The 57,671-nt window shown below is 49.3% G+C and carries 49 protein-coding genes and 1 pseudogene; 25 read left to right on the top strand and 25 right to left on the bottom strand.

The features are described 5' to 3' along the window. The first annotated feature begins 649 nt into the window (after positions 1 to 649). Together F1593_RS06750 and F1593_RS06745 are read left to right on the top strand one after the other, a co-directional pair. The gene (locus tag F1593_RS06750) at positions 650 to 847 is read left to right on the top strand and encodes a KGG domain-containing protein (RefSeq protein ID WP_149400793.1); all 198 of its coding nucleotides are present in this window, start codon (positions 650 to 652) and stop codon (positions 845 to 847) included. A 362-nt stretch (positions 848 to 1,209) separates the two neighbouring features. Next, positions 1,210 to 1,521: a flagellar biosynthesis anti-sigma factor FlgM gene (locus F1593_RS06745; RefSeq protein ID WP_149400792.1), complete on the top strand. Its 312-nt coding sequence runs from the start codon at positions 1,210 to 1,212 to the stop codon at positions 1,519 to 1,521. 65 nt (positions 1,522 to 1,586) lie between these two features. Here F1593_RS06745 and F1593_RS06740 read toward each other — a convergent pair whose 3' ends face one another. Next, positions 1,587 to 1,961 (bottom strand): hypothetical protein, encoded by a 375-nt coding sequence (locus F1593_RS06740; protein WP_149400791.1) that lies wholly within the window; start codon positions 1,959 to 1,961, stop codon positions 1,587 to 1,589. A 243-nt stretch (positions 1,962 to 2,204) separates the two neighbouring features. Here F1593_RS06740 and F1593_RS06735 point away from each other — a divergent pair, with 243 nt between their 5' ends. The 4 genes from F1593_RS06735 (at position 2,205) to F1593_RS06720 (ending at position 5,533) form a co-directional block, all read left to right on the top strand. Next, positions 2,205 to 2,945, top strand: coding sequence for an amino acid ABC transporter ATP-binding protein (locus F1593_RS06735; RefSeq protein WP_172631925.1), 741 nt, complete (start codon positions 2,205 to 2,207; stop codon positions 2,943 to 2,945). A gap of 63 nt (positions 2,946 to 3,008) precedes the next feature. Further along, positions 3,009 to 3,938 carry a substrate-binding periplasmic protein gene (locus F1593_RS06730; RefSeq protein WP_149400789.1) on the top strand — a complete coding sequence of 310 codons (930 nt, stop codon included), beginning with the start codon at positions 3,009 to 3,011 and terminating at the stop codon, positions 3,936 to 3,938. A gap of 15 nt (positions 3,939 to 3,953) precedes the next feature. Then, complete coding sequence (locus F1593_RS06725; protein WP_149400788.1) at positions 3,954 to 4,625, top strand: amino acid ABC transporter permease; 672 nt, start codon at positions 3,954 to 3,956, stop codon at positions 4,623 to 4,625. Positions 4,626 to 4,645: 20 nt separating this feature from the next. After that, positions 4,646 to 5,533 carry an amino acid ABC transporter permease gene (locus F1593_RS06720; protein ID WP_216368803.1) on the top strand — a complete coding sequence of 296 codons (888 nt, stop codon included), beginning with the start codon at positions 4,646 to 4,648 and terminating at the stop codon, positions 5,531 to 5,533. Positions 5,534 to 5,619: 86 nt separating this feature from the next. Here F1593_RS06720 and F1593_RS06715 read toward each other — a convergent pair whose 3' ends face one another. The 4 genes from F1593_RS06715 to F1593_RS06700 all read right to left on the bottom strand — a co-directional run bounded on the left by F1593_RS06715 (position 5,620) and on the right by F1593_RS06700 (position 11,109). Further along, positions 5,620 to 6,432 (bottom strand): phosphodiester glycosidase family protein, encoded by an 813-nt coding sequence (locus F1593_RS06715; RefSeq protein ID WP_149400787.1) that lies wholly within the window; start codon positions 6,430 to 6,432, stop codon positions 5,620 to 5,622. Positions 6,433 to 6,461: 29 nt separating this feature from the next. Next, entirely contained in the window at positions 6,462 to 7,265 is an 804-nt protein-coding gene (locus tag F1593_RS06710; protein WP_216368802.1) for a type 1 glutamine amidotransferase, read from the bottom strand. 3 nt (positions 7,266 to 7,268) lie between these two features. Continuing rightward, positions 7,269 to 8,711, bottom strand: coding sequence for a MurT ligase domain-containing protein (locus F1593_RS06705; protein ID WP_172631920.1), 1,443 nt, complete (start codon positions 8,709 to 8,711; stop codon positions 7,269 to 7,271). A gap of 385 nt (positions 8,712 to 9,096) precedes the next feature. Next, positions 9,097 to 11,109, bottom strand: coding sequence for a D-alanyl-D-alanine carboxypeptidase family protein (locus F1593_RS06700; RefSeq protein WP_149400785.1), 2,013 nt, complete (start codon positions 11,107 to 11,109; stop codon positions 9,097 to 9,099). Positions 11,110 to 11,705: 596 nt separating this feature from the next. Here F1593_RS06700 and F1593_RS06695 point away from each other — a divergent pair. Further along, positions 11,706 to 13,091: a glutamine synthetase family protein gene (locus F1593_RS06695; RefSeq protein ID WP_149400784.1), complete on the top strand. Its 1,386-nt coding sequence runs from the start codon at positions 11,706 to 11,708 to the stop codon at positions 13,089 to 13,091. A 63-nt stretch (positions 13,092 to 13,154) separates the two neighbouring features. Here F1593_RS06695 and F1593_RS06690 read toward each other — a convergent pair whose 3' ends face one another. Continuing rightward, entirely contained in the window at positions 13,155 to 14,873 is a 1,719-nt protein-coding gene (locus F1593_RS06690) for a phospholipase D-like domain-containing protein (protein WP_149400783.1), read from the bottom strand. Between the two features lie 397 nt (positions 14,874 to 15,270). On the opposite strand from F1593_RS06690, the gene F1593_RS06685 reads away from it, so the two are divergent. The 3 genes from F1593_RS06685 to F1593_RS06675 all read left to right on the top strand — a co-directional run bounded on the left by F1593_RS06685 (position 15,271) and on the right by F1593_RS06675 (position 19,382). Continuing rightward, positions 15,271 to 16,980 (top strand): peptide ABC transporter substrate-binding protein, encoded by a 1,710-nt coding sequence (locus tag F1593_RS06685; RefSeq protein WP_149400782.1) that lies wholly within the window; start codon positions 15,271 to 15,273, stop codon positions 16,978 to 16,980. Positions 16,981 to 17,288: 308 nt separating this feature from the next. Then, positions 17,289 to 18,248, top strand: a complete 960-nt coding sequence (locus F1593_RS06680) for an ABC transporter permease (protein ID WP_149400781.1) — start codon at positions 17,289 to 17,291, stop codon at positions 18,246 to 18,248. A 21-nt stretch (positions 18,249 to 18,269) separates the two neighbouring features. Continuing rightward, positions 18,270 to 19,382: an ABC transporter permease gene (locus F1593_RS06675; RefSeq protein ID WP_235932507.1), complete on the top strand. Its 1,113-nt coding sequence runs from the start codon at positions 18,270 to 18,272 to the stop codon at positions 19,380 to 19,382. 130 nt (positions 19,383 to 19,512) lie between these two features. On the opposite strand, the gene F1593_RS06670 is transcribed toward F1593_RS06675, so the two are convergent. The 7 genes from F1593_RS06670 to F1593_RS06640 form a co-directional block, all read right to left on the bottom strand. Further along, complete coding sequence (locus tag F1593_RS06670) at positions 19,513 to 20,913, bottom strand: NAD-dependent succinate-semialdehyde dehydrogenase (protein ID WP_149400780.1); 1,401 nt, start codon at positions 20,911 to 20,913, stop codon at positions 19,513 to 19,515. A 61-nt stretch (positions 20,914 to 20,974) separates the two neighbouring features. Continuing rightward, a complete protein-coding gene (locus F1593_RS06665) occupies positions 20,975 to 21,742 on the bottom strand; it encodes a cytidylate kinase-like family protein (RefSeq protein ID WP_149400779.1) in 768 nt (255 codons plus the stop codon). A gap of 158 nt (positions 21,743 to 21,900) precedes the next feature. After that, on the bottom strand, positions 21,901 to 22,800 hold the full coding sequence (locus F1593_RS06660) for an HpcH/HpaI aldolase/citrate lyase family protein (protein ID WP_149400778.1): 900 nt from the start codon (positions 22,798 to 22,800) through the stop codon (positions 21,901 to 21,903). A 174-nt stretch (positions 22,801 to 22,974) separates the two neighbouring features. Beyond that, positions 22,975 to 23,196 (bottom strand): hypothetical protein, encoded by a 222-nt coding sequence (locus tag F1593_RS06655; protein ID WP_149400777.1) that lies wholly within the window; start codon positions 23,194 to 23,196, stop codon positions 22,975 to 22,977. Positions 23,197 to 23,429: 233 nt separating this feature from the next. Further along, positions 23,430 to 24,125: a dienelactone hydrolase family protein gene (locus tag F1593_RS06650; RefSeq protein ID WP_149400776.1), complete on the bottom strand. Its 696-nt coding sequence runs from the start codon at positions 24,123 to 24,125 to the stop codon at positions 23,430 to 23,432. Positions 24,126 to 24,262: 137 nt separating this feature from the next. Beyond that, entirely contained in the window at positions 24,263 to 25,216 is a 954-nt protein-coding gene (locus tag F1593_RS06645) for an ABC transporter permease (protein ID WP_172631919.1), read from the bottom strand. A gap of 457 nt (positions 25,217 to 25,673) precedes the next feature. Then, the gene (locus F1593_RS06640) at positions 25,674 to 27,281 is read right to left on the bottom strand and encodes an ABC-F family ATP-binding cassette domain-containing protein (protein ID WP_149400774.1); all 1,608 of its coding nucleotides are present in this window, start codon (positions 27,279 to 27,281) and stop codon (positions 25,674 to 25,676) included. An 823-nt stretch (positions 27,282 to 28,104) separates the two neighbouring features. Between F1593_RS06640 and F1593_RS06635 the strand changes: the two genes are divergently transcribed. Both F1593_RS06635 and F1593_RS06630 read left to right on the top strand, forming a co-directional pair. Further along, positions 28,105 to 28,806 (top strand): helix-turn-helix domain-containing protein, encoded by a 702-nt coding sequence (locus tag F1593_RS06635; RefSeq protein WP_149400773.1) that lies wholly within the window; start codon positions 28,105 to 28,107, stop codon positions 28,804 to 28,806. A 295-nt stretch (positions 28,807 to 29,101) separates the two neighbouring features. After that, the gene (locus F1593_RS06630; RefSeq protein WP_149400772.1) at positions 29,102 to 29,683 is read left to right on the top strand and encodes a dihydrofolate reductase family protein; all 582 of its coding nucleotides are present in this window, start codon (positions 29,102 to 29,104) and stop codon (positions 29,681 to 29,683) included. Between the two features lie 368 nt (positions 29,684 to 30,051). On the opposite strand, the gene F1593_RS06625 is transcribed toward F1593_RS06630, so the two are convergent. The 5 genes from F1593_RS06625 to F1593_RS06610 all read right to left on the bottom strand — a co-directional run bounded on the left by F1593_RS06625 (position 30,052) and on the right by F1593_RS06610 (position 35,608). Beyond that, a complete protein-coding gene (locus tag F1593_RS06625) occupies positions 30,052 to 31,032 on the bottom strand; it encodes a flavin monoamine oxidase family protein (protein ID WP_149400771.1) in 981 nt (326 codons plus the stop codon). Positions 31,033 to 31,172: 140 nt separating this feature from the next. After that, positions 31,173 to 31,343, bottom strand: a complete 171-nt coding sequence (locus F1593_RS28215; protein ID WP_172631918.1) for a hypothetical protein — start codon at positions 31,341 to 31,343, stop codon at positions 31,173 to 31,175. Positions 31,344 to 31,774: 431 nt separating this feature from the next. Next, positions 31,775 to 32,122 carry a glycoside hydrolase family 71/99 protein gene (locus F1593_RS06620; protein ID WP_172631917.1) on the bottom strand — a complete coding sequence of 116 codons (348 nt, stop codon included), beginning with the start codon at positions 32,120 to 32,122 and terminating at the stop codon, positions 31,775 to 31,777. A gap of 91 nt (positions 32,123 to 32,213) precedes the next feature. Further along, positions 32,214 to 32,915, bottom strand: coding sequence for a metallopeptidase family protein (locus F1593_RS06615; RefSeq protein WP_149400769.1), 702 nt, complete (start codon positions 32,913 to 32,915; stop codon positions 32,214 to 32,216). A gap of 383 nt (positions 32,916 to 33,298) precedes the next feature. Continuing rightward, entirely contained in the window at positions 33,299 to 35,608 is a 2,310-nt protein-coding gene (locus tag F1593_RS06610) for a PLL family lectin (protein ID WP_149400768.1), read from the bottom strand. A gap of 1,219 nt (positions 35,609 to 36,827) precedes the next feature. Between F1593_RS06610 and F1593_RS06605 the strand changes: the two genes are divergently transcribed. The 10 genes from F1593_RS06605 (at position 36,828) to lysS (ending at position 48,233) form a co-directional block, all read left to right on the top strand. After that, positions 36,828 to 36,992: a lysine biosynthesis protein LysW gene (locus F1593_RS06605; protein WP_149400767.1), complete on the top strand. Its 165-nt coding sequence runs from the start codon at positions 36,828 to 36,830 to the stop codon at positions 36,990 to 36,992. A gap of 4 nt (positions 36,993 to 36,996) precedes the next feature. Then, positions 36,997 to 37,860: a lysine biosynthesis protein LysX gene (gene lysX, locus F1593_RS06600; protein ID WP_149400766.1), complete on the top strand. Its 864-nt coding sequence runs from the start codon at positions 36,997 to 36,999 to the stop codon at positions 37,858 to 37,860. Continuing rightward, positions 37,857 to 38,918, top strand: coding sequence for an N-acetyl-gamma-glutamyl-phosphate reductase (gene argC / locus F1593_RS06595; protein ID WP_149400765.1), 1,062 nt, complete (start codon positions 37,857 to 37,859; stop codon positions 38,916 to 38,918). The genes lysX and argC overlap by 4 nt, the downstream gene beginning before the upstream one ends. A 92-nt stretch (positions 38,919 to 39,010) precedes the next feature. Beyond that, complete coding sequence (locus F1593_RS06590; protein ID WP_149400764.1) at positions 39,011 to 39,883, top strand: [LysW]-aminoadipate kinase; 873 nt, start codon at positions 39,011 to 39,013, stop codon at positions 39,881 to 39,883. Positions 39,884 to 39,919: 36 nt separating this feature from the next. Then, on the top strand, positions 39,920 to 42,217 hold the full coding sequence (locus F1593_RS28885; RefSeq protein WP_149400763.1) for a [LysW]-lysine hydrolase: 2,298 nt from the start codon (positions 39,920 to 39,922) through the stop codon (positions 42,215 to 42,217). Between the two features lie 47 nt (positions 42,218 to 42,264). Next, the gene (locus F1593_RS06580; RefSeq protein ID WP_172631916.1) at positions 42,265 to 43,413 is read left to right on the top strand and encodes a LeuA family protein; all 1,149 of its coding nucleotides are present in this window, start codon (positions 42,265 to 42,267) and stop codon (positions 43,411 to 43,413) included. Further along, entirely contained in the window at positions 43,401 to 44,669 is a 1,269-nt protein-coding gene (locus F1593_RS06575; protein WP_149400761.1) for a 3-isopropylmalate dehydratase large subunit, read from the top strand. Before F1593_RS06580 ends, F1593_RS06575 begins: the two co-directional genes overlap by 13 nt. A 48-nt stretch (positions 44,670 to 44,717) precedes the next feature. Then, positions 44,718 to 45,206 carry a 3-isopropylmalate dehydratase small subunit gene (locus tag F1593_RS06570; protein ID WP_149400760.1) on the top strand — a complete coding sequence of 163 codons (489 nt, stop codon included), beginning with the start codon at positions 44,718 to 44,720 and terminating at the stop codon, positions 45,204 to 45,206. After that, positions 45,203 to 46,294 (top strand): isocitrate/isopropylmalate family dehydrogenase, encoded by a 1,092-nt coding sequence (locus F1593_RS06565; protein WP_149400759.1) that lies wholly within the window; start codon positions 45,203 to 45,205, stop codon positions 46,292 to 46,294. The genes F1593_RS06570 and F1593_RS06565 overlap by 4 nt, the downstream gene beginning before the upstream one ends. Before the next feature lie 253 nt (positions 46,295 to 46,547). Beyond that, entirely contained in the window at positions 46,548 to 48,233 is a 1,686-nt protein-coding gene (gene lysS / locus F1593_RS06560; RefSeq protein ID WP_149400758.1) for a lysine--tRNA ligase, read from the top strand. Between the two features lie 101 nt (positions 48,234 to 48,334). Here the strand turns inward: lysS and F1593_RS06555 are convergent, their stop codons facing one another. Further along, the gene (locus F1593_RS06555; protein WP_149400757.1) at positions 48,335 to 48,826 is read right to left on the bottom strand and encodes a beta-class carbonic anhydrase; all 492 of its coding nucleotides are present in this window, start codon (positions 48,824 to 48,826) and stop codon (positions 48,335 to 48,337) included. A gap of 264 nt (positions 48,827 to 49,090) precedes the next feature. Here F1593_RS06555 and F1593_RS06550 point away from each other — a divergent pair, with 264 nt between their 5' ends. Continuing rightward, a complete protein-coding gene (locus F1593_RS06550) occupies positions 49,091 to 49,327 on the top strand; it encodes a hypothetical protein (RefSeq protein WP_149400756.1) in 237 nt (78 codons plus the stop codon). Between the two features lie 230 nt (positions 49,328 to 49,557). Here F1593_RS06550 and F1593_RS06545 read toward each other — a convergent pair whose 3' ends face one another. After that, positions 49,558 to 50,187: a hypothetical protein gene (locus F1593_RS06545; protein ID WP_149400755.1), complete on the bottom strand. Its 630-nt coding sequence runs from the start codon at positions 50,185 to 50,187 to the stop codon at positions 49,558 to 49,560. A 504-nt stretch (positions 50,188 to 50,691) separates the two neighbouring features. On the opposite strand from F1593_RS06545, the gene F1593_RS06540 reads away from it, so the two are divergent. After that, positions 50,692 to 51,279, top strand: coding sequence for an SRPBCC family protein (locus F1593_RS06540; RefSeq protein ID WP_149400754.1), 588 nt, complete (start codon positions 50,692 to 50,694; stop codon positions 51,277 to 51,279). Positions 51,280 to 51,590: 311 nt separating this feature from the next. Here F1593_RS06540 and F1593_RS06535 read toward each other — a convergent pair whose 3' ends face one another. Continuing rightward, a complete protein-coding gene (locus F1593_RS06535; RefSeq protein ID WP_149400753.1) occupies positions 51,591 to 52,352 on the bottom strand; it encodes a 3-hydroxyacyl-CoA dehydrogenase in 762 nt (253 codons plus the stop codon). 292 nt (positions 52,353 to 52,644) lie between these two features. Here F1593_RS06535 and F1593_RS06530 point away from each other — a divergent pair, with 292 nt between their 5' ends. After that, complete coding sequence (locus F1593_RS06530; RefSeq protein ID WP_149400752.1) at positions 52,645 to 54,498, top strand: MutS family DNA mismatch repair protein; 1,854 nt, start codon at positions 52,645 to 52,647, stop codon at positions 54,496 to 54,498. A gap of 69 nt (positions 54,499 to 54,567) precedes the next feature. Here F1593_RS06530 and F1593_RS06525 read toward each other — a convergent pair whose 3' ends face one another. The 4 genes and pseudogenes from F1593_RS06525 to F1593_RS28200 form a co-directional block, all read right to left on the bottom strand. Beyond that, positions 54,568 to 55,467, bottom strand: a complete 900-nt coding sequence (locus tag F1593_RS06525) for a SirB1 family protein (RefSeq protein ID WP_149400751.1) — start codon at positions 55,465 to 55,467, stop codon at positions 54,568 to 54,570. A gap of 74 nt (positions 55,468 to 55,541) precedes the next feature. Beyond that, positions 55,542 to 56,255, bottom strand: coding sequence for a hypothetical protein (locus tag F1593_RS06520; RefSeq protein ID WP_149400750.1), 714 nt, complete (start codon positions 56,253 to 56,255; stop codon positions 55,542 to 55,544). Positions 56,256 to 56,299: 44 nt separating this feature from the next. Then, entirely contained in the window at positions 56,300 to 56,713 is a 414-nt protein-coding gene (locus F1593_RS06515) for a DUF983 domain-containing protein (protein WP_149400749.1), read from the bottom strand. 297 nt (positions 56,714 to 57,010) lie between these two features. Further along, positions 57,011 to 57,671, bottom strand: a pseudogene (locus tag F1593_RS28200) (transposase); the annotation flags it as partial.

Genomic DNA, 57,671 nt, shown 5'->3' with positions numbered 1-57,671 from the left:
TCAAACACTTTGTAATAGAGCGTTCTCTTTTATGAAGATGGTCTGCCATGATAGGAAATATGGCAGTGCCATATGGGTACTTTTTCCTTAGAAACGGTTGTGCTTATTCGCATGTGATTGTCGCTGTTGAGTTGAAAGTAACCTGCGCTTCACGTCTTTTCCTTAGAAATAGATGAGTAAACATTAGAGAATGCTGATACTTTTTGCACTGTCTTGTTCTGCGATAAGCTCACCTGTTATTCTATAGACATTGAGTGCCAAATCTATTGCAACGTGTAAATGATGATGGCATAAGAAATGGATTGTTCAGCATCCTTAAAATATTCAAAACGTATGGCCCTCTTTGCTTGCGAATCCGCGACACAATGAGAGAAACATCTTTTTTCCGATTGAAATGGTAGTAGTAATCAGATGGCGGGACCCAGGAGACATCAAAAAAAGATACTGGGAAAATTGGTCGTCTCATGTGTATCTAAACTACTAGATGAGTCGTGTTGTTAATAGTAGGTCGCCAAGATCCTACAAAACCTCTCATGAGTACCAGGGAGAATGCATGTGCTAAGGAGGAGAGTCTGGGTAGCTGACCTGTACTCTTACGTCCTGAATGAGTTAAGGGTGTCGAGTCAAACACTCTTAGGAGGAGAAAGATATGCAGACACAAAAAGGGCGTGGCCGCGGATTTGCTTCAATGAGTCCTGAGAAAAAACGTGAGATTGCCAGCAAGGGCGGCAAAGCAGCCCATGCCTTAGGCACTGCACATAAGTGGACGAGTGAGGAAGCACAGGCAGCCGGAAGGAAAGGCGGGTCAATTAGCCGCCGTCGTTCAAAATACAATATTCAGGCATAGACAAGTCAAAAGTCAGGAAAGAAGAGGTTGTCTGGCAGACAGCCTTTTCTTTCCTGCTTTTTGGCTATTTTTTTCCTTCAAATACCATGCATGTTTTTCGTCTTGGGACCTTTTGTCCTGTAATTCAGTGACAAATATCTCTACTGATCGTGTCGCACCTCAGTTATGCTTTCTATGTAAGTCGAGAGAGGACGGGGGAGGGTTGGGAGATGGGCGATGGTATGGTTTGGATAGTAGGTATGGTGTTGTGGAGGTGGATAACCTCGGTCCTACTCTCGTCTTGCACCCACATCAGAATCATATGGCAGGTGTGTATAGAATAACTTTGTATACATGAGCGTAAGCAGGGTAAGAGGCCATCAATGATGAATGTACAAAAAAAACATGTTAATCTGTTAGAGCGTAACGCTACCAGTGAAAATCAGTGCTCGACTGCTACACCATCAATGATTGCTACCTCAGCGTCGATGGCGTACACCATTTTTTCGCCAGTGCAGAATATGCGATATATTGAGCGTGAATTTCGTGGACAACGGGTGGGACAACTCAAAGCGCAGGTTGAGGCGGGTAAGTATCAGATTGATAGTTACAGACTCGCCCATACTTTGTGGCACTCCACCGCTCCAAATCATCTCCTAAAATTTAATCCTGACATTGTGATGGATGAATCATAACCAATCAATACGAGAGAATATCCAGCATCTTTGTTTTCTGTCCGCATTCCAGTTCTATCTCGTGCTTAGAGTTGGAATGCTTTTTTTTGTTTTTTCCCTGATTGATTTTTGCCTGGTTGTTTCAGATGCATAACCGGTCTAGATCGTGTATAATTCTTCTGGTTGGAAGATTGATATAAACATGGATCATCCCGAATTTTTCGAACAGGCATTCGATCCACTTCAATCCGCTCCGCAAGTGGGGTTGCAAGGGGCGGCGAGCCCCTTGCCGGGGTGGCAGGGGTGTTCCCTGCCCTTTTTTCTTTTTCCTCGCGCCGCCGCAGGCGGCATGCAAAGAGGGGAAAAGAAGGAGTGGGGACATCCCACACCCCGGCAGAAGGCTTCGCCCTCTGCACTCCCATGTTATCGAATTTTTGTTTCAAGATTTCGGGATGACTCATGTTCGTATCATACAGAGCCAATATGTGGGCTATCGTGTTCATCAGAATATTTGCCGGGGTTATACGATGCAGTATTTTCGTAAGAAAGGTCGCTCATCGTAGTTTTTAATAAGTGAGGTTATGCGCTGAATTGTACATGAACGAACGTCTAAAAAGGGGTGACGCATGAATCCCGAACAGAACCACAATCGCACTGTTGAAAATGCGTCCTTACAAGATCTCACCCCCATTGAAGGAGATCTTATCATTCGTACTGAGAAGCTCAACAAATATTTCAGTGACAAGCATGTACTCAAAGATATTAATTTTGAAGTGAAAAGGCGAGAAGTTGTCGCCTTGATTGGTCCCAGCGGCTCTGGTAAAAGTACCTTGATTCGTTGCTTGAATGCTTTGGAGAAGGCGAGCAGTGGCGATATTTATATCAACGGCGAGCACCTGGACCCCAATCTTTCGGTAAAACAGCTAAGCCCGATTCGACGTGAATTGGGGATGGTTTTCCAAAACTTCAATCTTTTTCCGCATATGACGGTCTTACAAAATGTGATCGAAGCCCCTTTGCTGGTGCGTAAAATGCCCAAAGAGCAGGCGCATGCTCTGGGCGAAAGTTTACTGGCGAAAGTAGGACTGTTAGAGAAACGCGATATCTATCCTGGCCGCCTTTCTGGTGGTCAGAAGCAACGTGTAGCAATCGCACGAGCCCTGGCGATGCAGCCACGAGCCTTACTCTTCGATGAGCCAACCTCCGCTTTAGATCCCGAACTGGTGGGTGAAGTGCTGAAAGTGATGAAAGATCTCGCCTACGAAGGTAGCACCATGGTCGTCGTTACCCACGAAATGCAGTTTGCCCGTGATGTCTCTGATCGTGTTGTCTTTATGTCAGATGGAATGATTGTCGAGGAAGGTGATCCCGATGATCTTTTTCGCCATCCTAAAGAGAAGCGTACCCAGCTATTTTTGGAACGTGTCCTCTCGGTTTTGCCATAAATAAACAGATATTTCCTTGTTTCTTATATGTCTCTTTTTCCGTGTCCTGAGAAAGGTATTATCATGACTCATAATGTAAAGCGCCGTGTATTTTTGCAGCGTGCAAGCCAGGTAGGCGGCCTGGTTCTGGCGGGTGGCGTGGCAGAATCTCTCCTCGCGGCTTGTGGGGGCAATGTTCCAACCAGTGGGAATAGTAATGGTGCTACAAAGACTACGAAGGTGGGCAATCAGGGATTAAAGCTCTCTGGTGTCTTGCAGTGGGGGGCCACTTCAAATAATGGTGCGCCATATGTCTATCGCGATCCGAAAACTGGTAAACTGGTTGGCTTTGAGATGGAAATTGCGGCTGCCATCGCGTCTTTGATGGGGGTGACGCAAAAGCAAATTGAGATTGACTATGCCCAGTTAGATCAATCCTTACAGACCGGCGCATTTGATGTTATTCTCAATGGCTGGGAAATTACAGAGGATCGCAAGAAGACCGAGCTTTTCTCACAGTCCTATTATCGCAATGGTCAGCAAATCGTCGTGCGTGCCAATGATCCCCGTTTTGCCAGTAAAACAGCCAATGATAACCTCTCTTTGAAGGATCTTGAGGGCTATACCGTGGGCACGGGGGCTGGTTTTGGAGCTGAAGTTCTTCTGGCTTCTGACAAGAAGATTACCCTGAAATCCTATGATCCCGATTTACCATTTAACGATCTGGCTCTGGGCCGTATCGATGCTGTCCTGATTGATTATTCGACCGTTACTTATTATGCCCTGGGCTATGGTTCTGGCGGTTCAAAGAATGCTGCTTTGAAACTGATTGGGAAGCCATTTGATAATAGCGATTATGTGATTGCCTTCGATAAAAACAGTCCTAATGCAGTTACATTGCAGAAAGAGATTGATCAGGCGTTAACCATACTTAAAGGGAACGGTACTCTGAAAGACATCTACAATCGTTGGGGCTTATGGACCGATGCGCAGCCTGAAATTGGGATCAAATAATCGAAGGATGATGATATGGATGTAATCTGGCCTACCATTCCTGATTTTTTGGTAGGTACTCGGAATACTCTTTTTTACTGCCTGGCGTCCTTTCCTATCGCCCTGGTACTGGGTATGTTCTTAGCGTTGATGGATGGCTCGCGTATAGTCTGGTTGCATGGTCCAGCGCGTATTTTCATTGAAGTGGTGCGTGGTACGCCCATTCTGGCCCAGATTTTTATTATCTATTATGGGCTGGGGGCTTTGTTAGGCTTGATTAATCCCTCCTGGGCCTTACTGATCAATGTTTGGACGGCTGGTATTGGTACGTTGGCCTTGAACTATGCCGCCTATGAGGCCGAAGTTTATCGCGCAGGTTTTCTTTCAGTGGAGCAGGGGCAGGCGGAAGCCGCCCTTTCTCTTGGTCTCTCGCCGAGCCAAAATTTCTTTCATATACAGTTGCCGCAGGCTATTCCATTGATGATTCCGCCTTTTGTAAATGATTTTATTTATTTACTGAAGGACTCTGCTATCGTGAGCGTGATTGCAGGGAGTGATCTCACGTCGGTTTTGAATAGTTATGTGCGCACACATGCCAGTAATCCTTTACCCTTTTTTCTGCTGGCAATTGTGCTCTATCTCGTGATGAGTTTACCCGTCTCATATGTAGCCAAGCGCCTCGAGCGTCGACTACGAGCTGCGTTGTAAGGAAGGAAGGAGTGCTATTTATGAGTTTAGATTTGCACTATAAGCAGGAAAAGCCGCCGGATATAGCGCGCAAGCGCAACCTCTGGCCGCGCAATCGTATGGTTGGCGCAAATTATCTCTATTACATTCTGCTGGCGGCGGTCATCGGAGCCTTTGGTTATTATCTCTACACCTATCGGGATCTTTCATTGCTCTATCTGCCGGAGATGATACGTGGCGCGCTGGTGACCCTGCTGGTGTCCGTCCTGAGCGGTATCTGTGCCATTATCTTTGGACTACTGGGAGCCTTTGGCAGTCTGGCCCGCTTCCGACCTCTGCGCTGGCTCACAGGGATTTATGTAGAGGTTATTCGTGGTACTCCGCTGCTTGTCCAGTTGTACTTATGGTATTATGGAATACGCCTGTTGCTCTCGAATATTGGCTTTGATCCCCATGATATGCTTTTTAATAGCATGACTGTTTTACAGAGCAATAGTCTGGTACCGGATAGCTTTAACATTTTTTTCTATGGCATTCTTGGATTAAGCTTTAACTATGGAGCCTATCTAACTGAAGTCTTTCGTACCGGCATACTCTCAGTGGAGCGAGGACAATCTGAGGCTGCGCTGAGTCTTGGTCTGGACGAGCGTCAAACCATGCGCTATATCATATTGCCGCAAGCGATTCGTTCGATCATCCCGCCCTTAACCAATAATTTTATTACCCTGATCCAGGACAGTGCCTTTTTATCTGTGATTGCGGTCATCGAACTGGAGTATATTACCATCGGTTTTGCCTTACCCCAGGCCGACTCCAATCAAAAAATGTACGTCTTTGTGCTTGGTGCGCTACTCTACCTCGTCATGTGTTACCCTCTCTCAGTAGCCGCACGTATGATGGAGCGTCGCCTGACCCCGGACCACGCATAATCCAATCATGTTAATCTTAGTCCCCAACCATTTCGGTCAGAGGCTACAATTGGCATGATTGGATTATGCAATTGAAATGATCGGGTCTACTTGACGATGATGACGATAGGGAGGGGATTGACGGAGTCGAGGGTTACTCGCTGACTGCCTGCTTTGACGTAGAGTCCTGTGGATGTGCCTCCATCCAGATTGAGGGCGTTTTTGATGTTGAGATCTGATTGGATGAGAAGATCGGCTAACTCATCCATTGAGAAGGCCTGTGAAGGACTGACTATGAAGAGGAGGCGGCCCTGGTTGTCCATGGCGACGACACTGCGTGGACTGGCGGCGGTGGTTTCCTGGAATTGGGTGCGTTTGCCATTCACGATGAGCATGGGACGGCTCTGGGTGGCTTGTGTGATTTGTTCTGTGCTGGGATCATAGGGTTGGTCGGCCAGCGAGCGGATCGATACCTGACCCTGGCTGTTGACTGAGAACATGCCACAACAATTTGCATAGGATGTGCCATATACCTGACTGTTTGCCACTATCAGGGCTGTTGACTGATTCTGTTGATCAAAGTAGCCACCATTGATCACGGCCAGCGCATTTGTCTGCTTCATCCAATCCTTGAGTGCCAGTGGTTTGTCGGGTTGATAGCCAACACTGAGATGGACTTTATTGAGGTCAAAGCGGGCAATCGAGACGGTGTCCTCATTTCCACCCGCGCTTTTCCAGTGCTCACTGCGTAGCTCGACGCCTGGCTGGGCTGTCGTCCATTGGTTCAGTGTCCCTGACTGGGAGGATGAGGTAACGGGTGTTCCATTCAATGTGATGCTGGGCAACACATCGCAAGCCAGCAATGCACAGACCAGAAGGCCAATAAGTAGCGCGAGCTTGAAGGCGTGTTTTGCTGGCATGGCGATTCTTTTCCTTGCTCTACTGGAAACTAATGCTTCCAGGCGGTTGCTTCAATGGCTGACATGGTGCCTTTGAACTCCATGGCCAGCTTCAAAGCTGCTGCGTGTGCCGCATTCTCAGTACTATCATCCAATGGTAATAGTGTTACTTTACCATAACGGCGCTCCAGTGCGCGCTGAATGATTAAGTCAGTAAACCAGGGATTCTTGGGCAAAACTGGACCATGGGTATAGGTTCCAAACGCATTTTTATAGACAACGCCCTCGACACCATCCTTCCCATTGTTGCCCCAGCCCGCCAGAACTTTTCCCAGTGGCTGTGTTTTTGAACCCAGGAAGGTGCGACCGCTATGGTTTTCATAGCCAACCAACAATTTCGTGCCAGTCTCCGGGAACTTGCATTCCAGTGCCATATGCGTCATGAAGCGAGTGGTGCTACCTTCAGTATACAGATCGAAGAGACCGACTCCTTTTAACTCAGGACCATCAAAGGGTTTATAGTAATGTCCCAGCAACTGGAAGCCAGCACAGACACTCAAGAAGACCGTATTGGATTCTGCGGCCTCTTTGAGTGAGGAGGCTTTGTGCTGAATGTCCTTGGATGCAACCTCCATCTCACGGTCAGCTGCACCATGGATCAGGATGAGATCATATTTGGTGAAGTCTGGTGTCTGTTTGACATAGATCGGCTCAACATCGATACTGATGCCACGCCAGCGGCTGCGGCGCTCAATCGAAAAGAGATTGCCCCGGTCGGCTGCCACGCTCATCAATGTCGGATAGAGGTGTCCGATCTTGATCACCATGCCCGTATCTGTTTTCTGCTCGCTCATAACCTATTCCTCCCAGAAGTGCTTGACCCAACCGCGCTTCTGCATAATTCGGCGCAACTCCTGGGTAGGAGTATATCCACTCATGATATAAAGTGTGCCGCCTGGTTCTACATTTTTGATCGCTTCATCCAATGCAGCCTCGCGATCTTCGACCTCTATGATCTTATCGGTCGGGATTTCCGCGTACTTGAGGCGTAACGCCAGTTCCTCAGACTTATTGCCGCTACAGACCGCATCGAGAATATCGGGTGCGATATCTTCCAGTTCTACATCCCACAGCCAGGCGAAGTCCTGACCATCGACCACGGTATGGCTCATGGAGAGTAAGAGATGCTTTTTGCCTTCATGTTTCGCGATCAGACGCAGCATCAGATTAAAGGATGTTGGATTTTTGACGAATGAGAGAAAGATTGTTTTGTCGCCAGCCTGAATTTTTTCCATACGACCGAAGGCGGTCCGTACGTTATTCATCGCCGTCTGTACTGAATCTAATGGGAAACCGAGGGCTACCGCAGCACCAATTGCTGCTGTTGCATTATAAATATTATGCACGCCTGGTAGGGGAATATCGAGTTTCATCTCTCCCAGTGGGGTGCGCAATTTGATATGGCTGGGACCCTCACCATTATCCGCTAACGCCGCCGAAGTGACTGCTACATCGAGAGGCGGCAATGTATAACCGCACTCAGGACAGCGGTAGAGACCCAGGTGCGACATATACGCCACTTCATACAGGAAATCGCTATTGCAGTGGATACAGCGGATAATATCGGCAGACTGCTCCGGAACAGGTGTGCCGATATCCTTGGTCTCCAGACCATAGAAGATGCGGCGGGCTTTGGCGTTGACCCCAAAGTTCGCAACTTGTGGATCATTGCCATTGAGCAGGATCGTTGCTGTCTCTGGTAGACTCTCAAGCATTGAATTGAGTGCCTGAGCCACGGAATACAGCTCGCCATAGCGGTCCAACTGGTCACGGAAAATATTGGTAATCACCACAACATCAGGTTGAATCTCAGGCACGGCCAGCGGAATGGTTGCTTCATCGATCTCAAAGAGCAGGACATCGCTTTCGAGTCGGCCAAAGAGATCCGCAAAGTTCACAGCAACCGAGGTCACACCTTGAAGCAGGTTAGAGCCTGTGCGGTTCTGCGAAACGCGATGACCGGCGGCATCAGCAATTGCCGCCGTCATGCGAGCGGTAGTTGTTTTTCCATTACTGCCAGTGATGACAATTTTTTTCGCTTTACTATCGCCAACTACCGATTTTAATACATTAGGATCAATACGGCGGGCAATCATGCCTGGGAGACTGGTGCCGCCACCAATATGAAATAAACGCCCTGACGCGCCGGCAATTTTGCCTGCTGATATCGCGAAGGCCAACCGGGCTTTGCGTAATCCATTTGGCGTTGTGCTGTCATTGTTTGAATTATCTGTTTGCATAGATACCCATACCCTGACTAAAAATGCTGCAAGGCGTACCGATGGGAGTAGTCCCGGTGGATCACGCCGCGTATAAACGGAAATGAGCGCCATACTCTTGACGATTGCTTTTTAGGGCGAGAGAGCATGTATGTAGGGGCTTCTTTTTAAGGATACCAGTTCCTACAGGTACGCAGTTCGAAGTATAACAAACATGAGTATAGCGAGCAAGTGAATTAGGCACATGGTCAGGTCTAGCCGCTTTATACAAACAACGTGTCACTTGCGACTATGGTTTCTATACCGGACCGTGTTCACTATATGTATGACATGTACGTCTCTTTCTGCCTTATGGTTCTAATTCACCATAGATGCACACCCATTTGAATGAATAGAGAGGCCCTTTCTACACCGTTCCGCATTCTTTGGTTTGTAGATTGCATTGAATTGTCCCATGCTGAAAATGTTGCATGAGGATAGTTGTGTTGGGCGCTGTCTGGGAACTGGTGGGATAGCCAAATTTGTTCAGCCCATGATTTTTATCGAAGTAGTTCATGATCACGCCAGAGATCGCATATTCGGTAAAGATGTAAAAGCGTCCCTGTTTCCCCATTGGAATGATGCGTTGCCGGGTATCGCTTTGGAAGTAGGACCAGAGCGCCGCATAAGGAATGGCCTTGATGCTGGCATTGATCTCACGTGGTGAGATCCAGGTGAAATTGTTGAAGCCGTAGTTCATTAAATCGCGCATATCCGTCCACCAATCTACCGTATGCATGGTTACGCCAATCAAATGCTTATTGTGGTAGGACGCTTTGACGACTTGCAGGAAATTTGCTCCCGTATCCCAACCTGTTTTCCCGGCCATGACGCCGGGATACCAGTACATAAACTGATCTTCATTTTGCAGATAATGAACCGCATGCTCCTTTGTTGCGGGAATAGTATAAAACTCGGTATCGCTGATCTGTTGTATGGTGGCATTTCCGAAGCTATGCTGACCAATAATTGCCAGATCATGCGCGCTGGAATATTGTCCATCTGCCATCAAACCATGGGGATTCATATAGTGTGTATCATTCATGCCCAATTGTTTGGCACGCTGATTCATTTGCGCGACAAAGTTGGGCACGCTGCCCGCATCGGCATCAGCGATAGCCAGGGCGGCATCGTTGCCAGAGACCAGGAACAGTCCATATAGTAGTTCACGCATCGTATACGTTTCGCCAGGTTTGATGCCCATCAGGGCGCTATCGGCAGAAAGGGTCGTGAGGTCTCTGGCGATGGTGCGGTTAATGGTGACTTTCTGATCCAAATTCCCATGTTCAACTGCCAGCAGGGCGGTCATCAATTTTGTCGTGCTCATCATGGGAATGTGCATGAATGGATTATGGGCGTAGATCGTCGCGCCTGTATCGGCATCCAGCACATAGGCTGATGTCGCCAGTACTGGAGGGGCGGGATGATCCGTATCGGGTGGTGTAATCACAATCTCATGTGGATCAGCGGGATTTTTGGCTGCCGTTGCTGTCCTGGTTAATGTGGATTGAGCACCACCCTGTGGTACGCCAGAACCGATAGATGGTGCGCTCAGCAGATGAATTCCCAATGGGAGGAGTACACCGAGAATGAGTATTCCACAGATTACCGCCAGTAATGGACGGTTGTGCAGAATTCTTTGTGCCTGGTCAAAAATAACCTGTTGCGTATGGCGATTCCGGCGTGCAACACGTTCATGCGCCTCTTCTATGGTTGACTGCTCATAAGCCGCAGGTCGTCGTGTATGCTCTTTTATCGCCTGTGCTTGTGGTACACGTGTCGCTTTGGCTGGCATAACTGGCGCCTCAGGTTCATCTTCAAAATAGACCCTGGGCTTGCGACGTGTGCTTTGATTTATGATAAGGGTTTCGTCGTCCTCATCGATGGGTCGGCGGGAAGAGGCTCGCACTTCTTGTTCTTCTATAGGGCGTCGGGCAGGACGGCGCGTAGGAGGACGTTGTTCCTCCTCTAGCTCCTCGCGACGAACAGGACGCCGTATGCGTGTACGCTCCTCCTGATCCGCTGCTTCAGCATGTGGTGGGGGACGCCGCACACGTGCACGCTCCGTTTGTTCACGGGCTTCGCGGGCCTTCATGCGCCGCGCAAGTTGAAGCTCATCTTCTGTCTGATGCGCCCGTGGTTTTTCCAGGCGCGCTCGCCTGTTGTTTTGAGATGGCTGACGCGTAGGAGGTGGTGTTGATTCAAGGTCCAGATAGCGGGATGCCCGTTTGATTCTCGGAATTTCGGGATGATTATAAGGATCATAGTTATCCGGATCATCTAACTCTTGCTGTAATTTATCTTTATAATTATGGCGCCTCAGATCGCGTTCAGGCTCTCCATCGGAATGGGTATCTTCGTGTGGTGGCGTTCTATGCATCCGCCAATCCTCTCGTTTCTATACCAATAATGATATGTTGCCAATTGTTTTTCCAGGCTGGTGTAAGCACACGCTAGTTTTTTATATGATTACTAGATATTTAAATCTATTACTTTATGATCTTCTTGAATGATGAATTACTTTCGTATATCTTACTCAGACATTTGTCGAAATGTCAACTTCTGAGCGGATATCTACAGCTTTACCCTATAGAAATAAACCCCCTTTAGAGAAAGATTTTACAAAATATTGAAAGATTTCTTATGGTTCTCTGCTAGAGTAGAAAAGAGAAGGTATATGAAAGACAAGATAGATACATCAGGAAGCTCTGGAGCAATGTCGTTAGCGAGCTGGCACAGAAGATAGCGCCAGGTGATTCATGCCCACAGCGCCTTACTTGACGTGCTGACAGGCACATGCTACTCTGCCTTGCATACAAGGAAGCTCGCTTTGTATACAAGGAAGCTCAAGGAAGCTTTTTATAGAAAACAGAAAAAACATGCTGAGCTTTTTACTCCCTCTCGCATACAGATTGCTACGATGGAGAAGGAACGAACAGAGCACGGTGTATTGCTGTACTGAAAGGAACGAATGCTATGGATCTCGCCCAGGTGAATTTGCTCATTGCCGAGGGGAAAATTGAATTTGTGAAGCTTGGCGTTTCTGATATCGATGGCGTCTTTCGCGGCAAGCGTGTGACAGCCTCCTTTTTTCTCGACGGGCTCGAAGATGGTTTTGCGCAGTCCGATGTCCTGTTTGGATGGGATATCGCGGAGAATGTGTTGCCCGATCTCAAGGTAAGTAATATTGATCGTGGTTTCGGCGATTTTATTATGAAGCCTGATCTCTCAACCTTCACTGTGGTGCCCTGGGAAGAGGGAGTCGCGACCTGTGTGTGCGATCTCTGGACGGAACATGGTGCAGCGATTACGGTGGCCCCTCGCTATGTTTTGCAGAAGTTAATTGAGCGGGCACAATCCCTGGGTTTTGCTCCCATGGCGGCCTCTGAATTAGAGATGCGCTTCTTCCGGGAGGATCAAGTTTCGCTACGCGCCAAAGATTTTGGACCGCAGTTGACTCCCTTGAGTCCTGGTACGAATTGCTATGTGATCAGCCATGCGACCGCCGATGATTATTTGCTTGGTCAGATTGTGCGTCAGATGCAAAAATATGGCATTGAGATTGAGGGCTATAACCGCGAGCATGGTCCTGGTATGTATGAGATTAATATGCATTACAATCGCGCCCTGACCGCCGCTGATCATACTATGTTGTTTAAAACGGGCGTCAAAGAGATCTGCCATCAAACCGGTTTTACACCGACCTTTATGGCGAAGTGGAATGATCTGGAGGATGGCAGTAGCGGCCACTCGCATCTGAGCCTGTGGGATCGCAATTATGAGCGCAATATGTTTTGGGATGACGCATCACAAGATCATATGTCGACGACGATGCGCCAGTTCTTAGCCGGTGTGCTGCAAAAGATGCCCGAGTTTATGGCTCTGTATGCACCCGTTATCAATTCCTATAAGCGTTATATCGAGGGCACCTGGACCCCGCTGAATACTGCCTGGGGCATGGATAATCGTACCTGCGCGGTACGGGTGATCAATAGTGGTCGTCGCTCGATTCGCCTGGAGAATCGCGTGCCTGGCGCGGATGCAAATTTCTATCTGGTCTTTGCTGGCATGCTAGCAAGTGGACTCTATGGGATCGAAAAGAAGCTTGAACTGCCGTCCCGCCTGGATGGCAATGCCTATAGTCCCGCCCGGATTCAGCAGGCGCTTACCCGTGGTGAAATGCATCCGCTGGCTCGTAATCTTACGACAGCGACGGATCTCTTTGAGCAGAGTGCGGTTGCTAAAGAGTATCTCGGTACTGATTTCGTGGAACATTTTGTCACGACGCGCCGTTGGGAAGTACAGGAATATGAGAAGGCGGTCACCAACTGGGAGCGCCGCCGCTATCTCGAATTAATCTAATATTCTCGATGTTGTAGCAACTCACATGACTGCTACAACATCGATCCTCATTTCGCCCGTTCTTTATTTGTTGGCTGCTTCTTCGAGCCAGCCATGCTCTTCCTGGAATGGTAAGCCTTGTTCGGTTGCTTCTCCCGCAGTCAGATAGGGGAGGAGATGTCCAAGCAGGGGGTGATGGGTTTTATAGCGTTGCAGATTTTCTGCGGCGCGTTGCTGCATCAATTTCAAGGCCTGCAAAGGATCTTCGAGTGCCTCTTCCAGTTGATCGAAAGCTTTCTGGGCCTTCCTTCTCTCCAACATGTTCAGATGGGTGCGTTGGAACAGAAGATGCGCGTTCTCAAGATCCTCATGTGCTAGCAAGCCAAGATGTTCGCCCTGAAGCAACAGGCGCAAACCATAGGCTAGATCAGCATCCAGTGTCGCAACATTGATCTCAGTATCGTCATGCATGCCACGGTTATTGAGATTAGCTGAGCCGACCGTGGACCAGTGGTCATCGATAATTGCCACCTTGGCATGGACATAGATCGGTCGGTAATGATTGAGCCCATCATCCTCTTGAAAATGCGAGGTCGCCAGCGTAAAGACCTGGAAGCGACCCTCCTGTACAGCCTGGGGAACCGCCTCTCGTACGGTAGTGATCGAGGCATCGCTAAAGGCACGTCCTACATTTGGATGATCCGGCAGAATGAGGCTGGCACATGCTCCACGCCGCAAGGCCGTGATAATCTGTCCAATGTGGATCTCCATTTCTTTACTATCCTTGCCCACAAATGGTACATCCACGCCGTAGTAGGCTCGCTGCCAGAAGTACTGATTTTCCAGATAGATTGAATGCTGGGCCTGCTGAAGCGCGCTCTGGTAGAGTTGTGTAATGCCCAGAATTGCGTTTTTATCAAAGCTATAGGTATGCTGAGGCACTGTACGTGCGATCTGTACGATACTCTTGCTTTCCACAGGTTCTGGTAGGGGATGCTCCGGCACAGAGAGATGCTTTTCTAAGTGATGGCGATGCACCATATCATTCCAGCGTTGTCGGAAATTCAGTTCCACATCCCCCGCCGCTGGCCCATGAATGCGCGCATGGACATCATGCCAGGCATGGGGCGTCGTGCCACTACTGGTCAGGCGTAAAGAAGTCGTGAAAGGATGTTCAGGCGTATCCCAGCGATCAAAATCGTCCTCTTTCTCAATCAAGGGATCAACGCCACCGACAAAGGCATAGGTGTGATCAACAATCGTCACCTTTTGATGCAGCGACTCAATTTGATGATGGAGAATGCCTTCGGCGCTATCATCAAGCAAACAGGTAATACCTGCCTCTGTCAGCTTTTCATAGGCTGCCTGGGAATCATAGACGGCAAAGGCTTTCTTGGCTTTCCACAGTAGTACCTTTACCTCGACCCCTTTGTTGACCGCATAGCGCAATACCTCTTTCACCGAAAGTGGATGGTTCAGCCAGAACTCAATATCCACATCCTGGAAACCTTCCGCCCGCAGGCTCTCGCTCAAAACGGAACGTTTCCAGGGTGTCGAGGAATCTGGCAAGGCATCTTTCCCGCGTACCAGTAACATATCAGGTTCCATGCCCCAGTTAGCCAGGTAAATAGTTTGTTTCGCCTTAACAAACTGGCGACACATCTCTAAAAGTGCTGCACGCCCATCAACGAAATAGGTCACCTCGGAATGTGTGCGCACAGGTGTATCGCCAGCGGCCCACCACTGCGTCATTTGCGCCTCTGAAGGCTCTGAAAACTCTTTATTCTCGCCTCTGGTACCCATAAAGAGGCTCCTTTCAGCCTGTAATTTGAAGCATACATTTGATGCTCATTTATTATACTCATCAGATGGTCGATAATGACACATATATATTCATTCTAAGCGGGTGCACTATCCCAATGAAGATAAAATGTACACTCTGTAACGCTCAATTATGGGCACTTTTCTGATTTCCCCATCTTTTTGTGAGAGATTTGTCTTTTTCGATGACGTAGTTAATAGTGTATGGAACGTTTTCAACACGATGCCCTTTACCTTCATACGTGAGCAATCATTTTGATTGTAGTGGGTTGCGACACAGGCATTCCAGGGAACTATTTACTTTAATCTTTATCTGGTATTGTGTCATTGCGTGTTATGTTATTGTAGATGTCTCTTTGATTGTTACAGGGAGAAAAATTTGAAAGCCGGTAAGAAACACTCGTTACAGTTCCTCACCAGTCTACTGTGCTTAATGGCCGTTTTTCTGGCCTCTTGCGGCGGCAATGGCACTACTGGTAGCACTTCTTCTGGCACGGCTCTTCCCGATGCCAAGCAAATATTGCACTACCCCGTTATTGGTGATATCGGTAGTTTCGATCCTGCCACTGTACAGGATACTGATTCTAACTTTCCGATTCAGGATGTCTTCACTGGTCTGGTCACGCTGGACAAAAATCTGGCTGTGGTGCCTGAGTTGGCGACCGCTTTGCCGACTGTCAGTGCTGATGGCCTGACCTACACCTTCACGTTGCGTTCAGGGCTGAAATTTAGTAATGGCGACCCCCTGACTGCCAGTGATGTGGTTTATAGCATCAACCGTGCTGTTTCTAAGAAATTAAATTCACCAGTTAGTGGTTATTTGAGCCTTTTAAAAGATTTTACTGCGGTCAATACAGGCAAAATTCCTACCTTGATTGGTGACAGCTTGTTGACCAAGGGAGACAGCACTGTTATCATCAAAATCAGTAAACCAGCTGCTTATTTCCTTGAGACTCTTTCTTATCCTACCTCTTACGTTGTCAATCACAAGATTGTTGAAAAGTATAGCACTGGCAATTCTCTCTGGACCGATCATCTGCAAGAGGGTGCTGGCTCTGGCCCATTCAAAGTTGAGAGCTATTCTCACACCACTGGCATTCAATTGGTCCGCAACGACAACTACTCTGGTCCGAAGCCAAAACTGAGTCGTCTCTCCGTTGACTTCTATAAAAATGAGGACGGTATGTACAAAGCATATCAGGCCAAGCAGCTTGACTTCACCTTTGTACCGACCGCGGACGTTGCCAATGTCAACAGCCGCCCTGATTACAGTGCCACTGATGTCTTGACCATTCGTTATCTGAGCTTGAACTACCTTGCGAAGCCGTTTGATAACATCAAGATTCGTCAGGCACTTGCCCTGGCCATCAACAAAGACTTGATCGTCAAAACTGCCTTGAACAATGCGTTTACCGCCAGTAACCATATTATCCCGAAGGGTATGCCTGGTTACGATACTGCTTTGACGAATGTTGATGGTTCGACCACGACCACTGGAAATCCGACTAAAGCCAAAGAATTGTTTACAGCCGGTTTGAAGGAAGAGGGTCTCTCTGTTGCCCCGGCTTTGACTCTGACCTACTACCCACGTGAGCAGACCTATAAAGACGCCATGTCTCAGGTTATCTCGATGTGGCAGAGTGTTCTGGGTATAAAAGTGAACGTCCAGACCGTTGCTCGGGCTACTTTGACAACTCTGGAAGATGCGACTGTAAATAATAAAAGCCTACCTTTGTGGCAGGCTGGTTGGAATGCGGATTATCCCGATCCACAAGACTGGTTAACCACCTTCTTCGACAAAGGTTCAGCATACAATCAATTCAACTATGGTCAGAACCAATCTGCGGATGCTCCCGCAGAGCAGAAGGTGCAGACATTATTGGAGCAGGCTGATACTACACAGGATCAGACCGCCCGCATGAAACTGTATAATCAGGCTGAGCAGTTGATCATCAATTCTGTTGGCTGGATTCCCCTGTGGCAGGAAAAAGTGCACTCTTTGACCAATCCTAATGTCAAAAATCTGAAGCTCAACTCTCAGCAGTTAATCCCACCAGATGATTGGAGCAATATCTACCTCGTTCAATAAGCGCAGGATAGATAAAGATCTGGCAAGTTAGTGATATATCTGTAGAGGCTTCTCCGAGCCATCTACAGATATATCTATTCATCGGTAACCTACCATATCCGCGACGTAGATGCCTTCAATTTGATAACACGTTGGCGGATATTTTTTACGTTTGCGAATCTCGCATCTCAACCATGAACTCAAAATGTCATCATACGCTAAAAAGAGTAGAATGTGTAAGATACGTGGCTTATCAGCTGTGTTCCTTCTACTCGGGCCTTCTTAATATGACACAGGTTTTTGAATGAAGAAGGAGGACGGAGCTTGATATGGTTAAATTCCTGGTAAAAAGATTACTCGGGCTCATCTTTGTCATCTTTTGTGTGACCCTGATCACCTTTCTCATCGGTTATTATGCCCCTGGTAATCCGATACAGGTGATGCTAGGGGACCATCCCAATCCAGCACTTGAAGCTCAATTGATGCATTCCTATGGACTGGATCTACCCTGGTACCAGCAATACTGGAACTTTATCGTGCATTTGCTGCATTTCAATTTTGGCACATCCTATAAAACGATTAACCGCCCGGTGAATGACATTATTGGAGAGAGTTTACCGATCTCACTTGAACTCGGTTTTTGGGCCTTGATTATCCAGGTTGGTATTGGTGTTCCAGTAGGTATTATATCGGCATTGAAAGCGAATACCTGGGTAGATACAACAAGCATGAGTGTGTCTCTCATTATTTATGCCCTGCCCCCGTTTGTGCTGAGTATTCTTGCACAATTATTAATTATCTGGTTGGATACTACTTTTGGTGGTTCGTGGCCCAATTCCCAATGGGGTGTTCCCTGGCAGTACAGCTGGATGGATATTCAGTATAAACTGGCTCCGATTCTGGTCTATGGCGCGGCGGGTATGGCTTATTTCGCACGTCTCTCGCGCACCAGCATGCTTGAAGTATTGCGTCAGGACTACGTACGTACTGCCCGTGCCAAAGGTCTCTACGAGCGTGTTGTGGTGTATCGGCATGCCTTTAGAAATGCATTGATTCCTTTGATTACCATTATTGGTTTGTCTGTGGGTTTCCTGGTGGCTGGTGCCTTCTTTATTGAGAGTATTTTCCAGATTCCTGGGATTGCCAATGTCACTCTGGATGCAGTCAATAGTCTAGATTATCCTGTAGTGCAGGCAACGACGGTCATTCTGGCGATTGGAGTCGTCTTCGGCAATTTATTGTCAGATATCTGTTATACATTGGTCGATCCCCGCATTAAAGCAGAATAAAGTGAGAAGGTGAGTACTGAAATGGAAAAAGAAAGATCACCGAAGTTTTCGAAGCCGAATTTTATCCAGCCTGAGGGCTCCATGGTGCCACCTGCAACTCCACAGGGAGCAATTCTTGATGAAGCACCTGCTCTGGTAGATGAGTCGGCGCTTAAAGATGCTGAAGATAAAAAGAAGAAGTCGCAGACACCTTTATCTGAGTCGCTACGGCGCTTGCGACATGATAAGCGTGCTGTGGTATGTTTTACTGTAATTGTTCTCTATATCCTGGTGGCGGTGTTTGGACCATTTATCTACACCCATATCGGGGCGGATTATAAGAGCGATATTTCCAATACTACCATTTCTTCAACGATCTACCGAGATTTTACTCATCAGGAGCCAGATCGTAAGCATGAAGGGCCTTCAGCCCAATACTGGTTGGGAACGGATTCGATTGGCCGAGATCTGTTCTCACGTTTGATGCAAGGTATGTTGATTTCCATCTCGGTTGCGGTGATCGTTGAGATCATTGATATTGTGGTGGGGGTTGCGGTTGGTGTGCTGGCTGGCTACTATGGTGGTTGGATTGATTTCTTCCTGGCACGCTTTACAGATGTGATGTTTGCCTTCCCTGGCATTCTATTTCTTATTTTGCTGGTAGGTATCCTGGGACCGCGTATCGATACGCTCTCAAATATTCCTGTCATTGGTGCCAATGGTAACGCCCGCCTGGTCCTTGTTTCGCTGGGTCTGGCCGTGACGGTCTGGCCGACGATGGCGCGCTATGTTCGTGGTCAGACACTACAATTGAAAGAGCAGCAGTTTATTGAAGCTGCTCGTACCTCCGGTGCTTCAGATTTAATCATCATCCTGCGCCATCTGGTGCCAAACCTGTTGAGTATTGTGATCATCGCCTCGACACTTAATATCGCCAATACCATTATCAGCGAGGCTGGTATCAGCCTGCTTGGATTGGGCGTACAACCTCCCGGTTCTAGTATCGGATTAATGATTTCCGATGCGACATCATATATGCAATACCATCCCTGGGAAGCCTTAATGCCAGCAATAGTGCTTATCATTATTGTACTGGCCTTCTCATTCCTTGGTGACGGCCTGCGCGATGCCTTCGATCCACGTTCTAAAGACTAGCAAGGTGTTTGATTCCTCTCATCGGGATCAAACGTGCACAAAAAAGAAGGTGAAGGAGAAAATTTTTTCTCTCACCTTCTTTTTTGTGCGTTTATTAATCCTCTGATTTGATCTGTTGTGTCAGGGCGCTTTACTCGATTTCCTGAGTGGCATTTTCCTCAACCTTGGGACCAATCCATACGGTTTGGATGTTCACGAATTCTTGGATGCCGAAATGGGAGAGTTCGCGTCCGTAACCGCTATGTTTGACGCCCCCAAAAGGGAGGCTGGGTGTGGAGGCGGTCATGCCGTTGATGAAGGCCGCTCCTGCTTCGATCTGTGCGACCAGACGCTGAGCCTGCTCGATATTGCGTGTCCAGAGATTACTGCTGAGACCATAGATGGAGTTATTGGCAAGCTCGATGGCATGGGCGGTATCGCGAGCACGAATGACTGCCGCTACCGGGCCAAAGGTTTCTTCTTTAAAAACGGTCATATCCGGTGTTACATCTGCCAGGATGGTTGGCTCATAGAAGTAACCCTGTTTGCCGACTCTCCGGCCTCCCAGAGCCAGACTGGCCCCATGACGAATTGATTCCTGAACCTGACGCTCCAGGCCTTCTCGTAGATCGCCACGCGCCAGAGGACCGATATTTACGTCCCGTTCGAGTGGATTACCGATGCGCAGCCTGGCTGTATTCTGAACAAATTTTGTCAGGAACTTATCATAGACATCGTCGATGACGATAAAGCGTTTGGCGGCGATACAGCTCTGTCCATTATTCTGATTGCGAGCCTGGACGGCTGTCTGGGCGGCGGCATCAATGTCGGCGTCAGATAAGACGATATAGGCGTCAGAACCGCCGAGCTCAAGCACGTTTTTTTTGAGGACGCTCCCACTGATGGCAGCAACCTTGCGCCCGGCTGCCTCGCTTCCTGTCAGGGTGACGGCGGCGATGCGTGAATCTTTGATCAGTGCCTCAGTTTCGGCGCCTGGCACCAGGACAGTGCGCAGGACGCCTTTGGGAAAGCCGCTGGCCTCAAACATACGCTCGATCTCCAGGGCCACCTGTGAGACGTTTGAGGCGTGTTTAAGGACGGCTGTATTGCCCGCCATCAGGGTTGGGGCAGCGAAGCGGAATACCTGCCAGTAAGGGAAGTTCCAGGGCATCAAGGCCAGAATTACACCGAGCGGCTGAAAGGTGGCATAACTTGTCGTGGCGTTGCTGGGCAATTTTTGTGACGCCAGAAATTCCTCGGCACGCTCGGCATAAAAATCGCAGTTCAGCGCGCATTTCTCGACCTCTGCCTCTGCCTCGACCAGCGGCTTGCCCATCTCGAGGGTAGCAATACGTGCCAGGCGACTCTTGTTGTCGCGTAAATAGCGTGCCAGATGGTGAAAGTGCTCGCGCCTTTCGCTAAAGGTTGTTTTGCGCCAGCCGCGAAATGTGGTACTTGCCTCATGTAAGGCATCATCAATTTGCCTGGGCGTATACGGTTCAAAGGTTTGAAGAACCTCTTCCGTGGCGGGATTAATAGATTGTATACTCATATTGCTCTTTCCTTATCGTTTACGCTATTCAATAGCGGTTTGCACGATCTCTCGCAATGATTTATAACTGTTTCCTCACAGCTGGAAGGGCCTGACAGATAAAATTAGCCGCGCTCTCAAACGAAAAGAGGCCAGTATTGATGAGCAGATGATAGAAATTTGGTTGGTGTCCATCAACTCCATAATAGTGGCGCTGATAGCTGCTCTGCTCGTTATCACGCTGTTCGATGAGTTGGCGTGCACCAGCGTGATTGAGTTGAAACTGCTTCATGATATATTCGATACGAAAATCTAAGGGCGCGAAGATCGAGACGTGCAACGTCCGTGGATTTTGGTGGAGCAAAAATTGTGCGCCGCGTCCCAGAATAACGGCATTACCCTGTGTCGCAAGCTCTAGTATGACGCGCTGGGTAAGGTGAAAATACACCAGTTCTTGCGATTGTTGTTGGACTTTGTTGGATGAAAAAAGTTGATGCAAGTTAAAAGGATTACTGGATTGTAAGGCTTCCAGGATGCTGGTTGCCATGCTTGAGGACTGTTCATCCTGCCGTGTTGCATAGTCCAGATCTATTCCCAGCCGTTGCGCGACTTCAGCGATGATTTGTTGGTCAATATAGTTCAGGCCAGCCTGTTGTGCCACTAGACGTGCTATATCCGAGCCACCACTACCAAATTGACGCGTAATCGTCACTACAATCGCACCCTCGGGCGGAATTCCCGTGGGAAGAGGATCGGTAACAAGTGGTGTTTCTGGCAGTACACGTGTCTCTGTTCGCTTTTTCTGCGGCCGATGCTGGTGAACATTTTCATGAAGCGCATCTTCCATCATTGTGATCCTTTAGAGAAAGAAACCATTCGATGTGTCCCTTGTATCCTACAACGTATCGTGAAAGGATGCAAGGGACACATCTTTCCCTGTGTGCCTGTTGCTATGATTATTATCAGGTGAAAGAACCTATTACAATGCTTTTGAGTTCGCTGGCTCGCTTACATACCGAGCATTTCTGCTTTGAGCAGGATATTCTTTATGCTACGGATAATAGCGGCATCAACCATTTTTCCCTCAAAGGCAATGGCGCCTTTCCCTTGCTGGAGCGCCTGCGTATAGGCTATATCCAGGCGGCGGGCATAGCTAATCTCGGCAGTACTGGGCGCGAAAATCTGGTTCGCGCTGGCAATTTGATTGGGATGGATGGCCCACTTACCCGAGAAGCCCAATGTTTTGGCCCTGATGCACTCGCGCTGATAGCCAGCATCATCTTTGAAATCGGAATAAGCTCCATCGATGGCTTCGATACCCGCAGCCCGGGCAGCGATAGCTATCTTATTGCGCGCATAATGGAAAAGGTCGCCGGGATATCCCTCCAGGCTTCCGCCGATACCCTGACTGTCGATACCCTGCGAAGCACTATAATCACCGGGACCAAAAATGAGCGCCTCCAGACGTGGACTGGCCTGCGCTATCTCCTCCACATGCAGCATCGCCTCAACTTCTTCGATCAGCACTTCCAGGCCGATGTGCCGTGACAATCCATGTTGTTGTTCGATTTGCTTGAGCAAGGTATCCACCCACCAGACATCTCGTGCTGACTTCACTTTGGGAATAATCAGGATATCCAGATATGCGCCAGCCTCTTCGACGATTGAGATAATATCTTGATAGGCATAGGGAGTTTCAAGGTCATTGATGCGCACCGCTCGCGTCTTATTCCCCCAGGCGAGGGTGCGCAGGCTCTGGATCACTTGCTGTCGCGCCGCCGCCTTTTCATTGGGAGCAACCGCATCTTCAAGATCTAAAAGCACGAGATCAGCGGCGCTGCTGGCCGCTTTCGCCAGCATATGAGCATTACTGCCAGGAGTTGAGAGTTCCGAACGTCTGAGGCGCATAACGATCACATTCCTTTGCTATTGGTGTTTCAACGACGATGAGGATTGTTGTGCATCGGTACCTTGTGCCCCTAGTATAGCAGAGGACATGCAAAGATTGAAGCATAGAAAAGAGGATAGTGGAAATCTTTATGCACACCGGTGATCAAAGATTTCCACTATCCTCTGGAGGAGCTAGCCAATCACCTGAATATAGAGTTCACTTACCGTCAGACCAGCCTCTTGTTCGCCTACCTGTTGAATAAGTTGGGCATGATACGTATCCACACGACGCATTTTGGCATCAATAAATGCATGCTGGGCTGTGCCGCTGGCTAATCCCGTCAAGCCATTTTTCATTGCTTCATACTCTTCCACAATACGTTTTTTTAATAACGCAACCTCGCTTTGATGCATCCCCGGTCTCCTCATATTTTATAATTGATGGATGAGAATATATGCCTACCAACATGCACTATTTTTTTTCAGTTCTCCTTGAAAGAACGTCGTGAAGCGAGCGTTTCGACGGGATGTATCGACAATTGTGTGCAAAATGTCCAATCTTATGTCAACATGTTTTGATACTTAATAAGAGCACAAAAAGAACGAAGTCAGATAACCTGACTTCGCTCCTGGGGTGGGAAGCATGTTTAGTGTAGATGTTCTTTCAGGAAGCTTACCGCACGTGGCCAGGCATCCGCTGCCGCCTGCTCGTTGCCAGCACCGTGGGTAGGATTAATGAAGGCGTGGCCGGCATCGTAGATCTTCACCGTGAAGTCCTTCCCCGCTTGCTTATAGAGTTTTTCAATCTTAGCAATTTGTTCTGGTGGAACGCTGCCATCCTGTTTGCCATAGAAGGCCAATACAGGAGCGGTGACTTTCTTCACTTCTTCGAGACTGGGATCATAGCCAGCGCCATAGAATGTGACTAGCGCACCGATATTGCTATCGCGCGCGGCAGCGGTATAAGCCAGGAAGCCACCCAGGCAGAAGCCTATTAAACCCAAATTTTTGGGTTGGACCGAGGGCAACGCTTTGATGTTCTCCAGTGCACCACTGATTTCTCTGCTGGCGAGATCAACGTTTTTCTGGAGCTGCATCATCATACGCATCGCATCGTTTGGCTCGGTTGCTATCCTACCATGATAGAGATCGGGAACCGCGACCACAAAACCATCGGTTGCCAGCTTCTGTGCCAGATCCTGAATATGTGGTTCGATGCCCCACCATTCCTGGATCAAGACGACGCCTGGATGTTGCTGTTCATCATCTGGTTGGGCGATATAGGCATGTGTGCCAGCGCCATTCACATGTAGATCAACTGTAGAGGTACGTATTACAGCCATGAAATCTCCTTTATGTTACAGCAAACGCTGTAGTGGTATCTATGTATAGTATAGTCACGTCGAGAGCTATGCCGTGGATACACATGCTCTTTTCCTCTGCTCTGTTCTCCTGCCTGGCCGAGATGGTGTGTACTGGTTTACACAGACAAGGAGGAATTTTCTGGCTGATTGGTTGCTAACTTGACTTTGCGTTTGAATAGCCTATGCTGGCGTGGTTTCACCATCCACATGCTGAGTAGAAAGAAGCAGAGGCTAAAACCAAGGCTGATGAGAATATAGGTGGTCCAATAGGTGAGGTGCCAGGAGCCAAGATAGAAAGGAGTTGCGCTATTACCACTGTTCCCATAACCACCAAAATTGAGGAGCATGAGGAGCGTCGAAAAAGGATTGCTGGCGGATGCACTGCTCGTACTCAGGGCGACAAAAGGATTCCACACCAGGAAGAGTTTGGCGCGGGTGGGATAGCGTAGAAAGAATTGATAGCCACTATTTGAGGTCAGTAGAATGATCGAGAGGATCAAAGGGAAGAGCAGCCAGATCAGACCGATCAAATAAGTGATGACGGTTGAGACTGCTGGACGTTGAAAGACAGTGGAGCAGAAGATACCCAGGGCGCCTAGCCAGAGGGCGGTGACGATATACATCAGGAGCGAACTGGCGACCTGTGTGGGGGCAACCCCTCCAAAGAAAAAGACCAGGCTAAACAGAGGAATAGAGGCAGCAATCAGAAGCAGGGCGTTGATCAGGCCCGCGCCGAGCTTTCCTAATACTAATGAAAAGGCAGAGAGGCGTGAGCAGAGGAGCATCTCATAGGTCTGGCGTTCTTTCTCGCCATTGATTGCCGTTGCTGTCAGCGAAGGTGTGATAAATATAATCATAAAAAGCTGCAACTGTGATAACAGCGTATACAGGCTCGTCCCGACATCGCTCAAGCCGCTGGTAGTGGGACTGGTATAATTATTTGAGACATTGTTGAGGAAGAGCCAGCCTAGCAAGCCCATGAAGAGCACATAGGTAATAATAATCCAGATGCTTCGTTCACGGCGTAGGCGCAAGCGCATCTCTTTGGTCACGAGAGAAAGCAATGTCATCAAGGGACACATCCTTTCGCTTTTATAGTATTTTCTCTATTCCCTGCCGATAGAAAGAGACCGCGTATTACCATTGATCGGCATCCCTACACCATAGCGTAGCAACCACTCTTCACGGGTGGAGAGAACCGACCCTCTTCCATCATGCTATTGTTGGCGCGTCTTCGGGGCGAGATTCCTATGCCTCTCTACCCGGAAGGGCAATTCTCTTCATGTTTCCTCCTATTGAAGCGGTCTTGCTCCTGAAGGGTAGCACCTACGATATTTATGCATTTGGTTTTGGGTATAGGGAATGTGCCATCTTTAGTATAGCAGATATTCGATGTGCCAGGTTGTAGTGGTGGAGCTTATCTGTGGTAGGCCATTCAAGAGGTGATAAGGTTGTGAGGAAAGATTAAGGGCACGTCATTGTGCCTTATTCTTTTATAACGCAGCGTTGCAGAGGATCGCACAGTTGTTAGGCGCGCTCAAGCATTTCATCGTATTTAGAATCATACGGTACGAGGCGGCCCTCTGGCATCAAGAGCAGGGACGTCGGTTTGAGCAAGCGTACAAAATCGACATCATGGGTGACGGTCAGGATGGTGCCACTATAATTACCGAGTGCCTCACCAATAATCTCTTTCGACATCATATCCAGGTGGGAGGTTGGCTCGTCGAGGACCAGCACATTTGATCCTTCGAGCACCATTTTTGCCAGGGCCAGACGGGTCTTTTCACCACCGCTCAGTGTTTTGATCTTCTGGAAGACGCGATCACCATTAAAGAGGAAGCGTCCCAGGACACTACGCACGCGCCGGGCATCCGTAGGCAGTACATCATTGGCCTCATTGATCACGGTATTCTCATAATCGAGACCTTCACTCTCCTGAGCATAATAGCTAATATCGACGCGGTCGCCGATCTCAACTTTACCCGAAGTTGGAGGAACCAGACCGAGTACGGTACGTAGCAGCGTTGTTTTACCAACACCGTTCAAGCCGATCACCACCATGCGCTCGCCGCGATCCACCAGGAAACTGATATCATTGAAGATAATTTTCTGGCCGTAGCTCTTGCAAAGCTCTCTGGCCTGTACGACCATATGTCCGCTTTGCTGGCGCACTGGAAAATCAATGTGCATCTTCTTGCTCGTTTGTGCCATCTGAGGCTTGTTTTCTTCCAGAGTCGAGATACGACGATCCATCGCGATACGCTGTTTTACGCGTGTGGCACCGAAACCACGCAGGCGATCAGACGTCTTTTTCAAACGTGAGATTTCGCGTTCCTGCTGGCGTTTGGTACGTTCGGCCAGAGCCTGTGCATCTCCAATCGCATTCAGGTATGACGTATAGTTACCCTTATATTCTTCGAGCTTATGCGTAAACTCATTGAGGCGCAGCACCTTGTTAATGCTATTATCCAATAAGTCCAGATCATGGGAGATAATCAGTAACGCGCCTTTATAGGTTTCGAGGAACTCCATCAGCCACATTGTGGCCTCAACGTCCAGGAAGTTTGTCGGCTCGTCGAGCAGCAGAAGTTCCGGGGCCTGGAAAAGCAGGCGTACCAGAGCCAATTTCGTTTTCTGACCACCGCTCAGCGTAAGTGTCTCACGATCCAGGGTCACGCCACCGATATTCAGGCCACTGATCAACTGTTCGCTACGGGCATCGGCATCATAATAGCCCAGCACATCTAGTGCCGTCTGGGCCTCCTCAAATTCTTGTAAAGCTGCATCAAGATCCTCGATCTCAGGATCGGCGATTGCCATTGAGAGCTCTTCATATTTTGCAATGGCGGCATCTAGACCGGTACCACTATAAATGAAATCACGAACCGTGCCATGGGCAGAGACGGGAGTCTCATGGGCGACATCCTGTGACAGATAGCCATAGGTGCGGGGGCGCATGATATTGCCGCGCTCAGCCTCCTGATAGCCACCAATAATTTTGAGTAAGGAACTTTTTCCGGCTCCATTCACACCGATCAGGCCCGCCTTTTCACCCGGGGCGACCGTGAACGAGATATCATCGAGAATAACGCGTGGACCATAAGAAAGTTTAATATGATTGACCTGTAACATACGTTCTTACATTCTCCCCTGTGTGCTTCTGGGTATGCTTGTTGTATTTTCAGTAAAATTTAGTTAGAGCGTGCAGAGATAAGGGCATGAAATGCGGCGCTGCACTGCGAGATGCGATTGTTCTCATCGCTCAATGCAAACGGGAAGCACACAAGGCCGCAGACAATCAGCAACGAGAGGATTGATGTCCGGCGACACACGCACAAAAGGCGGGCGATATCGTGAGTACCCGTTCAGGAAGGAAAAGGACAAAGAGGACGTAAAGGGCATACTTCTCCATACTCGTCTTTACATAAGTGGAGAAAACGAGCAGGCATTGTAAGCGCCATTCCTTGCCGCATCAGCCCAGGCGTGGTCGCTCATGCGGCGTTATAGACCATCATCGGTAAAGCCCTTTTCATGATGTCCTTTTAAAATTCTAAATATATATCCTAAAGATTAGAATTCTACCCTAAATGGTACCATTCAATGCATCAGCTGTCAAGCACAACAGTTATCTATCCCAGGGCAGGAGGGACACGCCCAGAGAAGGCTTCTCCAGGAAAGAACCTTCTCATTCCCTGCTTGTTTAGAGCAGGCCCACTTAAAGTGGGGGAGACCCAGGTTCATTGGCAAAGGGCAAGCTGACACTAAGCCCTCGAAGTGGGCATGAGCCAGGTATTTCGACAAACAACACATTCCGCCCTCAGAATGTGTTTTTCTTTGCCAAAAAAGAATGGTCCAGTATAACATTGAATGGAGGGAGGAGGGGTGGGATCTCCCTTCCCTCGTGAGCTGATTGATCCTTGTGAATGGGATCAGCGATAGTCAGGAGTCACAGACCATGAGCTTTCTTTTCGAAGAAGTACAACGATTAAACACCTCTTTTGTTGACACCATCTGGCGCGTTCACCATGATGGCACTGGTACCTTTGTCTCGAAGGCGACGAGCTGTTGGGAAATCGTTGTCACAAAACATCAAGGGAAGATGACCCTCACCGTGCGGGGGCCGGAGACAAAAGCCACGCCAGTGAATTATTCATGGACAGAAGCCGAAATTGTTGGCATTACCTTTCAGCCCGGCACCTATATGCCCCATCTTCCACCAGGAAAGGTCAGAGATTTACACGATGGTATCTTGCCTGAGGCAACCAGGAAATCTTTCCGGTTGCACGGTTCGGCCTGGCAATATCCAGACTATGAACATGCAGATGGATTTGTCGACCAACTGATTCGCAACGGACTGCTCAGCCGTGACCCCGTCGTGGATGCACTTTTACAAGGCCACCCCCAGGAGTTGTCCCTCCGCTCGTTGCAATATCGTTTTGTGCACGTCACCGGACTGACACGCCGTACTCTCCTGCAAATTGAACGTGCGAGGCTCGCCGCTCGCCTGTTAGAACAGGGAATGCCCATCCTCGATGTGGTTTTCGAGGCAGGCTATTCCGATCAGCCGCATCTGAGCAGATCGCTGAAGTACCTCATCGGACAAACCCCTGCCCAGATCCGAGAGCATAGCTGTCAACTGCAAACCTTCGCGTTCTAGTTTTTGACCATTGGGTGACCTATCAAAGTCCTCTCGCGACGCCTGCTCAGGCTATGCTTCCCCTGATGAGCTACGACGTCACCCAATGGTCAAAAAAGATGAGACAACGATGTATCACATTGACAAGCAAAGCCGACTCGAGCCGTTGCGTTTTTCTACAAGACAGCGCTCTTTGGATGAGTTATACTTTCTCCATCTGGCCGGATGCGAGCCCGTTGATCCAAGAGACAACAGGCGGCGTACGGTGTGTTCTCCGGTTGAAAGCCGAGAGTTATTGTTCTCTATGGAGGGAATCATGCGAAAGATCGTTGTCTCAGAGTTTGTGTCGTTGGACAATGTCATGCAAGCCCCTGGTGGCGCAGAAGAAGATACCGAAGGTGGCTTCACCCACGGCGGGTGGACAGGGCCGTTCTGGCACGATGACATTGGCGCGCACTTCTTTGAGGAAATGCGCCAATGTGACGCGCTGCTTCTGGGGCGCAAAACCTGGCAGATCCACGGCGGGGCATTTGAACCCGTGCCAGCTGGTGACCCTTTTGCCGATGTCTTAAACACCATGCCGAAGTACGTGGTTTCCACCACCCTGACCACGGCCTCAGCCTGGCGCAACTCAATCTTGATGAGCAGCAATGTGGTCGAGGAAGTACGCACCTTGAAAGCACAGACAGGCAAGAACATTGTCATCGATGGCAGCAGCGTGCTGGTTCATACCCTGGCCAGGCACGATCTGATTGACGAATATAGCCTGTTTGTGTACCCGGTTGTGCTCGGCAGTGGCAAGAAGCTTTTTCCTGAGGGGCTGCACGTTTCTCTGCGCCTGATCGAATCCAGGCCACTGCCATCAGGCGTGGTGCTCATGCGCTACGCACGCGCATGATGAGCCGCCGTTTACGCGCTGTGAAAAGATGAAGCTGAGTGGTGAAAACACGACAGGGTAAATTTGCTAATGATGTAACCCACATTCCACACCCAGAAAAACGACTTTTTGGATATTAACAAATAATGCTTTTACATCTTTTGCCTGGTAGATAAAAGCCTAGAAGCAAGAATGTTTGATCTGAGTTGGCTCATTCGCCTTTTTTGCTCTTTTGCAATAAGTTCACAACAAGTAATAAGGGTAAAAGTGTGTGGCTATCCTTGTTATTCAAAAAAGTATCATTTTGAACTGCGGAATGTGGGATTCCTGTCATTTTCGAACATGAGAGATTTCGTTTTGTTGCAATCAATTGACCTTGTCTAGTACGTTTAGTGAGCTTCAGCGAGAATTTCCGAAGCAGCCCGTTCACCGGACTGTACTGCTCCATCCATGTATCCACTCCAAACCGTCGCGGTCTCTGTCCCAGCCCAGTGAATACGACCCACGGGTTTGCGGAGTTCTTCGCCACAACTGATCCATGCTCCCGGAGGAAGATAGCCTACGTAGCCTCCACGAATAAATGGCTCCTCAATCCAGGACTGCTCCAGATATTCTTCTGGCTGTCCTGCTCGTGGTCCAAAGAAACGGGTGAAACAGTTCAGGATTTCCGCTCGTCGTTCTTCAGCACTTTTTGCACTCCATTTCAACGCTTTGTCTCCGTGGACAAAACCGACAAGCACGCCTGGACTTCCATCTTCTGGGGAATTATCAAGCACCGCACTCAGTGCCCCGGGTATACCTATAGCCAGACCCGAAAGTCCTTCTTCGCGCCAGAAAGGCCGATCATAGATGCAGTGTACTTTGATCACGGCCGCCATCGGAAACTGCTGAGTCAAATGATCTCTGCGACCCGACAAAGCTGGTTGATACCGTAAACGGCCAGCCAGAGTCGGTGCAAGTGCTACAATGACATGTTGCGCCTTGACCATGAGCCGATCACTGTAAATCTCGACGCCTTGCTGATGGTGGTTTATGGTAGAGACGGGTTGATTGAGCATAACACGTGTTCCCAACTCCCCAGCGATTGCCAACGCAACCTGTTGTGCTCCTCCTCGGAAGCGCCGATCCTGTGCTCCTCCTGTGGTCGCAAGCAATGTCTGTACTCCTCCGCTGGAATGGATGTAAAACAGGACATGTAGGAGCGAAAGACTCTGAGGCGCAGCGGAAAAGACATTCTCAAAGAGAAAAGCCGTCAACCATTCACGGGCGAGTGTTCGAGCCGCACTCAGTCCTGCTAATCCACCTCCAATAACGACTACCTCTGCTTGACGCGTTTCTTTTTGGAATCTAGTATCGTTAAGGATCGCCATTGACGTCTTTTCTCCTCTTCTGCTTTCAGTGAATGTGAGGGATTTGCCCACAGAGCACAGGATGAGCCAGACGCTCTACCAGGTAAGATGCATAGGGAGGCGGAGTTCCCTGAGTCGCAGCTAAAGGCAGAGCCCAACCCCTATGAGAAACGCTGACGCTCCTCTCCAGTCTGTGGGTCCTTGATAGTGATCATGGGAAAGCCTGGGGCCAGTCCCCCGCTGGCAATAACATGCTCAATAGAGAGTGGATTTTTTTCCTGATTTTCAAAATACGCAACCTCACCAGTCCCAATATCAACAGCACTTACCACAAGATGAATCGGGCTCTGGTTGCGTTGATCGAGATCGATGAGATTGCCCAGAGTCCGGCGAAGTGCTGTAATATCATAGATGCTCGTCTCAAGAAAAGGAGCGAGAAATGGAGTATAGACATAGAGATTAGGAAACGTTCAAAAAGAACGGCTCATTCGCAAAAAACCGAGTATGTAACATTCCTTGTTGTATCGCACTCTCTGAGCTTTGAAATGATACCCATTCATTACATAGCACGCTCTCTGATGTAGATATGGTGACACAACATCTCTAATTATGGAGAAAATAATCAAAGGCATCAGGGCATCGTCGTGCAAATTTTTGTTTGATTTGCACCGAAGGCAAATTAGCAACAGTATCCACTCATCATCAAGAGCCATAGATGCAATGAAAGGAAGAGTGTTATCTCAGAGGTCAAAGAGATTAGAGATCACAACCCATATTGTGTTTTTATATAGTTGAGTTGTGTGATCATTTTAGCTGGTGTATTGAGGGCAGGCGCGTCATTCTCGATATACAGACTTGATGCAAAGTGATCGTGTGTTTGTTGTTCCAGACTCGCAGCATGTGCTAACAGTTTCGTAAAATTAATATCTGTCTTATCTCCGGCATCCCACCAGGAACTGATGAAGCCAGTGATGCCTGCGCTGGCTGCAAAATTCAATTGCCGTGTAATGGTTGTGTCGTCGCCAGAATTATATTGAATGGTTGGTAAATCAGACATCTGTGTACGCGTCCAGGATTGCTGTGTATACCAGGGATAACAGCATGCCAGCACTGAATGCCCATTGTCCGCATGGAAGATATTAGAGGGTAACCAATTTGTTCTTGCGCTCGCTTTGCCGCAGTTATCTGGTAGCCTGGATTGGTTATTTGATCCAATGGGGCATCTCATCGTGGTCGATGCCGAAGTGGTGGGCTACTTCGTGCAGGACAGTGGCGCGAACCTGCTGGCGTATACGATTGGGTTCTCCATGACAGTGCTGTTCAATCGGTTTTTGATAGATGGTGATACGTTCGGGCAGGGTACTGTAGTGGTATCCCGAACTGGTAAGCGGTGTGCCCTGGTAAAGTCCAAAGAGGGTTTGACCATGCCCGATCCCGGCGCTTTTTTTTGTCGCCTCATCTGGCTCATTTTCGATGATCAGTGCGAGATTCGCCATATAGGGTAGGAATGTATCAGGAATGGTGCTTATGGCTTCCTGAACGAGCTGTCCAAAGTAGTCATCTGATATTTCTGAAGGGACGGCATCTGGATCAGTGTCTGAGCTCTCAGCCATTTCAATCTCATCTTCCACACTGTCTTCGGGTTGTGCAGATGCTTGTTTGGGCAGTGTGAGCCCGATGATAAAGAAGCCTGCGAGGAGTATGATGACGTATAAAGTGACTCTGGTGTTGTCGTTGATGGGCAGTTGCAGGATGATGATCACCAGTATGCAAAAGAGGAGCAAGAAACTGAGCAGGCGAAAAAAAAGCGCCCCCGTTTTGTCTTGCGATAGACTCGCCAGGCTGGCCGACGAGTCTATTTTATCCTCTAGCTCCTGATCCTGTTCGGGGTTGTCCTCAGACATGTTTTTCCTTCCCTGCGCAGTATATCGCGCTTCTCTTGAGTAGATACTCTCTCTTTAGCATAGGACTGCCTGCAAGTCTCGCCTGTTTCTGCTCATTCTTATCATGGTAACATGCAACCATTTTACATAGATAATACGATCATTTTAGTTAAATGTTGTGAAGTTGTTGTTTGTTCCTTCCAATTGACAACAGCAAAGAGCTGTTATATCTTTTTTTCTTATACAAGCTAAATATAGTGGTTATCTACATCGAAATTATTATCGTTTGGTATGTTAAAAAAGTGATGCAAGCATTAACTTTCTTCGGTTGAAGTGAGGCTTATGCTTGCATTCTAATAGTAATGAGACTTATTGATAGCAGTTACAATATCATGTTTGGTCTTTTACTGATGGAACGTAAAACCGTTTTGTAGCGTTCCCCAACTATTCCAATTTCCGGTACCTGCTGTTAACTGATACGTGTGCCAGAAATTGGAATCATTTCCAAGAGCGAAGGTCTCAAGGACACCATTACTGTTTGCAATGGCAGCTGGTGTGCCTTGGAAGGTTGTTGTTTGTAATTGTTGCCAGGTTGTAGACCAGCCGCTATTGGCAGCTTTTTGGTAAGTATGCCAGATAGTATTATCAGTACTACGCGCAAAAATTTCCATTCGACCATCTGAGTTGTAGGCAACAGCTGCATTACTCGTAAATTGATATCCAGGTACCACGGCACTCCAATTGTTCCAGCCAGCCCCTGCATTTACCTGATAGTTGTGCCAGATGTTGTTATCGTTGTTTACGGCAAAAATTTCCACACGACCATCAGCATTCATTCCTACTGTAGGGCTGTCTTTGAATTGGTAACCAGATTGAATAGCTCCCCAACCAGCCCAACCTCCGGTTCCTCCTGCTGCTAATTGATAGTTATGCCAGATGTTGTTATCGGAGCCACGAGCAAAGACCTCTACTCGTCCGTCTGTATTAAGGACAGCAGACGGATGGCCTTGGAATACTTGACCGGATTGAAGGGTGCCCCATCCAACCCATCCTGCACCGGGCTGTGCCTGATAGTTATGCCAGATGTTATTATCGGAGCCACGAGCAAAGACTTCAAGACGTCCATCAGTATTCATGATAACATCAGGGTCACCGCTAAATGTATGGCCAGATTGAAGGGTGCCCCATCCAACCCATCCTGCACCAGGTTGCGCCTGATAGTTATGCCAGATGTTGTTATCGGAGCCACGAGCAAAGATTTCAAGCGTCCCGTTTTTATTGACTGCTACGACAGGGTTTCCATTGAATGTTTGATTGGATTGAAGAGTTCCCCAACCGACCCAACCTCCGGCACCATTGGCGTTTAATTGATAGTTATGCCAGATGTTGTTATCGGAGCCACGAGCAAAGACTTCAAGACGCCCATCAGTATTTTTTGCAACATACTTCGTGGATGCATCTGTGTCCCCTGAGGTAGCCTTTACAATGGAATGAGGGTTAGCATTAAAGTGGATCCAACCACGGGTGATGATGCCTGGGTCATTAAAAATTTGACCACTGACCTTCCATCCATTTGCTACTTTTGTTAAAGAAAGCGTAGCATAGTACTGCGATTCTGTGTAGTTTTGCTGCGCAATATAGACATGTGATGCGTCTACATTTGTAATGACAGCCACATGCCCAGAGCCAGAGGTGAGACCTGATGTCCATCCCCTACTAGGGTCTGTAACGCTTTGCCAGATCAACAAATCCCCTGGTGTTGGTGCGAAGCTACTTGTTTCTTGAGATGCATCGCTTGATAATTGTACATTATTTCCATAAAGTTTGGTTGCATCGCCTGGTGTAGATTGTCCACCGTTATTGATATCAGTTGGATAAAAGTCAAAATATTGTGCTGCATTAACCTGGAAACCAGGGGTTATACCCCATTGTTCACGAACAAACCGATTCGCTAATTCGGTACATTGGAAAAGGTAACCACCAGAGTAAGTTGAACTAGTGATAAAGTTGTCACAAACTGCGGCCCCAGGACTAAATGTGCTCGTCCATTGTGAATCAGTAGGATTTCCCTCTTGTATTCCCCAATCACCCCCCTGGTATGTTGCATTATTTGCATTGATAACATCCTGACAACTTTCTACAGGGTTTACTGTATTTGCATGAATGGGGTTGGGTTTGATACCACTTTGTGACTGATACGTTGCAAGGATACTTTCAAAATGATGAGATTGTGCTGTTGGATGAGGAGAACACCAAGCGGCAGTGACTAAGTCCACACCTGAAAGCATGACTCGGACAACACAAGCCAACGGATACTGTTTCTGTTTGGGGGTGTCAAACTTAAATGCAGGATAATTTCCGATGTGAAGCGCTGGAGTTCCTCGTTGAGCGAAACCTTGAGGATTCTGTTTATTGCGAATCACGCTTATGCCTATTTGATCTTGTGTGTTTGAAGAAATACTAAACATAACACCCGATGTTGTTGTGGAATTACTAACACCTAGATCAGTGTGCGCTTTCCAAGCATTTGGAACTTGTAAACTAAAGCCTAATTTAGGATCTACATATGTGTATGTTGAAGAAGATGCATATGCATTACTAAATAACCCTGTAAAACAAGGAGCTAATAGTAAGATAAAAAGAAGAGAAAAACAGTAAATACTTCTTACTTCTATCTTCCTAGATATTATAGAACTGCAAACAAATCGAGGCATAAAAAGAATCCATCCTTTTCTATTTAGACTATATCAAGCAAATTACGTAGAATCCACTACTAGTTAGTATAGATTCAAATATATATACGAATTTATGGAGAAGTAGTAACTACTAAAATCGCTCTAGTGAAATTAGAGAACAGCATTCAATAATGTAATGTATAAATTAATTTACAGCTACTCGACTAAAAACGGGTATAAAAAATGCGCAATAAGAAGAAGCGTTGTTGGAGCTTTAATGCAAGATAGCTAGAAGTTACAATTATTGATACATTTGCATTTGATTTGCTGACGAGTAGGCTCGTTAAGTTCACAGGCAACGAACTTTTGTTACAAATTATTTACTCCTTGACATACTATGCTCTCTGCCTTGTTAGAATCGTAGTGGTGGTTTTGTCCATACAAAAAATGCTTTTACTGTAGAGAGTATCACTATTTAGACGTGTGGCTGAAATCTCTCTTTGATTCCCTTGACAATGAGAATACTGCATGTTATAACTAGCACAAGTCAATAAACAACCGCATAGAGACAGGCTTTGATAGGACAAGTAACGACCATCCATTGCGGACAGAGAGTAGATAGCTGGTGAAAATTCTACACGTTAATCGGTCGTGAATAAGAACCTGAAGCTGCAAGAAGAAATCGCATCAGCGAAAGTAGAACTTGGCCGGTGACCTCCGTAACAGGTTAAGAGTATATAAGTAATATACACAGATTATATACTTGCTGAGGTTGATATCGTGAGATATCAATGAACCCGGGTGGCAACACGAGAGCACAACACTCTTCGTCCTGATTGATAGGATGAAGGGTTTTTTGTATGTCCGAGACATCTCCTTTTAAAAGGAAATGCGTACATAACAAATCATAGAGATGCAAGCGATGCAGGGATAAGTAACGGACTCTGGTACATCTAGAGAGCGAGCAGCTGGTGGAAAGCTCGTATGTCCATTCCGTGAATAAGAACCCTAAGCTACAAGAAGAAATCGCGTCAGCGAAAGTAGAACTTTGTCGGTGGACCTCCGTTAGCGGGTCAGTACAGAACAGCAATGCTGCTCTGTACATTGAGGCTCATACAGCAATGTGTGGGTGAACGAGGGTGGTACCACGAGAACAATATTTGTTCTTCGTCCTTACAAGGGGATGAAGGGCTTTTTTTTATACCGAAAATTTGGCGGTAAAAGCAGTTGAAGATCAGTTAAAGAGGAGATGAAGATTATGTCAGCAGTTTGTCCAGAATGCGAAGCAGCGGTTGAAGTTGAGAATTTGATTGTGGGCGAGATTACCTTTTGCCCGGACTGTAATGCAGAGTTGGAAGTTCTGAATGTAGAGCATCCTGAAGTTGCCCTGGCCCCTGAGGTCGAGGAAGATTGGGGAGAGTAACCCTATGCGCCTGGCTATTCTGACATCGCGCGTTCGCGTGGAAGAGAAATTGTTGGTGGAAGCGTTGCGACAGCGCTCAATCGATTTCGACTTGATTGATGATGGTGAGTTGTTATTCGATCTGGCGCAGCCGCAGGAGCGCTGGCAGTCCTATGATGCCGTGCTCTGCCGTAGCGTGAGTCAGTCTCGTGGCCTGGCTGTCTTACACGTACTGGAGCATTGGGGCATCCCTGTTTTTAACTCGGCCGCCGTCACCGCTCTTTGTAACGATAAGTTATTGACAACGCTGGCGCTACAACGCGCTGGCATACCGGTTCCCCGCACCATGCTGGCCTTTGATGCCGAGCATGCGATTGAGGGTATCGAGACATTAGGGTATCCCGCGGTCCTCAAACCCGTCAGTGGTTCCTGGGGACGGTTGCTGGCCCGGATCAATGATCGTGACGCGGCTGAAGCGGTGCTTGAGCACGCTGAAACATTGGGATCAGTACAGCATCACATTCATTATATTCAGCAACACATCGACAAGCCGAACCGCGATATTCGCGCCTTTGTGCTGGGAGGCCGTACGGCCTGCGCGATCTATCGCCATAGTGAGCACTGGGTGACCAATACAGCGCGTGGAGCGGTGACAGATAATTGTCCCGTGACCCCGGAATTGGATCGCCTGTGTGTACAGGCGGCGCAAGCGGTTGGAGGGGGCATACTGGCTGTGGATGTGTTTGAAGATCCTGAGCGCGGTTTGCTGGTCAATGAGATCAACGCCACCATGGAGTTCCGCAATAGTATCGCTCCTACCGGTGTCAACATTCCACAAGAGATGATCGAGTATGTTGTAAGCAGTGTTCATGAAGGGGTCGCGTTATGAGTCGAGTGCGTGTCGCCATTGTTGGCGGTTCCGGTTATACTGGTGGCGAATTGATCCGTTTGTTGCTCTTCCATCCAATGGTTGAGATCAGTCAGGTTGCTTCGGGCAGCCAGGCCGGACATTTTGTGCATAGCGCCCATCCGAACCTGCGCAAGATTAGCACTCTGCGTTTCTGTCATCCCGACGACCTGACAACGTGCGATGTCTTGTTTCTCTGCCTGCCACATGGTGTTTCATCGGGTGAGATTGAACGCTATCGCACATTGGCTCCCCGCGTGATTGATCTCTCTGGAGATTTCCGTCTGCGCACACCGGATCTGTATCGCCGCTGGTATGGACATGAGCATCCAGCACCTGAATTGTTGAGCGAAGCAGTCTACGGACTGCCAGAATTGCATCGGGCCGAGTTGCCTGAAGCAGCACTGGTCAGCGGTACCGGCTGTATGGCAACCACATCGATCCTGGGATTGGCCCCGCTCTACCGGGCTGGTGTCGTAAATCAATCCATTCCGTTGGTCCTGGAGGCCAAGGTTGGCTCATCGGCAGCTGGTGCTAAAGCTGGACCATCCAGCCACCATCCAGATCGCAGTGGGGCGGTGCGCTCGTTTGAGCCAACCGGCCACCGACATACGGCTGAGCTGATTCAGGAACTGGGACAGTTTGAGGGCGGCGAACTCCAGCAGATGGTGGCATTCTCGGCTACCGCGGTTGAAATGGTACGCGGCATCCTGGTGACGGCCCATGTGTTCTTAAATGAGAACCTGGAAGAGAAAGCCATCTGGCGTATCTTCCGCGAAGCCTATCAGCGCGAACCCTTTGTACGCCTGGTGAAAGAGCGCAACGGCGTCTATCGCTATCCCGAGCCCAAGATCCTTTCCGGCAGCAACTATTGCGATGTCGGATTTGAAGTCGATCGTGAGCAGCAGCGCGTGGTAGTGATCGCAGCCCTGGATAATTTGATGAAGGGCGCGGCTGGCAATGGTGTACAGGCTTTGAACTGCATGTTTGGTTGGGATGAGTCATTGGGCCTGACCTTCCCCGGTCTGCATCCCGTCTAAGCCTGATTGATTGACTGACTGAGGGCATGAGAACGAAGTATTTGAAGCATTGATTGTAACGCTGGATAAAGTACAGAGAAACGGAGCTTGCAATGACACTGGTGGTAAAAATTGGCGGAGGCGCGGGCGTCGCTACAGCCAATATTGTGCAGGAAATCGCCCGCTATGTCGCTGAAGGGCAACGCGTGGTGCTGTTGCACGGCGGCTCTGATCTGACCAATACTCTGTCCGAGCAATTGGGACATCCAATGCGTATGATCACATCGCCCAGCGGTATGACGAGCCGCTATACCGATAGCGAGACCTTGCAGATCTTTGCGATGGCGGTCGCGGGACAGATCAACACCGATCTGGTGGCGCAGCTCCAGCAGCAGGGCGTCAATGCCTTTGGTATGGCCGGGGTGGATGGCCGTTTGCTGGTAGCGCGTCGTAAAGCTGTCGTACGTTCCGTTACACCTGAGGGACGGGTACAGATCCTGCGCGACGACTATACCGGCCAGATCGAGCAGGTCAATAGTGGACTGCTGGAATATCTGCTGGATGCCGGTTATACGCCGGTAATCGCACCGCTGGCCTTGAGCCATCAGGGCGAGCGCCTGAACGTGGATGGAGACCGGGCCGCAGCCGCTGTTGCCTCTGCCCTGCATGCCGAGTCCCTGGTCATTATGACCAACGTTGCGGGCCTGCTGGCAGATCCCCAGGACGCCTCAACGCTGATCCGTACGATTCCGGCCGATCAACTAGAGACCTATATGAGTTATGCCAAAGGGCGTATGCGTAAAAAACTGCTAGGAGCCCAGGAAGCCTTGCAGGGCGGCGTTGAGCGCGTCTGCATCGGTAGCGCCTCGCTACAGGATGTCGTCAACGGCGCTGGCACCATGATTGCCCATACTGTACATGAAGAAGCAGCGAACCAGCTTGAGCCTGTCCACACAGTGGTACGCGAAATGGTATCGCTCAGTTAAAACTAGCAATAGGAATGATGAGGAAGGAGGTCCCATATGAGCACAACAACAATTATTGAACAAGAGGATACCTACACCAGCGGTGTCTACGGGAAGCGTTTGCTAGCTATTGTACGCGGTCAGGGTGCGATACTGTGGGATGCTGAGGGACGAGAGTATATCGATTGCGCGGCGGGCCATGGAGTGGCTAATATCGGCCATGGTCGTTCAGAGATCGCTGCCGCGCTGGCCGCTCAGGCCCAACGGCTGATTACCTGCCCTGAAATTGTCTATAATGATGTACGCGCTCGTTTGCTTGAGCGCCTGGTACAGGTAACACCGGAGGGACTCTCGCATTTCTTCCTCTGTAACAGTGGTACTGAAGCGGTTGAGGGGGCATTAAAATTCGCACGTCTGGCGACCGGACGCACCGGCATCGTAGCGACGCTACGCGGCTTCCATGGTCGAACCATGGGCGCGCTTTCAGCGACCTGGGAAAAACATTATCGTGAACCATTCGCGCCCCTGATCCCAGATGTCTCGCATATCCGCTATAACGATCTGACGGCGGCTGAAGCGGCGATCACTGAACATACAGCGGCTGTGATCATTGAACTGGTTCAGGCCGAGGGTGGCGTGCATATCGGTCAGCAAGCCTACGTACAGGGACTGGCGGCCCTTTGCCACGAGCGCGGCGCACTCTTAATTATCGATGAAGTGCAGACCGGCTTTGGTCGGACCGGCACCCTCTTTGCCTGCGAGCAATATGGCGTCCAGCCCGACATCCTGTGTCTGGCGAAATCCATTGCCGGTGGTGTTCCCATGGGAGCGATTGGTCTGGGAGCACGCGTCATGGAGAGTGGACATATCTCAAAGGGTTCACACGGCACCACCTTTGGGGGAAATCCCCTCGCTTGTGCCGCCGCGCTGGCAACATTGGATATCTTTGAGCAGGAAGATCTGCCCGCACGGGCCGCTGCGCTTGGAGCACATGCCCTGAAGCGTCTGCAAGCTCTGCAATCTCCTGTGATCCGCGAGGTACGCGGCCTGGGCTTGTTGCTTGGCATTGAGTTAAAGAAACGTGTCCAGCCCTATCTCGAAGCATTGATCGAGCGTGGAGTTTTGGCCCTGCCCGCTGGACCCAATGTACTGCGACTCTTGCCTCCGCTGGTCATCACTGAAGCCCAACTTGACCGGGCGTTGGATATTGTCGCCGAGGTATTGGGGGCGACTCCAAATCCTGAGCGCGAAACGCAATCCGTCGCAGAGACACATGAGGAAAGCTCATCCCCCACGGCGGAAGTTGCGCTTTTACAACGGATGCTCACTATTCCCAGCCTTTCTACCCACGAAGGGGCGCTGGCCCATTTTATGGTTGAGCAAGCCCGACAGATGGGCTTGCATGCTTATGTCGATGAGGTAGGCAATTTTGTCGCCAGCACACATGCCGAGATTACGGATCAACAACCGGTGGTCCTGCTGGGACATATGGATACCGTGCCTGGCAATATACCGGTTCGCCTGGAGGATGGTATTCTCTATGGGCGTGGCGCGGTGGATGCTAAAGGTCCACTGGCGGCTTTCGTCTGCGCTACGGCCCGCGTAGCGCGTCAGGGAGGCCACTCACGACCTGTTGTGGTTGTAGGTGCGGTAGAAGAGGAGGCAGCGACCTCACGAGGCGCACGGGGCGTCATCAAGCGCTATCAACCCTCGGCCTGCATCATTGGGGAGCCGAGTGGCAGTCAGGCGGTCACGATCGGGTATAAAGGCCGCCTGTTATTAGATGGTTGTGTCACACAGCAATCCAGCCATAGCGCGGGACCCTTGCAACGGAGCAATGAAATCGCTGCCGCCTTCTGGGGACGAGTCCGCCGCCATGCCGATGAGTGGAATCAAGAGCATGCTGGCAAGTCGTCCTTCGCAGCCCTGTTGCCCGCCCTCCTGACCATCAATAGTGAGCAGGATGGTCTGGCGGAGCGCACAAGCTTTACGATCAGCTATCGCCTTCCACCCAATCTGGATATTGCCAACTTGCGAACACAATTGCAGCGTTGGGCCTTGGAAGACGATGTTCATCTGACCTTTTCCGGTGAAGAGGTCGCCTATCAGACAACACGTGCCATTCCCCTGGCCCGAGCCTTTATCTCAGCTATTCGAGCCACAGGAGAACAGCCCACTTTTAAATATAAAACGGGAACATCGGATATGAATGTCGTAGGTCCGCATTGGGGACAGAATATGGTGGCTTATGGGCCGGGAGACTCAAGCCTCGATCATACCCCTCAGGAACATATACGTGTGGCCGAATATACCCATGCTATTGATGTGCTCGAATGCGTTCTGAATACCATTTAAATGCAGTCAGAAACGTATACTATTGCATCACAAAGGGAAAAAGCATCATGAGATCACCAGCTATTCTTGATAGCACCTTGCGCGAGGGGGAGCAGTTTATCAAAACCTTTTTCACCCTGGAGCAGCGACTGAACATCGCTCGCTTACTGGATCAGATCGGGGTGACATTTATCGAGGTACCCTCTCCTATTGCGTCTCCTGAGACGCGTGAAGCTGTCCAGGCTATTTGTGACTTACATTTGAAATCGCACGTTGTGGCGCATGTGCGCTGTGCTGAGGCCGATGTGCAGGCCGCTCTGGAGACAGACGTCTATGGCCTGAACCTCTTCTTCGGTACCTCTACTGAACTGCGCTCATTCAGCCATGGACGTGGGATTGAACAGATTGCCCATGAAGCGGTTCCGCTGATCCGCCGTATCCGCGAAGCTGGTCGCTATGTACGCTTCTCCGCTGAGGATGCCTTCCGTAGCGATCTGGTGGATCTGCTGACGGTTTTCGATGCGGTTGTCGATGCCGGTGTCGAACGTATTGGTTTGCCGGATACTGTTGGTATAGCAACCCCACGTCAGGTTGACCGGTTGGTTAGCCTGATCGCCAGTCGCTATCCACAGGTTGGCATCGAGTTTCATGGACATAATGATACCGGCTGTGCTATCGCCAACACCATCGCCGCCTACGAGGCGGGCGCTGATTGTCTGGATGTGACCGTGATGGGCATTGGTGAGCGCAATGGTATTGCATCCTTGAGTGGTATTATCTCGCAACTCTATATTCATCATCCTGATCAGCTGGCAACGTATGATGTCACTCGCCTGGTTGAGTTGGATCAATATGTTGCTGATAGCTTAAATATCACTATTCCTTATAACATGCCGATCACTGCTCCCAACGCCTTCACGCATCGTGCGGGAGTGCACACAAAAGCAGTGCTACGCAATCCGAATGCCTACGAAATATTGAATCCTACTGACTTTGGGATTGTGCGTCATGTCGATGTTGGTTCGCGCTTTACGGGCCGCTACGCCGTGGGTCATCGCGCTGTCTCACTGGGATTTCAACTTACCGCTGAAGAGGTGTCACATCTGACGCAGGCTATTAAAGAGCATGCCGAGGCGGGATCTTTAAGCGACGATGAAGTAAATACATTTATCCGTGACTGGTATGCAGAGAAAGGGAGTCTGGTATGGGAACGCTAGCCGAAGAAATCTTTAGTTACAAATTAGGTCGTCCTGTTCATGCGGGCGAAACTGTTGTGGTAGATGTCGATCATGTCATGAGCCATGATACGACCACTCCATTGGCGATTAAAGCCTTTGCGAAATTGACTGGACAAAAAACGGGCAAGGTATTTGATAGCAAGCGTTCGCATATTGTCTTTGACCATATCATTCCGGCTGCGACGATTGCCGCCGCGACCCTCCATCGCGAGGTGCGTAACTTCGCCAAAGAGCAGGATATTTCCATTCTACAAGAGGGTATCTGCCATCAGGTGATGCCGGAGAAAGGTTTTGTCGTGCCGGGCAGCGTGATTGTCGGTGCTGATAGCCATTCCTGTACGTATGGCGCTTTTGGAGCTTTTGGAACTGGTATGGGTTCCACCGATATCGGTGTGGCCTATGCGACCGGCCGGAGCTGGTTCCGCGTCCCTGAGACCATCAATGTCAACATTACAGGCACTCTGCCCGCCGGTGTTTACGCCAAAGACGTATCCCTGGAGATCGTACGCCATCTGGGCGTCGATGGAGCCAATTATCGCGCCATCGAATATACCGGTGAGGTGATTGAGAACTTCTCGATGAGCGAGCGTATGACCTTCTCGAATATGGCTATCGAGATGGGCGGCAAGGCTGGCCTGATCGCCGCCGACGAGACGACACGCGCCTGGCTGCAGGGCCGTACCGATCAGGAATATCCTCTCTTGCGAGCGGTGAATCCTCATTATGAGCGTGTAATTGAGATTGATGTTACTAATCTCAAACCCCTGGTGGCCTGCCCACCGGATGTCAATATCGTTCATCCGGCGGAAGAGGTGACCAACGTCAAGATCGATGAGGTTTTCCTGGGCACCTGCACCAATGGTCGTCTGGATGACCTGGAGATCGCGGCTGGTATCCTGGCTGGACGCACCATTAGCCCCGATATCCGCATGGTCGTAATTCCTGCCTCGCGTGAGATCTATCTTGAGGCGATGCGTCTGGGATATCTAGAAATCTTCTCCCGGGCTGGCGCTTCAGTCGGTACGCCTGGCTGTGGACCCTGCATTGGACGCCACTTTGGTGTACTGGCTCCCGGCGAGCGCGCAATGACTACCATGAATCGCAATTTTACTGGTCGCATGGGCGATCCTACCGCTGAGATCTACCTGGGTAGCCCCGCCACCGTTGCGGCAACCGCGTTGACCGGCTATATCACCGATCCCCGCGCTATCTTACTTGAAGAGAGCAGAGCATAAGTCGTAACCGGCTCAACACAGCCATAGCAACGAAAGGAACAGAGTATTATGGGGCGCATTTGGAAACTTGGAGACAATATTAATACCGACCTGATCATTCCTGGACGGTATAATGTCACGACCGATCATGCACAGTTAGCCAAATATTGTTTATATGAGGCCTATCCTGAATTCTCGCAGCAGGTGAAACCCGGGGATATCGTCTTAGGCGGTCATAACTTTGGATGTGGCTCCTCGCGTGAGCATGCACCGACCTCCATCCTCGCTAACAAAGTCAAAGTTGTCATTGCACGCAGCTTTGCACGTATCTTCTATCGCAATGCCGTCAACATTGGATTGCCGGTGCTGGTCTGCGAAGAGGCGGTACTGAACAGTGAGGATGGTCAGGAATTGGATGTCAATCTGGAGACTGGTGAGATCCGCAATTTGACCACCGGCCAGACCTTCCAGGCCGAGCCGCTTGATCCCTTTGTGGCACGTATCGTAGCCGCAGGTGGCATTATCAATTACATTGAGATGGAAGGAACCCTGCGATGAGCCAGCGTCAACTCCAAAATCCCCCGACTGTGTGTGTGATTCCTGGCGATGACGCGGCCCCCGAGGTGATGCGTCCCACCGTCGAGATTTTGCAGCGCCTGGCTCCTTCGATCAATTTTGTCGAAGCGCCCTGTGGCCGTGAGGCACAGGCGCAGTATGGAACGCCGTTCCCCGACGTGACGCGAGAGGCTATCGATAACGCCGATTGTACATTGTTTGGGGCCAGCGGCGGACCCAGCCGTCCGATTCTCTGGTATCTGCGCTGGAATAAAGAGACGTTTATTAACGTGCGTCCGGTACGCTGGATTCCTGGTTATCGTAGTCCTATGCTCAATCCAGAGCGTATCGACTATGTGATTGCACGCGATAATCTGGAAGGTATGTATCCGCCACGTGAGGGTGATGTGGCGGAACTGGCGACCCTGACCAGCAGTAGCTCCTGGTGGATGGCTCCTCCAGTTGATAAGGTTGGAGCCTATTCTATCAAAGTCAGCACGGATGAACAGATGCAACGGGTGGCGGCCTATGCCTGTGAACTGGCGTTGCAGCGTCAGCAGGCGGGCTATCCCGGTCGCGTGACGCTGGGCGCGAAATATTCGATCCAGCCCCGCACCGATGGACGCTTCCGTACGCTCGTCAAAGAGGCTGTCAGTCAGCATCCGAGTTTGACTTATCAAGAATTTCTGGTTGATGATATGGCCCGGCGTCTGGTAGCTTCACCGGAAACATTGGATGTTGTGGTGCTGGGCAACGAGCACGGCGATATCCTGGCTGATGTTTCCAGTGGGACTATTGGTGGATTGGGACTTTCTCCCAGTGCCTGCTATGGTGAGCACTATGCCTACTTCGAGCCAGTCCATGGTTCGGCCCCTGATCTGGCTGGCAAGGGTATTATTAATCCTACCGCTATGTTATTATCGGGCGCGCAAATGCTTGCTTATCTGGGGTATAATGAAGAGGCACGTGCCTTAGAGACCGCGATTGAACAAACCTATCGGGACGGATCTCTGCTGCCAGTCGATCAAGGCGGGCAGGCCGGTACAACGGAATTTGTACAGGCGATCACGGCGCGTTTGCCGAGGAATTAGCTAGTTGTAGAAGAAGACCTGTTACGTTTTTCGATTAGCCTCAAGCCTTCCCCTCGGCCTGAGGCTTTTTGCTGTCCTGTACAGGTCATGAGGCTCGCTATAGAAACTGCTCGCAGTGTAGATGTGTGATCAAGGTAATCCCCTTATAGCAATTCTTGCCCTGTCATAAAGACTATTGCAAGCTAAACTGATAAAATGAGCATCAAGAAAAAACATAAGCTTACGCGAGCTATAATCTGGAGATAGTTGAGACATGAAAGCTGATTGGGTTACAAAAGTAGCTGACCGTGTAGAAGCCAGTGTGCGGCAGCGTAAAGGTGAGGATGCCACTATTGTGTGTGCATCGGGTATTAGTCCCTCTGGTCCTATCCATCTGGGCAACCTGCGCGAGCCTATGACCGTTCATCTGGTCGCGGAAGAATTGCGTGGACGTGGCTGGAAAGTCGATCATATCCATTCCTGGGACGACTATGATCGCTTGCGCAAGGTGCCAGCTGGTACCCCCGCTGACTTTGCGCAATATATTGGCATGCCATACGCCGATATCCCTGATCCCTTTGGCGAATACGATTCGTATGCGACGCGCTATATCAGCGACTTTGCCGCCGGATTGGATCGTTTAGGTGTGCATCCACGTTTTGTGCGCCAATCGGAAGCCTATCGCCGTGGTGATTATGTCGAGCAGATCAAACAGGCGATCCGCCAGCGTTTTGAGATCTTCGATATTCTGGCCGAGTATCAGAATCTGGAAGGTCAGAAAGAATCGGTTGAAGATCGCCGCGCCGCCTATTATCCTTTTAAGACCTATTGTGAAAACTGCCATAAGGATATGACGCACCTCACCAGTTATCGTGATGAGGATGCCTCTTTTACGTATGTCTGTGATAATTGTGGACACGAGTCTGGCTATAGCCTGAATGACAAGGTGGATGGCAAGCTGGCCTGGAAAATTGACTGGCCGATGCGCTGGAGCTATGAGCAGGTGGACTTCGAGCCCGGCGGTGAGGATCATTCCTCCCCTGGTAGCAGCTATACCGTTGGACAGCGTATTGTCCAGTTGTATAACTGGAAAGCCCCACAGTTCATTGGTTATGCATTTGTCGGCATGGGTGGACGTTCCAAGATTTCAAGCTCGGCTGGTACTACCGCGACCGTCACTTCGGCCCTGAATATTATCGAGCCTGCGATTCTGCGCTGGCTCTATGCGCGCCGTGCCAATAATCAAGCCTTTGAGATCGACTATGGTCAGGGTTTGCTGCGCCTCTATGAGGAGTGGGATGCGCTGGTTCGGCAGATCGCCAAAGGGGCGGCCAATGAGAGCAATCAGAGGTTATTCGAGCGTGCTACCAGGACAGTAAGCGAGGAGATTCTCTATACCCATCATCCCGTTCCCTTCCCACTGCTGACCTCTGTCATCGACGTCACACAGGCGAATGAGGAGCAAGTCTTGCGCATCATCTCCCAGACGTTGCCAGAGGTAGCGGATGGTCAGGTTGTGCTACGCGAACAACTTGAGCCACGTTTCACCTGTGCCTTAAACTGGGTCAATAATTATCTGCCAGATGATGAGCGCACGCAGATCGGCGAACACTTTAATAGTGAAGCCTTTGCGCAATTCGTAGAGATGGATCAGGCCAGCATTCGCATGCTCGCCGAGCGCCTGGATACTTCGTGGAATCTGCATGATCTGACCTCATTGATGTACAGCATTCCCAAGATCGTACGCGGCATGGATATTGATACGCCTCCCAACGATGAGCTCAAGCAGGCGCAGCGCTCTTTCTTTGTTGCACTCTATACGCTCATTTGCGGTAAAGACACGGGACCACGTATTCCCACCTTGCTGCTCTCTATCGGTCTGGAACGAGCCAAACAACTGCTTACGCCATCCGTCGATGAGGCGAACGAAAAGAAAGATCAGGAAATGACTATCCAATAGTTGCAGCGCTATTGAACTGGCAGGGCCGACAGATGCTATTCTCTATCCGTCGGCCCCTGTTGTTTCAGGTAAGCTTTCCGTTCGTTCTCTGTATCTGAGAACTATTGAACCTCATTCAAGCGGCCAGTTTTGACGTCATAGATAAAGCCCCTGATCTCAATACTGTCTGGGATCAGCCTTGTGGCCTTCAGATAGGCGATATCATCGCGTACGGATTGTTCGAGATCGGTGAAAGGGAGGAAGGAGATATGGTCGGCATCGGCGTGCAATTCTTGTCGAACCTTTTTGTGGATGTCTTCGTCGCTAAAGGTAAGCATACCGCAATCGGTGTGATGGATGATTACAATCGTTTGTGTCCCTAACAATAGCTCAGAGATGACCAGGGAACGTAAGGCGTCTGTGGCCCGGCCACCGGCATTGCGGATAACGTGCGCATCACCCTCTTCAAGACCCAAAATTTTTGCCGGGTCCAGTCGTGCATCCATACAGGCCAGGACGGCGACTTTGCGGGCTGGCGGCAAGGGTAGACCACCTTTGTGAAAGTCGGAGGCATATGTACTGTTTGCTTTGATAAACTCATCAACAACTGGCATGACATTTCTCCATTCTTCAAGTGAGCTAGCACCTCAAAACATTCCAATCTACTTACAGAATACCATATCTCGTGCATCATATGCTATAAATTTATAGATATCATATGCTGGAGTTATTGATCATACGAAGGTTGACAGCTTTTTGGAAAATTATTACAATCGCTTGATTTTCTCTTCATATTTAGCTGCCATACTCTATGGTGTGGATGAAATGTAGTCGATAGTTCTTCTTGCCGATCAATGAAGAGAGAAGGAGTAAATTCCATGAACGCTACGATGTTGCCACCCAACGAGTTTTTTATTTATGTGCCCGATGGACAGGATGACAATAGCCAGGACCACGATGAGGCGCAGATGAGCCAGCAGGCTCGGGAATGGCATGAGAACCGCCAGCTCTATGAGCACATTGCAGTGCCGATTCAACTCAGAACGTGGACTAGAATCGCCCTGGCCGACACCCTTGCTGTCTATGCCTGCCTGGAAGAACCAGAGACCAGATAAGACGTGTAACCTCCAACAAAATAGAACATACAAGAGTAAAGAGGCAGCGAAAAAGCCACCTCTTTTTTTAGCGCCAGATTAACCAATAAATCAACCATACAAGCAGTTCAACCAATCCAGTGCCGATAATTGTCAGGGCGATGATTCTCAGGCTGTTCAATCGAGGACCGGGCTGTACAACTGCAGGTACGAGAGGTACGTGTAGTGTAGTAATCTGGTTTATCTCGACCTCATTTGCCGGGAAACGTGTCAGGTGTCGGCCACTCCACCCCCTTCCGTGGATTTGAGTACATTTTATCGTATTTGTCTGCCCATGAATGTATCTCTTCCAGATGGTTGGGCGCGTCATCCAGACTTATATGGAGGTGGCGTATAGCCTGGATAACTCCAAGATCCCGTTGATGGTAGTGGCGCATATGACGAGGTGGGGCATCTTCTTTATCCCTGGCTACGATGCTTTGTATTTCCCAATCTTGAGCTGAGAGCATAGGCCCAATATGTTCATCGTCTTTACTCGTTTCAGCAAATTGGCCCAAGAAATGCTCGACATAGATATCAAGCAGTTCCTCTAAGCCCTCATACGAGTTTGATTTGCTTAGCTCTTCTGCAATCTTCCTGCCTTCTTTTCTGGCGAGAAGACGAAGCTTACCCTCGTTCAAATTGACATATGTATCAGCGTAGAGCAATTGGATAGTTTCTATCCACCCTTTAGCATTAGACTGAGCCAATCGTATTATCTCTTGTACTTCACGTGTTATTTTAGGATTTTCATCTGTCTGTAGTGCTGGTTGAGTATCCTCTATATAGCTTTGAACTTCAAAGCGGTTTGTCTCGTCAAAGTCATCTGGTGTTCTAAGCACGATAACAATAATCCTTCCCACTCCAACAGGAAGAGGAATATGTGCTACAGCAAAAGGAACAGAGGTTTTTCCTACTATAATTGGCGTAGTTGCTTGCTTTCGCCAGCGTTTCTGATGCCTTCGTAGCCACGCACCTGATCCATGCCTTCCATAACGATGCATACTGTTTACTCGATAATATACACAAGAGGAGTATCTAAGAGGATATCGATACTATGATCAATAGTTGCTATATATAATTATAAATGTAATTCATTGTAAGTCAAGTAACAAGAGTTCGTATTATACAGTTATCTCTTTTCTTACATATTCTCAAGTAACGATTTTTAAGACATAGATAAAAGCTTTCAACAGTACCAACAGTACCACTCAACGTGAGGTCTCGTGCCGGGTCAGGCGTATGTATGCTAGCAGATTATCTGCCAGTGTTATGCTTAGATTAGGCTGGAAAAGCGTCTGGCAAGCTGATTCCAAATGGCTTGCAAGTAGATTGAGAGGTTGTATATGAGCCGAGTTTTCGCACAAAAAGAGCGTATTATAAATGCTACGCCTGACAAGGTTTTTGCTCTGGTATCAGATTACACAGTACAGCGTCCACGTATCCTCACACCGAACTTCCAGAATTATACGGTAGAGAAAGGCGGTCAGGGCAGCGGGACGGTGATCCATTATGTTTTAGAGGCCGCTGGTCGCCGACGAGCTTATCATATGCGTGTCGATGAAATTGTGCGTGGGCGCATCCTGACCGAGCGGGATAGCAATTCTACGCTGGTCACGACCTGGAATGTCCAGCCGATGCGCGGTGGCCAGAAGTCAAAGGTGCGCGTCACCAGCGAATGGGAAGGTGGTTCTGGCACTAAAGGTTTCTTTGAACGTATCTTTGCGCCCCTTGGCCTGCGCCGTATATATGGAAGCATGCTGGAATCTCTGGTCGGTTTGTTAAATGTATCGGACGAAGAGGTTCCTGCGGTGCAAGGAAAAGAGTATAGTCCATCTCAAAATACTGCTGCCTTTCTGGCGCTTTTTGGCGCTGTGGTTGCGGTGGCCCTGGCCATTAGCCTTCTTCAAAGGAAGCAGGCAAAAAACGCATAACCCCTCTTTATTCAGATATTAGCGTGCCTGTGGTCTATCTTTTGGATCTCCGTCCTTGCGGGTGAAAGCGGGGTGCAGGGGCGGCAGCCCATGACGGAGCGCGATGGCAGGCATGCCGGGGGCATGACAGTCCTCGCAAACTCTCCCTCCTCTCAATCCCCCGGAAGGAGAGAGCCTATCTTTTCTTATTGCATGATGCATGAAATATCATTAGGATATTTCATGCATCATGCAATAAGAATTTAAATGCCTTGTTTGCAGTAAGTATTCGATGTTATAAAAAAGATAGTAAATTGGATACATGCTTAAAGTTAAGGCATACGTATCGCTCCGTCGAGGCGTATTACTTCTCCATTGAGCATTTCGTTTTCGATGATGTGCCTGGCAAGGGCTGCGTATTCTTCGGGTCGTCCCATGCGTGAGGGGAAGGGAATCTGCTGTTCAAGCGTTTTGCGGGCAGGTTCTGGCAGTCCCGCCATGAGAGGGGTGTCAAAAATACCGGGGGCGATAGTCATCACACGGATACCATAACGGGCAAATTCACGCGCAATGGGCAGGGTCATGCCGACGATGCCACTCTTGGAGGCGGAGTAGGCTGCCTGTCCGATTTGTCCGTCGAAGGCTGCGACGGAGGCAGTATTGATAATCACTCCTCGTTCGCCATTTTCTCCAGGTTGATTTTTACTGATGACCTCTCCCGCCAGCCGTATGACGTTGAAGGTGCCGATCAGATTGATGTTGATGACGCGGCTAAAGGATTCCAGGCTGGATGGACCGCTTTTGCCCAGGACCTTTTCGGCAGTGGCAACGCCAGCGCAATTGATCACACCATGCAGGTCGCCAAAGTGTTCGCGGGCGTTTTGTAGCGTATGAAGAACGCTGTTCTCATCGGTGACATTGGTGGCCGAGAAGAGCGCCGCTGCTCCGATCTCTTGCGCCAGGGTGCTCCCAATCTCTGCATTGAGATCAGCGATAATGGCTCTGGCTCCTGATTGTGCAAGCAGGCGGACACAGGCTGCTCCCAGGCCAGAGGCACCTCCTGTGACCAGGAATGTTTTGTTGATGAGTTGCATATGGTGTTCCCTTTCTGCGTTGATGCGAAACAATCCAGTGGCTCGATATATCCAGAAAGAAGGCTGCATGTGCCTGCTATAATGGCAGATGGTGTGTTTGCTATGCCCTTCCTTCCTGTCTACACTCTTCTGTGATTTTATCATACCTGCTGATAAGAGATGCATACCAGGTGTGTTGTCTCTTGTCGCTATTTGGATGACGTGCTAGACTCTAGTTATTCAGACAGATGATTATTAGGACCGTTATCAGCGCGTAGATACAGAACAGAGAGCTAAAGGACAGAACAATAGCGTGAATATAAAGCAAGAACGAATTCAACTGCTCGAAGCACAGATTGCTCGCCTGCAACGACGTGTGGATGCCCAGACTCCACGGAGTAATGTTTATTCATGGTCGCGGGTGGCGATTTTCTTTGTCGGGATCGCTCTGAGCCTGATTGTGGCTATGCTCACGATCTGGTGGATTGGCCTGATCGTGTTTGCACTGGCAATGGTGTTATTTGGCGTCGTGGCACACTATCATGGACTGATTGAGCGTAGTATTGCGCGTCACACGCTCTGGCAACATATCAAGTCGGCCCATCTGGCACGCATGAAATTGGATTGGGATCATATTCCGACGACGTTTACTGAAGCCCCGATTGAAGATCATCCTTTTGAGATAGATCTGGATATGACTGGTTCGCGTTCGCTGCATCGGTTGGTAAATACAGGGATTTCGCGTGAGGGGAGCCTACGCCTGCGCGATTGGCTGCTTCAGACGAAACCTGATCTCACAACGATCCAGCAGCGGCAAGGGCTTGTACGCGAGTTGATTCCCATGACACGTTTCCGTGATCGGCTGATTTTGAATTCTTTGTTTGCCGCGCGTGGAAAATCTGAACAACTGGATGGGGAGCGTTTATTACAGTGGTTGGGCAAGCAAGATCCTGCCAGTTCCTTGCGTCCCCTGTTATGGATCTCAGCGGGGCTGAATCTGTTGACGATTGTCTTGCTGGTTGTCTCGTTGTTTGTCTCAATGCCTCCTCTGTGGATTTATACATTAGTTGCGGGTGTTCTACTCTTCTTTGGAACCGGCAATAAGCGGGGGGATATTTTTGAGGATGCCAGTTATCTTCGCTATGGTTTTGGCACGCTCAGTCTGATCTTTTCCTATTTAGAGAAGTATCCCTACAAATCGCATCCACAGTTAAGCAAGCTCTGTGCGCCATTTTATCAGCAGTCCGAAAGTGGTCCAACGGCTCTCCTGCAGGGGATGGCGCGTATCTCTTCGGCGGCTACTCTTAAGAATAATGGTCTGGCATGGATACTGGTCAATGCCTTTGTGCCCTGGGATCTCTATTGCGCGGATAAATTGTTGCAGCAGAAGTCTCAATTGCAGTCGCGTTTGCCTGTCTGGTTAGATACCTGGTTTGAACTGGAAGCACTCTGCTCCCTGGCCTCCTTTGCCTATCTCAATCCTGAATATATCATGCCCGAGGTACACGAGCAGATGGCTGGTAATCCCGCACAAGCCTCGGTTTTCCGGGCAGAAGAGCTGGGCCATCCTTTGATTCCAGTGGAGAAGAAGATTTCGAATAGCTTTGGCCTGGATATATTGGGCGAGGTTGTGATTGTGACAGGCTCCAACATGGCTGGTAAGAGTACCTTCCTGCGCACGCTGGGTGTCAATCTATGTCTGGCCTATGCGGGTGGTCCGGTGAATGCGCGTAGCTTTGATACCGCGCTCTTCCGCCTCTTTACCTGTCTACGGGTTACCGATTCGGTGACGGATGGTTATTCCTATTTCTATGCCGAGGTCAGACGCTTGCATGCCTTGCTGGATGCGCTCAATGAGTCTGCTCAATTGCCGTTATTCTTCCTGGTGGATGAAATCTTTAAGGGCACAAATAATCGTGAACGTTTAATTGGCAGTCGCTCGTTTGTGAAGGCCCTGGTCGGCCGAAACTGCGTGGGCTTGATCTCGACCCATGATCTTGAACTGGTCAAGCTGGCCGATAGTGTGCCGCAAGTCAGCAATAAGCATTTCCGCGAAGAGGTGATTGAGGGACATATGGCCTTTGATTATATCCTGCGCGATGGGCCTTGTCCCACGACGAATGCGCTGAAGATTATGGCGCTCGAGGGTTTACCTATCGACGGCTAGTGACTGCCGTTGAGCGGTTGTAAAAAAGATGAAAAGGGCCAGTTTCCTACAAAGGGGAACCGGCCCTTTTTAGTTTAGCTGTGCAATGGTCTGACGAATACCTTTGATATGATTGCGGATCTCATAGCGGTCATCTGCCCTGGGATCAAGTTCCAGATAAGCTTGAAGATCGTACATAGCTTTTCCATAATGTTTCAGTTCAAGATGGAGGAAGCCACGATCCCGTCGTTCCACACCGGACTGGGGGAGTAGTAAGACAATCATATCGATTACGGCCAGCGCGTGTTCAAAGTCGCTACGATGAATATAGACACCCTTAAGATTATTGAGCATGCGCAATAGCATCTGTTGCGGGCCGACAGGCTCCAGCCAGCGTGGATGCAGCGGGCGATGCTGCTGTGTAAGTTCTTGTATACGTTCTCGACATTCTTGCTCGTTTAAAAGCAAGCCGTTGTTAAAGGGATCAATATAGATAGTGCCTTCCGGCCAGTGATAGCGCACCATAAAGTGATAGGGGAAGCCCATGCCATCAATAGGAAAACCGATGCGCTTGCCAATCTCCATATAGACGAGTGAGAGCATGATCGGCAAGCCTGTATGCCTTTCAAGCACCTTATGCAAAAAGCTATTGTCGGGATTGCGATAATCATCGCTTGCGCCAGAAAATTGCTCTTCTTCAAAGATGACCTGATTGATGGCGGCGATGACGGTCAAAGGTGAAATATCCTCGGGCAATGGGGATGGCAATTGCTCAGTTTCGGGAAGCGAGAGCAACAATTTGACCCTGTTTGCCAGCACATCGAGTTGCGTGAGTGCCGGTACCGGATCTAAATTGGGATAGGCAATGCTCGCGATTAAAAGCGCGGCCCTGGCCAGATCTATTGAGCTCTCGTCATTCATTATCTGCGCGGCAAAAGCCTGATATGTGCGTTGCTGCGCGGTTGGTTGTTGTGAAAAATTATCTGTCATGCTTCAGGCATTTAACCATAGAATGCCTGGCATAGGCAAGGGGTGCCTCTTTTTTGCTGTTCAGTCCACCCGCATTATTCCATGAGCTGAGCTTGATATTTAAGGGCTACTGATTGCATATATCTCAGCATGGATTGAGCGAGCAGGTCTTGCGCCTTACTGTTTATTTCTTCACTCTGGATGGCCTGCAGATCGGCGTGAAGTGAGGCGCATTCTTGAAGATAGTCTGCAACTGTATGGACATCCTTTATGAGCTCAGCACGAGCATCGTTAATCCTCTTCAGGCTTGTGTCCGCTAAGGGCGCGGGTGGTCTGGTTGTTATTTCCTGCCCTGGCCATTCCTGCATTATTTGTTGTAGTTGGTCATGATGGCTTTGGAAAATTTCCAGGAGACTGGTGTGCACACGATTTCTCAGTTCCGCATAGGAGAGGCGTTCTCGTGGATCTAGCTTACCCCAGCGATTCTGCAAACCGGCGCTAAATCCAACCAGCCTTTGCATATCTTCTTTCTGGGATTGCTCTTCTCGGAAAATTACTTTTAGCTTCTCGCTATTTCGTTCTGGCTGAAAACGCTGCTGTAGCTTTTGTTTATGCGCTTCCTGATGCTCGATTTTCACTTCAGCCAGCTCCTGATAGAGTGTTTTTTCCAATCGCGGTGCTACGGGTTTCGTCTTTAACCACGCTTCAATACTCCCAGCAACCAGATGTTGAGCTTTTTGAGCGAGATTTTCTTCCAATCGAGCCATCAACTGATGATATTGTTCGAGATGATTACCCAGTGTTCGCAACTCATGTATCTGTTCATGGCGACTCTGCTGAATGTGGGTAAGCCTTACCGCTCATCGGAGATGCCTCTCGATTGCTGTAGCAAGGGCGATTCATCGGGCAGATCGCTGCCAGTGGTAGGATTGAGATAATGGTCCATTGCCAGCCACATGCCGCGACTGGGACGATAGAGTAGCAGTGGTAAGATCAAGGCAATCGGACAACCAATCAGCATGGCTGTCAGGACCGGTATACCTGGATTGAAGGCCATCGGGAGCACAATGCCTGCGGCGATGAACTCGCTGATGACCAGATTAATCGCCATGGCGCTGGTGTAGTAGCCTTCCTCACGTTCAAAGGTAAAGTGGCACACAGGACATTGTTCATTCATTTTGAAGATACCACAAAAGAGTTTGCCGCGCCCACAGATGGGACAGCGTTGAGTCAGGCCGCGCAGTAAAAGGGTCCGAAATCTTCTCATCGTATACCGTCTCTATAACTTTCCTCAGATTACTCATTGCTCATTGCTCATTGCTCATTGCTCATGATGAGTATATGATGCTTGCTGGCTAAAGATTTCAAGCTTCTTGTAACATATTGTAGCAGGTGCGTACCACACTTGTCTGTAGCTTTAGAGAGTGTCAGCCTCTCGTGGCCTCCACCATCTCTGTGCATGAGTTTTCGCGCCTGCGCCTGCGCCCTTTTTATTGTATGGTGTTGGGAAGGTACATGGCACATTTACAGCACCATACACTAAAAAGGGCGCAGGCGCGCACGCCTAAGTTTGGTCCAAATTAAGAGCCAGATGCAATGGTGCAAGGAGTGACCGCAATGCGTGAAGCAAGGCCCCAGCTGCAGGCGCGCGGCAATTTAAGGTGAGCGCCTGCACGTGACCATCGGGAGCAAGACGAAGCTTGCCACTGATCTGGCAGACATCGCGCACCAGGCGTTTGATGCCATAGCGAGCAAACTGTTCGGATGTCGCCGCGAGTCCGCGACGAAACCAGATCAGCACATTGTGCGCGAGACTGCCCAAGAGCGTCACCATCTGCTGAGCTGCTACCCGCTTCTTGCTGCGTTTGATCACGCCTAAGCCCGATTTGTCCCCGCGAAAAGAGGTTTCGATCCCACCGCCACGTTGATCGTATAAGCGTAGATAGGTCAGTATCTCTTCGACGTGCGGGTCATCATCATGGACCGTGAGACCCGCTTGCTGGCACATCTGCCGAGCCTGTTCCAGCGAGAGAGCGGCAACCAACACCGTCGAATAGGCCCATTGCCCATTGTTCTTGCGAGCACGCACGCCAATGCGAAGCACGGGGCGATCATAGTCTCGTGCCTGGGCCGTGATCCACCCGAATTGACGAGCAGGATCCTGGGGATCGACATACCAATGCTTGACCGTTTGACTCAGCAGTCGGGCACGCGTGCCCGAGAAA

The organism is Dictyobacter arantiisoli, assembly GCF_008326305.1.
Classification (GTDB): Bacteria; Chloroflexota; Ktedonobacteria; order Ktedonobacterales; family Ktedonobacteraceae; genus Dictyobacter; species Dictyobacter arantiisoli.
This window is presented reverse-complemented; position numbering and strand designations above follow the sequence as displayed.

Bases quoted from the DNA above. Each gene is read 5' to 3' on its own strand.
- F1593_RS06750 (WP_149400793.1), top strand. From the start codon at position 650: ATGCAGACACAAAAAGGGCGTGGCCGCGGATTTGCTTCAATGAGTCCT.
- F1593_RS06745 (WP_149400792.1), top strand. From the start codon at position 1,210: ATGATGAATGTACAAAAAAAACATGTTAATCTGTTAGAGCGTAACGCT.
- F1593_RS06740 (WP_149400791.1), bottom strand. From the start codon at position 1,961: ATGAGTCATCCCGAAATCTTGAAACAAAAATTCGATAACATGGGAGTG.
- F1593_RS06730 (WP_149400789.1), top strand. From the start codon at position 3,009: ATGACTCATAATGTAAAGCGCCGTGTATTTTTGCAGCGTGCAAGCCAG.
- F1593_RS06725 (WP_149400788.1), top strand. From the start codon at position 3,954: ATGGATGTAATCTGGCCTACCATTCCTGATTTTTTGGTAGGTACTCGG.
- F1593_RS06720 (WP_216368803.1), top strand. From the start codon at position 4,646: ATGAGTTTAGATTTGCACTATAAGCAGGAAAAGCCGCCGGATATAGCG.
- F1593_RS06715 (WP_149400787.1), bottom strand. From the start codon at position 6,432: ATGCCAGCAAAACACGCCTTCAAGCTCGCGCTACTTATTGGCCTTCTG.
- F1593_RS06710 (WP_216368802.1), bottom strand. From the start codon at position 7,265: ATGAGCGAGCAGAAAACAGATACGGGCATGGTGATCAAGATCGGACAC.
- F1593_RS06705 (WP_172631920.1), bottom strand. From the start codon at position 8,711: ATGCAAACAGATAATTCAAACAATGACAGCACAACGCCAAATGGATTA.
- F1593_RS06700 (WP_149400785.1), bottom strand. From the start codon at position 11,109: ATGCATAGAACGCCACCACACGAAGATACCCATTCCGATGGAGAGCCT.
- F1593_RS06695 (WP_149400784.1), top strand. From the start codon at position 11,706: ATGGATCTCGCCCAGGTGAATTTGCTCATTGCCGAGGGGAAAATTGAA.
- F1593_RS06690 (WP_149400783.1), bottom strand. From the start codon at position 14,873: ATGGGTACCAGAGGCGAGAATAAAGAGTTTTCAGAGCCTTCAGAGGCG.
- F1593_RS06680 (WP_149400781.1), top strand. From the start codon at position 17,289: ATGGTTAAATTCCTGGTAAAAAGATTACTCGGGCTCATCTTTGTCATC.
- F1593_RS06675 (WP_235932507.1), top strand. From the start codon at position 18,270: ATGGAAAAAGAAAGATCACCGAAGTTTTCGAAGCCGAATTTTATCCAG.
- F1593_RS06670 (WP_149400780.1), bottom strand. From the start codon at position 20,913: ATGAGTATACAATCTATTAATCCCGCCACGGAAGAGGTTCTTCAAACC.
- F1593_RS06665 (WP_149400779.1), bottom strand. From the start codon at position 21,742: ATGATGGAAGATGCGCTTCATGAAAATGTTCACCAGCATCGGCCGCAG.
- F1593_RS06660 (WP_149400778.1), bottom strand. From the start codon at position 22,800: ATGCGCCTCAGACGTTCGGAACTCTCAACTCCTGGCAGTAATGCTCAT.
- F1593_RS06655 (WP_149400777.1), bottom strand. From the start codon at position 23,196: ATGCATCAAAGCGAGGTTGCGTTATTAAAAAAACGTATTGTGGAAGAG.
- F1593_RS06650 (WP_149400776.1), bottom strand. From the start codon at position 24,125: ATGGCTGTAATACGTACCTCTACAGTTGATCTACATGTGAATGGCGCT.
- F1593_RS06645 (WP_172631919.1), bottom strand. From the start codon at position 25,216: ATGACATTGCTTTCTCTCGTGACCAAAGAGATGCGCTTGCGCCTACGC.
- F1593_RS06640 (WP_149400774.1), bottom strand. From the start codon at position 27,281: ATGTTACAGGTCAATCATATTAAACTTTCTTATGGTCCACGCGTTATT.
- F1593_RS06635 (WP_149400773.1), top strand. From the start codon at position 28,105: ATGAGCTTTCTTTTCGAAGAAGTACAACGATTAAACACCTCTTTTGTT.
- F1593_RS06630 (WP_149400772.1), top strand. From the start codon at position 29,102: ATGCGAAAGATCGTTGTCTCAGAGTTTGTGTCGTTGGACAATGTCATG.
- F1593_RS06625 (WP_149400771.1), bottom strand. From the start codon at position 31,032: ATGGCGATCCTTAACGATACTAGATTCCAAAAAGAAACGCGTCAAGCA.
- F1593_RS06615 (WP_149400769.1), bottom strand. From the start codon at position 32,915: ATGTCTGAGGACAACCCCGAACAGGATCAGGAGCTAGAGGATAAAATA.
- F1593_RS06610 (WP_149400768.1), bottom strand. From the start codon at position 35,608: ATGCCTCGATTTGTTTGCAGTTCTATAATATCTAGGAAGATAGAAGTA.
- F1593_RS06605 (WP_149400767.1), top strand. From the start codon at position 36,828: ATGTCAGCAGTTTGTCCAGAATGCGAAGCAGCGGTTGAAGTTGAGAAT.
- lysX (WP_149400766.1), top strand. From the start codon at position 36,997: ATGCGCCTGGCTATTCTGACATCGCGCGTTCGCGTGGAAGAGAAATTG.
- argC (WP_149400765.1), top strand. From the start codon at position 37,857: ATGAGTCGAGTGCGTGTCGCCATTGTTGGCGGTTCCGGTTATACTGGT.
- F1593_RS06590 (WP_149400764.1), top strand. From the start codon at position 39,011: ATGACACTGGTGGTAAAAATTGGCGGAGGCGCGGGCGTCGCTACAGCC.
- F1593_RS28885 (WP_149400763.1), top strand. From the start codon at position 39,920: ATGAGCACAACAACAATTATTGAACAAGAGGATACCTACACCAGCGGT.
- F1593_RS06580 (WP_172631916.1), top strand. From the start codon at position 42,265: ATGAGATCACCAGCTATTCTTGATAGCACCTTGCGCGAGGGGGAGCAG.
- F1593_RS06575 (WP_149400761.1), top strand. From the start codon at position 43,401: ATGGGAACGCTAGCCGAAGAAATCTTTAGTTACAAATTAGGTCGTCCT.
- F1593_RS06570 (WP_149400760.1), top strand. From the start codon at position 44,718: ATGGGGCGCATTTGGAAACTTGGAGACAATATTAATACCGACCTGATC.
- F1593_RS06565 (WP_149400759.1), top strand. From the start codon at position 45,203: ATGAGCCAGCGTCAACTCCAAAATCCCCCGACTGTGTGTGTGATTCCT.
- lysS (WP_149400758.1), top strand. From the start codon at position 46,548: ATGAAAGCTGATTGGGTTACAAAAGTAGCTGACCGTGTAGAAGCCAGT.
- F1593_RS06555 (WP_149400757.1), bottom strand. From the start codon at position 48,826: ATGCCAGTTGTTGATGAGTTTATCAAAGCAAACAGTACATATGCCTCC.
- F1593_RS06550 (WP_149400756.1), top strand. From the start codon at position 49,091: ATGAACGCTACGATGTTGCCACCCAACGAGTTTTTTATTTATGTGCCC.
- F1593_RS06540 (WP_149400754.1), top strand. From the start codon at position 50,692: ATGAGCCGAGTTTTCGCACAAAAAGAGCGTATTATAAATGCTACGCCT.
- F1593_RS06535 (WP_149400753.1), bottom strand. From the start codon at position 52,352: ATGCAACTCATCAACAAAACATTCCTGGTCACAGGAGGTGCCTCTGGC.
- F1593_RS06525 (WP_149400751.1), bottom strand. From the start codon at position 55,467: ATGACAGATAATTTTTCACAACAACCAACCGCGCAGCAACGCACATAT.
- F1593_RS06515 (WP_149400749.1), bottom strand. From the start codon at position 56,713: ATGAGAAGATTTCGGACCCTTTTACTGCGCGGCCTGACTCAACGCTGT.